The sequence below is a fragment of the Bacillus sp. CCNWLW194 genome, assembly GCF_037120585.1.
GTDB lineage: Bacteria > Bacillota > Bacilli > Bacillales > Bacillaceae_G > Bacillus_A > Bacillus_A basilensis.
Genome location: NZ_JBBBBL010000007.1, coordinates 284,171 through 329,496, shown reverse-complemented (window position 1 = coordinate 329,496; position 45,326 = coordinate 284,171). Strand labels below are relative to the sequence as shown.

Below are 45,326 nucleotides of genomic sequence, written 5' to 3'. Positions count from 1 at the left end.
CTTTCTCATTAACATAAGAAAATAGTAACGTGCTTTTAACTTCAAAAATAGTCTAAATCCTTAAGTTGATGGATGTGGGGTAGTGCAACATGTGATGCAGATGGATTTAATGCAAAGTCTACAGCGGTGTATGAAGGTAGCAAAAAAGTAGGAACAGTGTATTTACGTTACAGTAATAAATGTCATGCAGCATGGGCAAAGTTTGTTTTAGATCAACCAGCACCTGCTGTTTCGGGAGGAGTGTACGCGTACGCTGTTGTAAATAAATATAAAAATGGTGTATTCCAAAAATCAGTCACTTCAAATCAGGGGAATGGCACAATAAAAACAGGTCAAACGAGCACGTATACAGGAATGGTATTTGACTTAACTGCTGATTTCGGATACACAGCAGATGCTGAAGCGGTTACGTTTAATAATGGTTATGGGAAAACTGGACGTTATTAATAAAGGAGTGGAATTCTATGAAACTTTTAAAAAAAGTAAGTGCATGTCTTTGTCTGGCGTTGCTCGTTGTAACTAGTGTGTTTAGTACGACCAATAATAATAAAGCATATGCGGAAGACCATACGTATGATGGGAAAAGTCCGTATTACAATAGTTGTGATCAATCAGCAGTAACGAAAGAGAAGAAGTGGATTGATTCAAATTCTTATGTGGAATTAAAATTTAGCACGACGTGTAAGACAGCATGGGCAAAAGTTACTGTAACCCGCCCGGCAGTTTATAATAACGAAGCTGATGCAAGGATAGTCAGAAAAACCGATGGAAAAGCATATACTTGCGGGAGTGCTGGAGGGAATGGTGTTGTGAATAAAGGGCAAACATCATGCTATACGCCAATGGTATATGATTTAGATCCAAGAAAGGCGCAAGCGCAGGGGAAACATGCCATTCCAAATAGTGATGCATATAATTATGCTGAGACTATTTGGTATTGATGAGGATATAGAGATTGTAAGGTAGAATATTTTAAGAGCATGTTTTGATAGGTTTTCAAAACATGCTCGATTTTTTGGGAGTTTAGAAAAATCGAATTAAATAAGATCTGTATCAGGGGGAGTGTATCCAAGGTGACGAGCCATAGATACAATTTGTCCTTTATGATGAAACTCATGAGTCTCCGTATGAGTTAAAAGCCATAGTGGGGTTGTGCTCCAAGGTTCTTTTTGCCATTTCACTTCATTTGCTATATTTTCAAGCAAACGGTCATTGTATTCATCTAAAAAACGTTGTACAACCTCATCGACTAACTTAAACCTAGCACGAACTTTCTCGATATCTGCATGCTCAATTTCATAATCACTAGCGAATGAAAAATCTGCTCGTTTTTGCTTAAATGCGAATGATCCAAGCCAGTATCGGTAGCAATCGGCTACATGAAGATGCGTCTTTATTATGCTACCGCTTCCGAAATTCGGAATAGTGCTATGTAATTTTTCTAGTGGGATTTCTTCCAAAAATGAAAATAGAGTTTCTCTTGTAGAGCTAATAAGATTATATTGTTGTTTTAAAATATCTAACATGCAATTACACTCCTCTTTTATTTACTAAACCATTTGTGTAGTAAGTAATTCTATATTTATGAGGAGTGAACCTTTGTTATTATTTTTACTAAGCATATTAGATGTATTTTTTAATTGTTTCTGATAGATTATACAAGGTGAAACTTTAATAAGTTGAACACTCTTAGCTCATAATAAATTGTACATAAAAAAGGGGAGCGATAAAATGAATAGACTAGTTGGTTTAAAACAATTTGAAATAACGCGTGGGGAATTGCTTAAATTTATGGAGACGCTAGACGATAAAACTGTGGATACGCAGCCAGAAGGCTTTAACAATACAATTCGTTGGCATATTGGTCACGTGTTAACAGCAGCAGAAACTTTTATGTTTGGAAGAGAGTTTAAACAATTACCAACGGAATATCCAGGTATGTTTGGATATGGATCAAGACCATCTAAATGGACAACAGAAGGACCATCATTAGAAGTGTTAACGGCCCAATTAAAAGAACAAGCAAAACGTATTAACGAAATTCCAGCAGAAGCATTTGAAAACAAACTTCCAGAGCCATTCCTAGGATTGGAAACAGTTGGTGAGCTTTACGGTATGATGCTTTATCATGAAGCAGATCATATTGGGCAAATGAAGGCGATGGAACGTATTATTAAGGCTCTTTAGTTTGAATTGCATATAACAAGAAAAATGACAGATGTATGGTTAAATAATATATATACAAAAAAGGTAGATAAATTATTATCTACCTTTTTTGTATAACTTCTTGAAGGATTAGGGGTTATCATCGTGATGCTGATGAAGAAGGAGAAAAAACTAATATATAGGGATAAAGAAATTTTATTATTTTTATGGTGTGATTATTAATTATAGTATTCCTAAATATGGAATATACGTATAATAAAAGAGAAGAACTAGAAATAGGGGTGAATACTATGATTACATTGGAACAAAAGTTGGAGCAATACACACATACATATGCACAGTTAAAGGAAGAACTAAAATGGAAAACGAGTGATTCTCGAACAGGAATGATGATTGCTGCTATGTATGCAAGCAGTGATAAATTATTTGATCTCGGACGTTTTTTAGAAATTAGTAGTTATATTAAGAATCAGGTAGGAATGTTTTCATACTTAAAGTCTTATCATCGCTTTGTGGTGGCCGCAACATTAGATATACACTTTACAGATTACAAGAAAGCTTTTCGAAACTTTTTAGATTTATATGAACAATTGGTCGCTGGTGGTTTTAGTCGGAGTATATTTACTTATCTTGCAGCAGCTGTGCTTTTAACAGAAGATAATGAACAGTATGGCACGCACATTCAGCGTTCGATGCAAGTATATAAACGAATGAAAGAGGATCATCTTTTTCTTACAGGTACAAATGATTATCCGCTCGCGGTTTTACTAGCAGGGCAATCAGAGGATGTAGAAGCACTTATGGACCGAGTGGAACGTCTTTATCAGAAACTAGCGGCAGCTGGTTTGCGTAAAGGGAATGATCTTCAATTTCTAAGTCATATTCTTTCACTAAAGAAGGATGTCCGTGAAGAAATGTTAGTTGCAACATGCACAAACATATGGAAGTTATTAAAGCGAGAAAAGGTAAAAGTGAAACAGATGCATTATCCCGCTATCGGGCTACTAGCGTTACTTGAGGATGGAGAAAAAGAGATTCATTCTATTAAAGCATTGATTGAAAAATTGCAGGGGGAGAAATTGTTCCGTTGGCATACAGATACCAATATTCTTATTGCTATTCAACTGTTTGTAAGTCAGAAAAGTGAGGAAAGTAAAGCTACCAACACAGGCTTACAAACAATGATAGAAGTCCTCATACAGGCACAACAGGCAGCTGTGATGGCAACGATTGCCGCTTCATCTGTAGCAACCTCCTCCGCTAGTAGTAGTTCATAATGTGCAACTGCTTATGCACTTGTAAATTATGATGAATTTATAACTCTTTTGATGAGGGCGGTTTAAAAAATATTATTAAAAAAGGCACATCACTCTCTAATGAGTGATGTGCTAACTTTTTTACATAATCAGCATTATCTTTTCGACTCCTTCAAATGTTTAAGTTGTGTAACAATCATAATGCTAATAACAACCAGTAAAAACCATGAACTAATTTTGCTTAAGTGAACGAGATTCCATGCTTCCCGTTGATTTGGATATTGCCATGCTCCGAAAAATGTTGCGATGTTTTCTGCAATCCAAATAAAGAATCCGATAAGGAAAAAGGAGAGAACGAGCGGCATTTTATATGTAACATCTTGTAATGAAAACTCCACAAATGTCCGAAAGAAAACGATGAATAGAAGTAAAGTTAATGCCCATCTAAAGTCATATAGAAAATGATGTGTGAAAAAATTGAAGTAAATCATTGCTCCTAGAGGTATTGCAAAAATAGCTTTCGGCCAATGGTACATTTGTAAATGCATTCTTCTCCACGCTTGGCATATGTAACTCGCGACACTTGCATACATAAACCCGCTGTAAAGTGGAACTCCAAACACTTTTGAATATGCCTCTTCCGGATAACTCCATGAACCGAAATGTACTTTATATATTTCTAGTAAAAGGCCGATGAGGTGGAAGACAGTAATTACTTTTAATTCGTCTTTCGTCTCAAGTCCAGTCTTATACATAAACAACTGCATAAGAAGACATACGATGAGTATGAAATCATAGCGATATAACCCTGGGATAGAAACGATTTTTGAAAGGGCTAGTGTTAAAAAAATGACGACTGGGAATAAGCAAGATAATGCTTGCTCGTAAGTGAAATGTAGTAGTTGTTTTATATAGAACATTGTGTCTCCTTCGATATTTTTTGTTAGAAAACTCAAAATAATGACTAAGTATACTACAATTTTAAAAATAAGCTAGTAGTCTATTTTGCGTGTATTTGTAAGTTTTGGAAGGGAATTGTAATAAGTATTTTAATATGTAACAAAGTAAAAAATAGTTTGCTATTTAAAAAAAGTGGGGATATAATATCTAAATGAAAATGATAATTATTATCAATATTAATTATAAATAAAAAATAATTATAAAAAACAACTGAATATAAAGGATGAAATGACACATGTTACATAAGTCTACTATACTTGCTGGCAATAATCGCTGGATACATATTAAGTTTATATGTTTCATGAGCTTAACAATTTTATGTTTAATTGGATCGATTTTTTTGGCCGTTGCATTCGGTGCAAAGGATATCCATTTGCAAACGGTGTGGACAGCGGTTTTTGATTACAATCCGAAATTAACGCAGCATCAAATCATTTACGAATTAAGGCTCCCAAGGGTAATTGGCGCAGCAGTTATAGGAGCGGCTTTTGCGGTCGCTGGGGCTGTTATGCAAGGAGTAACACGAAATCCTTTAGCTGATGCAGGTGTGCTTGGCATAAATGCAGGTGCGATGTTTGTAGTAGCACTTAGTTTTGCCTTTTTCCCGCATATGCCGTATTCCTATTTGATGGTTGTTTCCTTTATTGGAGCAGTTTTAAGTACAGTACTCATTTTTATTATCGGATTAGCAACATCAGGCGGATTAACACCGATGAGGTTAACGATCGCTGGGGCAGTTATGGCAGCACTTTTACATTCGTTAAGTTCAGGTGTTGCAATTTATTATGACTTAAGTCAAGATTTAGCGTTTTGGTACGCTGGTGGTGTTGCAGGGGTTAAGTGGGAACACTTGAAATTTTTAGTTCCTATTATTCTTATAACGATTGTTTTTGCGACAGTGTTAGGGCGGTCTATTTCACTCATATCAATGGGGGATGATGTTGCTACGAATTTAGGAGTAAAAACGAACCGTACGAGAATACTAGGGATGATTACAGTAGTCATTCTTGCAGGCGTATCTGTTTCAGCTGTTGGCTCTATTGGATTTGTAGGACTCGTTATCCCGCACATTGCTAGAAAATTAGTTGGTGTTAATTATAGACTCATTATTCCTATGTCAGCATTTTTAGGAGCTATGTTATTAGTTTTAGCTGACTTAGGGGCAAGAACAGTAAATCCTCCTAAAGAACTTGCGATAGGAATTATGGTAGCTCTTGTTGGAGTTCCGTTCTTCCTCTATATAGCACGTAAAGTTGGGAGGGAACTATAAGTGAAGGATCTTTTGAACACAGATAAGAAGAGAGCTATTACTGTAACTACAATTTTCGGTTGTGTTGGTATCGCTGTCATTTTAATTAGTTTAAATACAGGAACATTGAGTATAGCGCCACTTAAAGTAATTCAAACGCTTTTCGGTTATGGTGATTTTGAAAGTGCAACCGTGCTATATGATTATCGTATGCCAAGAATTATAATCACAATGTTAGCTGGTATTGGCCTTGGAGTTTCCGGTGCGATTTTGCAAGGGTTATCACGTAATGCACTTGCAGATCCTGGTATTCTTGGACTGCATGCAGGTGCATCTTTTGGGCTAATTCTATTCGTTACTTTCTTTCATTCTATTAATGAGAATGCATCGATTTTAATACCGTTATTTACATTTGGCGGGGGAGTGTTAGCTGCATTTTTAATTATTTTACTTGCGAGTGATCGATCAAAAGGTTTACTTCCCATTAGACTTATTCTCGTTGGTATTGCTGTTTCAGCTGGATTTAGTGCGATTTCGTTATTTTTCTCTCTCAAGTTAAATGATGAGACGTATATATTCGCTTCTAAATGGCTCGTTGGTAACGTGTGGGGAAGGGATTGGATTCATGTTCTAGCATTATTACCTTGGATTTTCATACTAACCCCGTATGCGTGGCTAAAATCTAAAACGTTAAATGCACTGTCATTAGGTGATAGTGTAGCAGCAGGACTTGGTGTTTCTGTTCAAAAAGAACGGTTGCTACTTTTAGCTACAGCGGTTGGATTATCGTGCGCAAGTGTATCGATGGCAGGAGGGATTGGTTTTATCGGTTTAGTTGCCCCGCATATCGCAAGAAAGTTAGTAGGCACTACCTATCAACATTTCCTTCCGCTAGCTGGCATTATCGGCATGATTATTTTAGTACTAGCAGATACGATAGGTCGTTCTATATTTGAGCCAAACTCTATTCCAGCTGGTGTAGTAGTGGCGGCTTTAGGAGCACCTTATTTTCTTTATTTACTTACAAAAACAAAATAAATACTTCAAAGAGGAGAGCATATGAAAAAGAAACTTACTATTTTATTTAGCATTATGTGTATTTTTGTATTAGCAGCATGTGGTCAAACGAAACCTAATGAAGAGGCAACGAAAAAAACGGAAAAAAGTAATGATCCAAAAATCGCTTCTATGTCTATTCACTTAACGAATAATTTACTTGCATTAGGAATTACACCAGTAGGTTCTGTAATTGGTGGAGATTTAAAAGATTTCTTACCGCACGCAAAAGAACAGCTGAAAGATACGAAGAAACTTGGTGTTGTAACAGATCCGAATATGGAAGCATTACTTCAGTTAAAACCATCTGAAATTTATGTGGATGAAAAATACGCTGGCAAAGATTTAGCGAAATACGAAAAAATTGCAAAAACACATTCTTTCAATTTAGATGAAGGTACGTGGAGAGACCATTTAAAACAAGTTGGTAAACTTGTAAACCGTGAGAAAGAAGCGGATAAATATATTCAAGATTACGAAGAGCAATCAAAACGAGTAAAAAGTTTAATAGATAAAGAGTTAGGTAATAACGAAAAAGTAATGGCAATTCGTGTTACTGCAAAAGAATTAAGAGTATTTAGCACGAAAAGACCGATGGGACCAATTTTATTCCAAGACTTAGGATTACAACCTGCAAATGGTGTAGAGAAAATCGATGGAAACCGTCCTTTCGAAGTCATTTCACAAGAAGTATTACCTGACTTTGATGCAGATGCGATTTTCGTTGTTGTAAACAGAGACGATAAGGCAAAAGCTGCATTTAAGCAACTTCAAGAAACACCAATTTGGCAAGACTTAAAAGCTGTTAAAGGCAAGCACGTATACATTATCAATGACCAACCATGGCTTGACTATTCTGCTTTAGGTAACAAAATGGCAATGGATGAAGCGGAGAAAATGTTTACGAAATAATAGAGTTTTGCTATTAGGAAAGGCCCTCTGAATTTGGAGGGCCTTTTTGTTATTGTTAGAATAAATAAAAAATTATACAATGAATTTAATTTAATGTAGAGGAGATGTGCCAATGTCAGCGCTTATTGTAAGTATCCCGTTTATAAAACAGTTTATGGAACAAGGGGATAAATAGACTAAAATAAGTGTCCCCGTTATTAAAAAAGGGGGAATTTGAAATGACGATGAATCTTTTTCAAAATAAAACTGTTAAATTATCCGCTATTAGAGAATCAGATGCTAAAGTAATGGCTATGTGGCAAGAAGATAGTGAGTATTTAAGAAATGTCGATACAGATGTAGCGTTTCCACAATCGTTACAAGAAATAGTAAGTGATGGGCTATTAAAGGGACGGAGATCGAATAGTGTATCTTTCATGTTGAGGACAGTTCAAGATGATCGCTTAATTGGTTTTGTGGCAATTCATGGCATAGAGTGGAATAACAGAACGGGTTTATTAGCCATTGGTATAGGAGATGCAAATGATAGAGGGAAGGGATATGGAAGAGAAGCAATCCATCTTATCTTAAAATATGCTTTCTATGAATTGAATTTACACCGCGTTGGTCTTGATGTTATTTCTTATAATAAAGCTGCTATTGAGTTGTATAAAAAGATGGGTTTTCAGATAGAAGGCTGTATGAGAGAAGCAGTGCAAAGAGATGGGAAGTGTTTTGATCGTATCATTATGGGGATATTGCGGGATGAATGGATAGAGCTGCAAGGTTAGAAAGTACATTCTAAATTATATATGTAGTATGCAGGAGATATAATGATAATTGGCGAAAATTTACAGTGTACTGATCGAATTTATCCCGCGTTAACGGGCAGTAAAACTCCCACCTTAAAATTCAGTTGGAGCAAAGAAGTTAGGTGGGAGTCGGGCTGTCCGTAAACGTCCGATTGGTTCAACTAATAATCAGTGGGGGATGAACAAAACCCCCACTGATTAAAGTTTCACTTTATAAGGAGCTATGCAAAATGAATTTAGAAAAAGCAAAACCAGTAAATGAAGAGGTCGCTGAATTAAAAGAGCTAATTAAAGAATTGCACGGAAGTGTACATCAACTTCAAAGTGAAGTGCAGCAACTAAGGCACGAAAGACCGGTTGTTGAAGTTCGAAAGGGTGTTCAACTATCACCAGCAATCATTGGACAAATTGGTGGTATGATTTTAGGTGGGTTAGCAATTATAGGTATATTTTGGTGATAAAAAAGGTATGCAGTTTAACGCTGCATACCTTTTTAGTGTCGTTATTTGTCGGTAAGTCGATATTCTCTGTCGAACCGTCGATATATTTAGAAAATCGTTGATATATTCGAAGAAACGATTGATATATTTTAAAAACCGTCGATATAATTTCACACACCATAACATTTACATTAAATAACGTAAATATATATAAGCGTGTGATAACAATAATGCAATAATTGTTAACGGAAAACCAATTTTTAAGAAGTCCATATAAGAGAAAGCATGTCCTTCACGTTTCGCAATACCAGCAACGACTACGTTTGCTGATGCTCCAATCAATGTTCCGTTTCCTCCTAAGCAAGCTCCAAGTGATAACGCCCACCATAGTACTTCGATTTGCGGGGAATCGACAGATAGTCCGAGCCCTGTAGCTAAATCTTGAATAAGCGGGATCATCGTTGCGACAAATGGGATGTTGTCAATTGTTGCAGATGCGATGCCAGATACCCATAAAATAAGTACCGCAGCGAAACCGATATCGCCATTTGTTACGTCGAGTACTTCTTTTGCGAGTGAAGAAATAAGCCCAATATCAATTAACCCGCCAACGAGAACGAATAGTCCGGCGAAGAAGAAAATGGTTACCCATTCAACGTGAGCAAATACATCTTCAATATCATGTTCTTTTACTCCGATTAGCATAAGAAGTGTAGCGCCTGTCATTGCAATTACCGCAGCGTCTACATGAATAATGGAATGAAATACAAAGCCTAAAATAGTTAGTCCTAAAATCGAAATGGATTTTAAAAGGAGGCTTTGATCTTTAATATAATCTTTTTCGTTTAATTCCATTAATATTTTAATTTGTTCAGTTGTTGTTTTTAGTTTGTTGCGATACAGGAAGTAAATAATGCCAAGTGTAACGATAGAAATAATAATTACGATTGGAGCTAAGTTTAGTAAAAAGGCATTAAAATCTAAATGCTTATTTGCCGATCCGATCATTATGTTAGGTGGATCACCGATTAATGTTGCTGTTCCGCCTATATTTGAAAAAAGCACTTCTGAAATCAAATAAGGAACAGGGTTTACTTTTAAAATACGTGTAATGGATAGTGTAACAGGTACGATTAGTAAAACGGTTGTTACATTGTCCAAAAATGCTGATCCGACAGCAGTTAATAAGGATAGTAATAATAAAATGCGGATTGGTTTTCCGCCAGCTGCCTTCGCTGCTTTAATGGCCACAAATTCAAATACGCCCGATTGGCTCGTAATATGTACGAGAATCATCATCCCAATTAAAAGGGTGATCGTTTCCCATTGAATATGTGATGTGAAAGCAGTATGTAAGTCTACAATTCCAAAAATAATCATAATAGCAGCACCGAATAGTGCAATTACAGCACGATTCAATTTCTCAGAAATAATAAATCCGTACGTGACTAAAAATACGGCAATTGCAAAATAATATTGCCAATTTGCTACTTCATGTGCTGATTGTTCCAATCATGTCACCTTCTTTAAAGTATGTATTCAATTGTCGAAATGTATCTCGCTATATGAATACGGGATAAAATATATTGTAGCAAATTCAAAAAAGAAAGAAAACTATTTAACAAAGTGAAGGAAAAAATGTGTTTTTTACATATGATATAAAAAAATAAAGAAACACAGTGCAAATTATTAGGAAAAGTGAGAGTTGTCCTCTAATATAGAGATAGCAATTTACATTATTTTTGCGTAAAATGGTTTAAAGAGGTGAATTCCGATGGAAATAGTAAAAGATAGTTCTCTTATTCAAAATGAAATTGAACGTTTTGTAAATAAAGATGTATATATTCATTTAGAAACGACGAACGGAGCGTATGCGTCACACTTTAATGAAAAGATGATGACAGTTGGGGCATTCATTCGAAATGCAATTATTCGCTTTGAGCGCGGAAAAATAACTGGAACAAACCCATACCGAGTTGGTTTGAAAATGGATCATGGCTGGGTATATGCTGAAGGTATTACGCACTGGGAATTAGACGATAAAGAACGTTTATTACTAGCAGGGCATGATAATCAAGGCCGCTTAGCAGTTGCGCTTGAGTTAAGCTTAACGCCATTTAAGTAAGAAGGAGGGAAACTTATGGAGAGACATGTACTTGTTGTATTTCCGCATCCAGATGATGAAGCATTTGCTGCGGGAGGAACAATTCGCTTATTAACAGATCAAGGAGTACCTGTAACGTATGCATGCGGTACTTTAGGACAAATGGGACGTAACATGGGGAAAAACGTGTTCGCTAACCGTGAAACGATTCCAAATATCCGTAAAAAAGAATTGAAAGATGCATGTGAAGCGATGGGGATTCAAGATTTAAGAATGCTTGGTTTCCATGATAAAACGTTAGAATTTGAAGATGTTGATTTCGTTTCTGATAAAATTGAAGCGATCATCCAAGAAGTAAATCCATCTCGAATTATTACATTTTATCCAGAGCACGGCGTACATCCAGATCATGATGCATTTGGCCGCGCTGTAGTTCGCGCCGTATCACGTATGCCAAAAGAAGAACGTCCAGTCATTCATGCAGTTGCAATTACGAAAAATCGTGAAGCAGTACTCGGGGAGCCCGATGTTGTAAATAATATTAGCGAAGTATTTGAACATAAATTAGCTGCACTAGGTGCGCACCGTTCACAAACAGAAGCAATGCTTGAAGAAACACACGCGAAAATCAAAAACAAAGATGCAGCAACATTAAAATGGCTGCAACTGGAACAATTTTGGACTTATAAATGGGAGTAGGCTAGAAGGGAACCTTCTAGTAGCTCTTACATAGAAAAAAGCACCGTCATTTGTGACGGTGCTTTTTTTGTTGAAGGCTATATATTTCTTAGAGATATGCTTCAAAGTTTTAAAATTAATGTGCAGTATAGCCTCCATCAACAAGAAGTGTTGTACCATTAATAAAACTAGCATCATCACTTGCTAAAAATAAGACAGCTTTTGCTACTTCTTCTGGTGTTCCAAGTCTGCCTTGTGGATGAAGTGAAGCTAAATATTCTTTCTGTTGAGGATTAACACTACTAAGTAAAGGGGTGTCAATATAGCCAGGGCAGACCGCGTTAATACGTATTCCATATTTAGCGTAGGCAGTACATAAATTTTGAGTTAATAGTTTCACACCACCTTTTGCAGATGAGTATGCTGTTGGGGTAGGTAATGAAACAAAACTATGAATCGAACCAGCATTAACGATGACACCGCCTGTACCTTGTTTAAGAAATTGTTCAATCGAATATTTATCAGAAAGGAATACCCCAGACAAGTTAATATCAATGGTTCTTTTCCATTTTTCGTAGGATAATTCGTTTGCCGGTGCATCATCAGCAACGCCGGCATTGGCATACATAATATCTAATTTACCGTATGTACTTACTGTCTCATGGATTAGCTGTTTAATATCTGCCTCTTTTGTTACATCGGTTTTAATAAATAACGTATTATATCCATGTGCATTCAATTCATCTGATAGATCTTTTCCACGTTCAGAAAAGTCAGCAATAACTACTTTTGCACCTTCTTTGATAAAAAGACGAACAGTAGATTCGCCAATTCCACTTGCACCACCAGTTATGATCGCTACTTTGTCTTTTAATTTCATATAAACCTCTCCATTCATCAATGAATTTAAGTCGAATTTTTTTAATTTGGTTATATTACCATTAACCTTAAATAGTAAGTAGATAGAAGAAAAAGCTTGCGTTTACTTAATTGTGAGAGTGCTATTTTTTTTATTGTAATTTTTATACAGTGATGGACGAAAATATTAATTAGGTCAACTTTATCATTAGATTGAATGTTCGGTAAAGTATTCTCGAATAGGGTGAGTGCTGAAGCTAAACTACTGATCTACATAGATATAACGAGGGAGATTTACATATAGTTGCTCTTTGTATTTTATTAATTAACAAATTTTTAAACTTGCTGATGATGTAGTGGAATTAAATAAGTCGGTTATTTTCAGGTTGAATCAGAACTGAAAACAGCAAAAATAAATCGTTGAATAATAATTATTTATTGAAAAACGATAAATAACATGTTAATATCAAATTGGAAATTAGTAAGAGAGGTGTTTTTTATAAAATGTAAAACGAATGTTATGTACTAAAAAAGAAATTGATAGAAATTAGGAAAGTTATATATTTTAATAGCAAAAAAAGAAAAGGGAGTAGAGCATGATTAATAAAACAGTAAAGAAAGTTATCTTGATTGCAGGTGGTTTGTATATTACATATTTAGTAGGTGTAGCCATATTAGCGGAATCTATACCATATCCTACATCTCAACAACTTAAAGAAGCCGAAAAAGTAGTTGAACGTTATGTAGGTGAAAATAATGGAGTGGAAATGATAAATACATCTAGCAGCTTCACGGCTGAGATGTTCGATCGTTCAATTCATATTGAAGGGAATTCAAAAGAGAATCCGGAACAAGTATTTCGAATGGATTTAGATCAAGTTTCTAGTGAAAGTGAAAAGATAACCGAAAAATCGATAAATAAAATTTGTAAATCAAATGATGCAGGAAAGAAATTTACGTGTGCTGATGCTGAATAACTAAAGGTAGGAATGTGTAGCTGCATAGTAACGATTGATAACTACTATTCAAGTTAAATAGGAAAAAGCCTCGCAGGGGGGCGAGGCTTTAAACAGGGTATTAAAAATTATCGATTCATTAAGAATAATTTCTTTTGAATAAACTAATTTTAGCATGATAACTCATATATATGTGTTACGAATTTATGAACGAAAAACCAATGATAATAATTTATGTATAATCTGCATCATTACATAAAGTTCGAGTGGAATAGAGAGTATGCTTTTGTAAGGTGTAATAAAGATATAGTCTGCCTACGGAAATAGGTGGGCTATTTTTTATAAAGAAAAGATAACTTGAGGTAAAGCCCTTGTTAGGAAATAGGGTAAAAACAAGATTTTTTAAGGAGAGATAAGGACGTTCAACAGATAAAGATATCGTATTTGAAACACGTGATTATTCGTGGATTAAGTTCTATTTTTGATAAAAAATCTTTAAAAGGCCTTACAGTTCCTAAAATTGATATTTAGTAATGATCTGTAAGAAACATATATTTTGAATTAATTAATAGAATAATATATATTTATATTGATTTAATGGTTTTAGATTGTTAAAAATGGGGAAATCGATATGAAGGTTAAATTTGCCGTAATAAAAGATGAGAACTTTGATTGTAGTTTATTGGAAACAAAATTATTGAAAACTTTTAAAGAAGTAGATTGTGAAGCAGATATTGTAAAGGTTGAGGCTGAAATTTTTGAAAACAATGATATACAAACGCATTTATCACAAATAACCATTCATGTTACTGGAAAAAATATTGGATATAGATCCGTTTCAGCTAGTATATTTATTGTTCTAGAGAGCTTATCAATACAGCTATTTCGTATTCATATTAGTATACTTTAAGCAGTTCAAAAAGTGGCTTCTTCAGAAAATCATACTGATTATATTGAGTTGTAAATATGAAAACAATAGAAATTATTGTAGGTGCTCCCGAATGTTGGATTGCACCTTGTTTGTTGTTAAATAAACAAGGGGTTCCTTTTCAAATTTTAATTTATCTTAATCGCATATTATCTTAACGCTGAAATTGACAGTCTCAAGGCTGAGCAAAAAGAAATGATGAGAGACATTCGAAATTTAGAAACGCGTATCACTATTAATGAGAAAGACATAGCAACAATCAAGAAGCAATTAGAAAAAATAAGTACAAACACAACTTAGATTTTGCGGATTAATATTAGTGCGATAGTAATGTCAAAAAGGGATGATTTAATCTTGTGAAATAGGACGATATAAAAGAAAGTGGGGAGCTCCCTCTTTCTTTTATATCAATGAGAAGCTATAAATTTTCCGTTTCTTTTTCATCTGCATACTTTTCCTCTAAAGAAATTAATAGAGTAATTAACCCAATTACTACGATAATTAATGTAATTATAAAAGATTTAGAAAGAGAGAAAGGACCTTCAATTAAAAGTGGTAAAAACTTGAATGAAAGTATACTAGCTATTAAGGAAATTACTAAAATACTAAAAAGGGATATATTTTTATTTTTTATAGATGCTTGTAGAAAATCTTTAATAAAGCCTGTAGCGACAAATATAGTTAGTATGATAAGAGAAATAAAATAATGTGTTACATTTGTCATACTAATAGTAGGATCGTCTATTATGTAGGCAAGTAATTTAGATAATAATATACCACCAAACAATAGAATGATAAAAGCGAGTAATTCTGTTGATATATAAGTGCTGAAACTATCTTTCTTTTTAAAGATCTTGTAGCTTAGAGTAGCCTGGATCATTTGAATGACAAATAAAGCGATAATCCATACATAATATACAATTGGTAATTCTCCTGAGAATAGAGAGATTAGGAAGTTTATTACTGTCCTTAAAATTTCAATCATTACGAAAGTCCTCCTGTTTGTAAGCTTTACGACTTTAAAATGTGCTAGTTTATTGTTAAATAATTAGGTGTACAATTCCAAACTATTTCTAATTATTCCATAAAAAGGTGGTTGTATCAAGTTATCTCTTTAATAAATCTGCCAAGGCCGAGTACTAGAAAAAGAAACGCAATATGTAATATAATTGAAAAAGTATATTTTAAAATCAATGTTAATATTACCCTCCTATAAGTATTAACATACGTAATTGAGGTGTTTTCTTTGTTGTTTTATGAGCGAATTTCTATAATGGCCCCTCCTGTTCCGTAGCTAAGGAAAGTCTTTTTATTTCTGAGATTTTCAAAGTTATAGGAGGGTATGAAAAATGAAAAAAGTCTCAGTACCATCACTTTTGTTAATGATTATTCTTGTCGCGTTTCCGCAAATTAGTGAAACGATATATACACCGTCTTTACCTGACATTTCAAAGGCGTTACATGTAAGTAATAATGAGGTGCAGTTCACGCTAAGTGTGTATTTCGCTGGATTTGCTTTAGGTGTATTTTTTATTGGATGGTTATCAGATATAATTGGTCGTCGTCCGGCGATGTTATTTGGAATTGTCGTATATGGTGTAGGTAGTTTCTTATGCTTTATTGCAAATTCCATTGAAGTTTTATTGGTAAGTCGTTTTATTCAAGCGTTTGGAGCAAGTGCAGGATCAGTTGTAACGCAAACGATTCTTCGTGAAAGTGTAGAAGGGCATAAGAGGCATGTTATGTTTGCTCAAATCTCGGCAGTTATTGCTTTTACACCAGCGATAGGACCGTTAATTGGTGGCTTTCTTGATCAAATGTTTGGATTTAAAATAGTATTTTTAAGTTTAGTAGTTATGAGTATCGGGATTTTTCTGTATACGTTTGTTTCTCTTCCGGAAACAAAAACGAGTGCAGTAACGGATAAAATAAATGTCTTTTCAGTATGGAAGAGGTTAATTACAAATCCAAAAGTAGTAACATATGGGCTATTAATTGGGGGAGCAAATGGTGTTTTATTTAGCTATTATGCAGAAGCGCCGTTTATCTTTATTGAATACTTTCAGTTATCGCCTAGTATGTATGGATTTTTAGGGATTGTTGTTGCGTCTGCTTCTATTATTGGAGCGAAAGTTTCAAAACGTTTACTTGCTACTTATAAACCAGAGAAAATTATATATATCGGTTGTCTTGTAATGGTAGTTGGAGCAGTCGCTTTATCTATTATTACTTCAGTTGGATCAAATCCAAACATAATATATATGATTGGATTTTTAGTAGCGATGTTTATATTGCTATTAGGAATTGGAGTAGCATTACCTAACTGTTTAAGTTTAGCATTAATAGATTTTCAAGATGTCATTGGTACAGCGGGTGCATTGTTTAGCCTAGGGTACTATGTAATTGTAACAATAACAATTTGGGGAATGAGTCAATTTCATACGGGCTCGTTACTGGTGATGCCACTTTATTTTCTAGTTATAGTAGTTGTCATGATGGTGTTTACTAAAGTGTTTGTTTTAGGTAAACAAACTTCAAAAACGATTTAAATATGAAATGGTAAAAGAGTCTCATTTTTTTATGAGACTCTTTTATATTTTATTCCGCAATTTTGAGGTAGCAAGATTCCTGCCTCAAAATTGGGCTGGAATGAAGCAGTTAGTAGTGTATTAATATATTAAATTTCTGATTGGTATATGAATGGGACGAGTAGGAATTTACGTTATCAACTATAAAGATTGAAGTACATGCGGTCTGAAACCGAGGAAGAAATGCTCTCGTCAATTATTTATATTGTCATAACATTCATACCGGAATCATATTGAATAGATGTATTTTATTGTTAATTTAGTTAAAAATTAATCATACTTATGTATAATAATTTATTGAAAAAATAATTGAATTTTTCAGATTAATGAATTAATATAAGGTAAGTAATTTTAAGATTTATAGAATAATGGAAGATGAAAGGTTTTGAGAATTTTATAAGAAGCAACAAAACGATTTTAGGATAGCTTTAAAGCTAGTGTAAAATGACGTTTGCTTCATCATTTTCAGGGCCGAAAGGAATTAGGAGAAAGCATCTTGTTTTAAAATGCGGCTATGAATCATCTAAGAGGGGGAAGTGAAGTGGCAAACAAAGAATTGAAAAGAGGTTTAGAAGCACGTCATATTCAAATGATTGCTTTAGGCGGAACAATTGGTGTTGGTTTGTTTATGGGGTCAGCCAGCACGATTAAATGGACAGGTCCGTCAGTTATGCTTGCGTATGCAATTGCAGGTATTTTTATCTTCTTCATCATGCGTGCCATGGGAGAAATGTTGTATATGGAGCCAAGTACAGGTTCATTTGCGACATTCGGTCATAAGTATATTCATCCGCTAGCTGGTTACATGACAGCGTGGAGTAACTGGTTCCAGTGGGTCATCGTTGGGATGTCAGAGATTATCGCGGTTGGAGCGTATATGCAATATTGGTTCCCAGATTTACCAGCATGGATACCAGGTGTAATCGCAATGGTTATTCTTGGCGCAGCTAACTTAATTTCTGTTAAGTCATTTGGTGAATTTGAATTTTGGTTTGCGATGATTAAAATAGTTACGATTCTATTAATGATTATTGCGGGATTTGGACTTATTTTCTTTGGAATTGGTAACGGCGGAGAAGCGATTGGCATATCAAATCTTTGGTCAAATGGCGGTTTCTTTACAGGTGGTTTTTCTGGATTCTTCTTTGCATTATCACTTGTAGTTGGAGCGTATCAAGGTGTGGAATTAATCGGTATTACTGCTGGTGAAGCGAAAGATCCGAAGAAGACACTTACAAGAGCGATTCAAAGTACAATTTGGCGTATTTTAATTTTCTATATTGGTGCTATTTTCGTTATTGTAACTGTGTATCCGTGGGATCAATTAAGTACAATTGGTAGCCCGTTCGTAGCGACTTTTGCGAAAGTTGGTATTACGGCTGCGGCTGGACTTATTAACTTCGTTGTTATTACAGCAGCAATGTCTGGTTGTAATAGTGGTATTTATAGTGCTGGACGTATGCTGTATACGTTAGGTGTAAATGGACAAGCACCGAAATATTTCAAGAAACTTTCTGGAAATGGTGTACCATTATTCGGTACAGTCGGTGTAATTATCGGTTTAGCGGTTGGTGTAGTTCTAAGTTATATTGCACCAAAAAACTTATTCGTATATGTATATAGTGCGAGTGTACTTCCTGGTATGGTACCGTGGTTCGTTATATTAATTAGTCAAATTAATTTTAGAAAAGAAAAAGGGGCAGAGATGAAAGATCATCCGTTCAAGATGCCATTTGCTCCTGTTACAAACTATTTGACGATTGCCTTTTTAATTATGGTATTAATCGGAATGTGGTTTAACGATGATACTCGTATTTCATTAGTTGTAGGTATTATTTTCTTAGCTATCGTTACAATTAGTTTCTATGCTTTCGGAATAGGGAAGCGTGCTCCGTTAGACATACAAAAAGATAATGAAATTTCAAGTAAATAAAGATAGTGAAAAGTCCGATTTCTCATTTAGAAATCGGACTTTTTGTTATTAAAACTTTTCTAAAACGATTTTCCCAATGGTGCGCCCACTTTCAAGTAGTGTATGTGCTTTCTTTAAGTTTTCAGCGTTAATTGGTGTGAATGTTTCATTTAAAGTAGTCTTTAAAACGCCTTCATCCAATAGTTCGCTTACTTTATTTAATAGTTCGTGCTGCGTAATCATATCGCCAGTTTCATACATCGCTTTTGTGAACATAAATTCCCAAACGAGTGTAGCACTTTTACTTTTTAAAATACCCATTTCAAGAGGGTGTTCATTTTCTACGATAGAGCAAATTTTTCCTTGTGGTTTAATAAGCTCACAAATTGCTTGCCAATGTTGATCTGTATTATTTAAGCAGAAAATATAATCTACATCTTTTAGCCCGAACTCTACTATTTGTTCTTGTAAAGGTTGGTGATGGTTAATGATATAATCGGCACCGAATTTTTCAACCCAGTGTATTGTTTCATTGCGGGATGCAGTTGTGATTACATTCAATCCAGCCCATTTCGCCAGTTGTATGGCAATTGAACCGACACCACCAGCTCCGCCGATAATTAAAATGTTTTTAAATGTATTTGTATCTTTCTTATTATAATCAATGCCTAAACGTTCGAATAAACCTTCCCAAGCCGTAATAGCTGTTAAAGGAATTGCTGCAGATTCAGCATCATTTAACGTTTTTGGTTTTTTACCAACAATTCTTTCATCAACTAAATGATATTCACTATATGTACCTTGTCTCGTAATACTACCGGCATAAAACACTTCGTCGCCTTCTTTAAATAATGTACAACTTTCGCCAGTTTGCACAACAACACCACTCGCATCCCAGCCAAGTATTTTCGCTACCTCTTCTTTTTTATCTTTCGGAGAGCGAACTTTTGTATCAACTGGATTAACGGAAATAGCATTAACTTTTATGAGTAAATCTCTTCCGCTGGCAACAGGCTTTTCAACTTCCATATCAATTAAACTGTTTTCATCTTCAATAGGTAAGTATTCATGTAAACCAATTGCTTTCATTTGTATTCCCTCCATTAAAGTAAGAGTTTTTCTCTTTTATTATAGTAGGTAAAGTGTCATTATGTAAAAAAGTTAAGTCCTTTCCATTTTGTCAAAGGCCTGTTTCAGCCTCATATAGAACTTTGTAACTGGGGAGGACTAGTCATCGTTTGATTTTATAAGCATTGAATGAAAGGTATACTTATTTTTCCAGTGTACCTTGCAATGAACAATACCGAGTGTTATATTATACTTGTAGTTACTTATTATAAAACAGTACTGAATAATAAACAGTAGTGGATGTCAATTAGAATAGGGTGAATGAATATTGAATGTACAATTTAAAAAAGGAGTTTTAGAACTTTGTGTTCTTGTCTTACTGGATAAGCAAGACCGTTATGGATATGAATTAGTTAGAAATATTTCCAATCAAATTGAAATATCAGAAGGGTCTGTTTATCCTCTACTTCGTAGATTAACTAAAGAAGAATATTTTACAACGTATTTACAGGAGTCTTCAGAAGGGCCTTCAAGGAAGTATTATGCACTGACGGATAAAGGTAGAACGTATTTGTACCAACTATTGGAGGAATGGAATGAGTTCTCACAAGGTGTCAATCAATTAATAAAAGAAGGTGTACGTAATGACGAAAAATAAATTTTTACAACAATTAAATGCATCTCTAAAAAGATTATCTGAAAAAGAGCGTGCAGATATTTTAAAAGATTATGAAGAACATTTTACTTTCGGATTAGAGGAAGGAAAAAGTGAAGAAGAAATTGTAGCTTCATTAGGTTCTCCAGCTCAAATCGCCAAAGAGTTATTAGCAGATTATCATATTGAGAAAGTAACAACAAGTGCAACAACAGGAAATGTTTTTCGTGCAATTTGGGCAGTAATTGGATTAGGTTTTTTCAATTTGTTAATCGTACTTGGACCTGCAATTACATTAGCGGCATTGATTTTTTCAGGTTGGGTTCTAGGTATCTCATTTTTAGGTGCACCATTACTTGTTTTAGTTGATACTATTATACATCCAAATACATTCTTGTTATTTAATCTTTTCGTTTCTTTAGCACTTTGTGGACTTGGATATTTCATTGTTATTGCTATGTTATTTTTAACGAAGCTATCAAAGAATGGATTTGTTCGTTATTTAAAGTTCAATATAGCACTAGTAAAAGGTGGTTTGAAGCATGATAAATAAAAAGAGTCTTTCAATCATTGCAGGTATTATTTTCATTATTGGCATTATCGGAAGTTTATTCACTTATCGTTCAATTGCTGCAGTACCAATTTCAGAAGAAAAGGTCATTAATAATAATGTGTCAAGCGTCATTATCGATACGAATAACGTTCGTGTTAACATCAACCCTACAACAGATAGTAACGTGAAAGTAAAATTAGATGGCGAGGTTAATCCAAACGTAAAAAAAACATTAGCTACGGATGAGAAAGATTCAACGCTTCTCATTTCTTATAAAGAAAAACAACAGAGCTGGTTCAATTTTAATATTTCTGAAGTATTGGCGCCATTAACATTAAATGTGTATCTACCTGAAAAACAATATGATTCATTAAAAGTTTCTAATAGTAATGGTTTCGTTTCTATAAAAAAATTACACACAACGTATTTGAATGCCAATACAAACAATGGACGTGTTGAATTAAAAGAAATCAATTCGCCAAAAATTATCGCGGAAACAAATAATGGAATTATGGGATTTAAAGATATAATAGCGCAAAATATTCATGTGCAGTCGAATAATGGGAGAATTATGCTAGAGCATGTTGAAGGTGAAATAGAGGGACAGTCTAAGAATGGAAGCCTTACCCTTAAAACAAATGAACTGGATCGAAATCTCAATTTCACGACTCACAATGGAAAAATCAATATTGAAACTGAAAAAGAACCAACAAATGTTCAATTTAATGTTTCTGTCCACAATGGCAGCGCGAATATCCTGGATAAATATAACGGAAATACGATTATTGGAAAGGGAGAAAATGTAATTAAATTAAACACACGTAACGGAAATATTGCAGTGAAAAAACAATAGCATATTACCTTTTATAATCTCAGCTCGCCACACATAAAGAGCAATAATAAATAAAAAAAGAACCGACTCCTTTTCTCAACATGTAGGTAGTCGGTTTTTTTATATGTAACATTCGGTTAAGTGTGTATCCTTTGTATATTTCAAAATACAAACAGTTGTTTTATTACTCTCGATTCTTAGGAAAATAACGAATAGTAATTAACAATGTAAGAAGAATTTGTGAATGACTCAAAAATAATCGTTGAAACAATGAAAGAAGAGAAGGAGTTTTTTTCTAACAGGAGGAATTTTTTACTGTGTACTTTATCCCAAATTAAATGTAAAGGTGGATACATAATGACAGTAAAGAAGCTTTATTTCCTTCCAGCTGGTCGGTGTATGTTAGATCATTCTTCTGTGAATAGTACACTCACACCGGGAAATTTATTGAATTTACCTGTATGGTGTTATCTTTTAGAGACAGAAGAGGGACCTATTTTAGTAGATACAGGTATGCCAGAAAGTGCAGTTAATAATGAAAACTTGTTTGAAGGGACATTTGCAGAAGGGCAGATTTTACCGGAAATGACTGAAGAAGATAGAATCGTCAATATTTTAAAACGTGTAGGGTATAAGCCGGAAGACCTTCTATATATTATTAATTCTCACTTGCATTTTGATCATGCAGGAGGAAACGGTGCTTTTACAAATACACCAATCATTGTGCAACGAGCGGAATATGAGGCAGCACTTCATAGAGAAGAATATATGAAAGAATGTATATTAACGCATTTGAACTACAAAATTATTGAAGGGGATTATGAAGTTATACCAGGTGTTCGGTTATTGTATACACCTGGTCATTCTCCAGGGCATCAGTCATTATTAATTGAGACGGAAAAATCCGGTCCTGTATTATTAACGATTGATGCATCTTATACGAAAGAAAATTTTGAAGATGAAGTGCCGTTTGCGGGATTTGATTCGGAATTAGCTTTATCTTCAATTAAGCGTTTAAAAGAAGTTGAGATGAAAGAGAAGCCGATTGTTTTCTTTGGACATGATATAGAACAGGAAAAGGGATGTAAAGTGTTCCCAGAATATATATAGTGGAAAAAGTCATGAGCTTACGTGCTCATGACTTTTTCGTTTAAATAATTTTTTTAAATAAGTTATAAACTTTTTTTGAACTATCTTTATTCAATTGATAATACGTAAGGGTTATATCATCAGGAGTATCTTGCTGAGCAATCATCACTTCGTTACTGTCATGATCAACTACCCATATGAAATATTTTTTATAAGTCCCATCCTCGAAAGTAATCCACATATCACAATCTATTAAATCTGATCCTTCTTCATCTAATGTTAATTTTCCTTTTTTTGCGGTATCCATACTATTAATAAACGTTTTTAATTCATCTGTTTTTGTGAGGAAGACATCCTTTTTTGTTTTAAGTGACTCGACATGTATATCTTTGATTTCCTGCTTTCCTAAAAAGACAGGAGGCTCATTTGGATCTCTTTGCGTTGAAATGATAGTCACTTTCTTTTTCGGTTTGTTTGCAGTATAAAGATCTTGAATAGATTTTCCGGAGTTTACAAACCATACGATTCCACAAATAATCAATGTGCTACAAAGCAGTAAAATGATTTTCTTAATAGAATATTCTCCTCTCTATTACTTCGTATGAAGAGCTTTTCTATTAATATATGATAGGTAAGCGTAAAGTATTATAGTTGAACGTGGCTATTCTTAACAGTTTTAAGGGGACGATCAACGAGTAAATTGTAAGTAAGCCCGACTAATACGAAAACACCGCCGATAATCTTTCCAGTTGAGAGTTCATTTGTCAGGAAGAAATCAATGATAGTCCCTGCAAATAATTGTCCGATAAAGATGAGTAACGTTAAATAAAATGCTGATATTTTAGGAGTAATATAGTTCGACAATGAAATAACGATAACGCCTACTAATCCGCCTAAATATACAGCGATAGGTATGGATTGTAACGTATGCATTGGAATATATAATGAATCTGAACTAAAAATTAAAAATAACATAGAGAAAAATAAGCCAGTAATATAATTGAAAAAAGTTCCTTCCCAATTGCCAATTTTCTTTGCTAAATTCGCGTTAATAATTCTAGCAACAACGATAGAAACACCAGCTAAAATAGCGATCGTAATATATAACATTTTCTTGCCCCCATTAATAAATTGTCATGATTATAATTCCAGAAGAGATGAAACATAATCCAATTAGCTTTTTCTTTTCAAACTTTGCAACTTTCATTCCTAATAAGCCGAAATGATCAATAACGATGGAAGCGATGGATTGGCCGAGTAAACTTAATGCAATCGTAATAGAGGCACCAAGGACGGAGAAACTTATATTATTAAACAGAACAGTGAATACTCCAATCGCCCCAGCGCTATATAAAAAAAATGGAATACTTTTATCAAAATGGATTTTATTTTTGTTTATGATTAAAATGAAAATAACTGCAATTAAACCGACAAGATGAATGACAACGCTTGCTGTATACTTGCCAATTAACTCAGATAAAATCCCATTCAATGGGAGCATAACGGCGATGAGCACACCAATAAAGACAGAAAGAAAGTTATACAATGTAATATCCCCTTTATATTTCATATTTGTAATGACTGTATCATGCTGAAATTGTGTATTACTATGACATATGTCATAGTGGAAGAAGAAAATTTTGATTACAATGGGGATGAGTTGTAAAGGTGGGGGATTATGAAGAAAGTATGTAATTCTATTAAATTAGCAGAGTATATGAAACAAAATAATATTGACTCCTTTTTTAGTAATGATATGAATCCGTATATGGAACTAATATTTTTTAAAAAGAATGAGTTTATTTGTAGAGAAAATGAAGAGATAGATTATTTATATTTTTTTGTTGAAGGAAAAGCGAAAGCGTTTAATACATTAAGTAACGGGAAATCTGTATTATTATGTTTTTATGACAGTTTGCAGTTACTTGGAGATGTGGAGTTAATTCATTCACAAAGGATCACTTCAAATGTACAAGTAATGGCAGATTCATATTGTGTTGCTTTACCATTAGGAAAAGTGAGAAACCAGCTATTTCACGATGCGAAATTTTTAAGATGTATTTGCGGATCGTTAGCACATAAATTAAACCGACTTTCAAAAAATAGTACAATTAATTTACTATATCCACTTGAAAATAGACTTGCGAGTTACATGTTAGCAGCAGGAGAACGAGCAGTACAGCACGGAAATAGAATTGTATTTAGTGGGAATTTAACGGAAACAGCGGAATTGTTAGGGACGAGTTATCGGCACTTATTACGTACATTAAATATTTTTTGTGATAAAGAGATTATAAAGAAAAACAATGGTTGCTTTGAAGTAGTGAATGTGGATGTTTTGAGGGAATTGGCGGCAGATGTTTATAAGTAGGAGAGGATTATAAATGATTACACCTATATTTAGAATTTTTGATATTGAAAAAGCAACGCTATTTTATTTGGATTTTTTAGGATTTAAAATGGATTGGGAACATCGGTATGAGGAGCATATGCCATTATATATACAAATTTCGTTACATGATGCTGTGATACATTTATCAGAACATCATGGTGATGCCTCACCAGGTGGTGCGATTCGGATCAAAATAGATGATGTAAAGGATTATCATTCTGTATTATTAAGTAAAGAACATGCTTATTCGAAGCTTGATATAGAAGAAACACCTTGGGGTACAATTGAATTAACTGTGATTGATCCGTTTTCAAATAGAATCGTATTTTATGAGGAGAGGGTTTAGAAATATTTTATCAAAATAGGGGGTTACAATGAAGGGGAGTTTACTTGATGGTAAACTGCTCTTTTTATTTTGAATACATATTGAATGATATAAAAATAAAATGTTATTATTATGGAAACGTATGAATACATGAACAAGTATTCATATGTTTAAGAGGAGGAGGGATTAGAGTGAAAGATCTAATTATTATTGGGGCGGGTCAAGCTGGATTAACAATGGGATACTACTTGAAGCAAGAAGGATATAATTTTTTACTACTCGAGGCAGGAAACCGAGTTGGTGATTCATGGAGAAATCGATATGATTCTTTGCAGCTTTTTACCCCAAGGTCTTACAGTAGCTTGCCAGGTATGGCGTTAATAGGTGAAAAAAATGAATTTCCATATAAAGATGAAATTGCAACTTATTTAGAAGAATATGCAAGGCACTTTCAATTACCGGTCCAAGTGCAAACCAAAGTTTTTAAAATAAATAAAGAAAGAGATATATTTGAATTACATACTCCTACAGAAATTCTACAAACGAAAAAAGTTATTATCGCAACAGGTGGTTTTCAGCAACCATTTATTCCCTCAGTTTCAGCAAATCTATCATCACATGTTTTTCAAATACATTCATCACAATATAAATCATCATCACAAATTCCTAAGGGGAAAGTACTAGTAGTAGGTGGCGGGAATTCAGGAATGCAAATTGCATTAGAACTTGCACAAACTCATGAAGTTACAATGTCTATTAGTCATCCTTTAACGTTTTTACCGTTACATATTTTTAGAAAAAGCATTTTTAGTTGGTTAAAAAAATTGGGTTTATTGTACGCTGAAGTAAATACAAAGAGGGGAAAATGGTTTCAGAAGAGAAAAGATCCCATTTTTGGTTTTGAAGGTAAGGAACTCATTCGTAATGGAGCAATTAAACTAGAGGGAAAAGTGGTTAGTGCATCAGAAAATGGCATTATGTTTCAAAATGGTGGTACGTATAGCGGAGGAAGCATTATATGGTCAACTGGTTTTATTCAGAACTATAAATGGATTGAAATAGAAAAGGCAGTGAATGAGAAAGGATTTCCTAATCATGTAAGAGGTATAAGTCCAGTAAAAGGATTGTATTATATCGGTTTGCCGTGGCAATCTCAAAGGGGCTCTGCACTTATTTGTGGTGTAGGAAAGGATGCAGCTTATTTACTTTCCGAAATCAAAAAAATAGATCAGTAGCAGCGACTACTGATCATCCATATGTACATGAATTAGGAGAGGTCAAACATTTATTAACTTTATTATAATTGATTTTCATAAGAATAAAAACTGAAAATTCTAATTTTATGTTGAGAAAGTTTTTTGTATCGAAATATATAAAAGAATAGGGATTTTTAGTAAAAGGAAATATGATATTTATATTTTAATAAATTGTGATATAGTTTATAAAGAGCAGATTACATAAAATGTTATTTTATTACATATAAAGGGAGGGGGATGATTGTGAAGTTTGATGATCAACGCTTACTAGGAATCCGATTAGGTTCGATGCTCGTAACAGAGGAAAATCAATATTTAGTAATTAAGAAAAAAAATCATTATGCATTATTGAACATACATACTCTAGAATGCACTCATGTTGAAGTGCAGCTAGAACATATTGAAGAAATGTTGCGGGAAGATTTCCAAGAAAGTATAAAAGAAATTATTGCACCAGAACATATAAAAATTGTTGCGAAAAATGTTATATAGAGAAAGAAGCTGGAAGAACAGCTTCTTTCTTTTTTATTATAAGGATAACGTTTTTATAACATCACCAATAATCCCTTCCATTTGATGAACACCTAAGTCAGCGTTCGTCATTATAACGGCACCATTACCTCGGTATGGATAGCATACCATTATACATTGAAATCCCACGCCCCATCCAAGTGAATAAATTTGTAAGTCCTCATCCGAATCATCTAGAAAAACACCTAATCCAGTCCATTTTGAGCAACCTTGAGGAGAAATCATGTCTTGTACTGTTTTTTGAGAAAGTTTTAGTTTTCCCTTTCCTTGTAAGGAATGAATGATTTCAATTACTAAAGTTGATAAGTCAGTTGGTGTTGTCCAAATGCCTGAAGCAGCTGCGAATGGATAAAATGGATACTTCTCATTTGTAACGGTGCCATCTTTATTATGTCCACAAGAGAATGTATCTAATTTATTTATATTTTTAGTAGAGAATACGGTACTATTCTTCAGTTGCAATGGCTGAAAGATATATTTTTCAAGTAAAAGATTGAATGGTTTTCCAGTTATATCTTCAAGTAGTAGTTCAATAATACAAAAGTTTGCATCAGAGTAGTGAAATTCACTTTCTGGTTCATAATTCAGGTCTATAGGTACTGGGCAATATGATGTTTTACCGGCAAGGAGTTCTGACATGTTTGGTCGCCCTTGTGCAAGTGTATAATTCTCAAAACTATTAGGAGGATCAATAATTCCAGATTGGTGACTTAATAAATTTCGCAACGTGATTTTTTTCTGTGAGGTAAGTAGATTGGTAGGTGTGTTCCAAGATGTGAGTCTATCATTTATGTCTTCATCTAAATGCACGATTTCTTGATCTGACAACGTCAGTACAAGCATTGTAGTGGAGAATTTACTAATTGAACAAGAATTGAATATAGAATTCATAGTGACAGTTCTATTTGTTCCAGCTTCAAGTGTTCCAAAAGCAATCGCTTCGTCTAGTTTGCCGTCACGTATAACGGCAAGACTTAACCCTGCAACGGAATATTGGCCCATTTTCTCGTATATATTGTTACTTTTTAAGTTCATAGTGACTCCTTCCTTCAAAAAAGACAGAATGTTAGTTCTATTATACAGTAGTAAATAGAGAGAATGAGAGAAAAAGAAAAAACTTCATCTTTTATCGATGAAGTTTTTAAGTTAATCCGAAGTGAATGTTTTAAGAAATTTGTCTCGGTACATGTACATTAACCATGAGATTGTTAGTAAGGAAATAATGACTTCTTTATTTTTAATTGGCTCATTGAAAATAAGCCAACCAACTATATCAAATAATAAATGTAGTGCAATTGAAAGAACTACAAATTGTAGTAATGTCTTAAAAAATCTTTTCATAAAGTGTCCCCTTAAAATATAAGGTTTTATCAACAGTGTTGTATATTACTATTATACATTAAATGTGTCATGTGGTAAAATTTACATAAGTTAGTGAAATAAAACAAATGAAAGCTAATGAGGAGGAATAGTCATGGAATTTTGGATGATCATACCGATAGCGATCTTTGGGTTTATTTATATCGTTGAAAAATTAAATAAAATTGAAAAGAAAACGGATGCACGTTTAAAGCGGATGGAAGATAGATTACAGCTAATTACGAAAGAAATGGGAATTGTAGATAGAGAACCCGAAATTAATAAAGAGTTGCGCCAGCTTATGGAAGAAGGAAAAACAGTTACAGCAGTTAAGAGAGTAAGAGAAGCATTTGGGTTTTCATTGTTAGAAGCGAAGCAATATGTTGATAAATTATAAAAAGATCATCCATTTGGGTGATCTTTTTTACTGAATCGTACATGTATTTATTTTTACATACAATGGATTTGTTGAAATAAGAAATTGTGGGAATATAAAAGCGAGGAGAAACAAGTTTCTCCTCGCTTTCTTCTAGCTATATTTAAATGCAAAGCTGTCGATTACACCTGCATACGTTACTGAGATTTTAATTCCAAGTATACAAATACCAGTACCGTCATAATTGCTATAACAACGTAAGTAGCATCAAGCATGATAAGTGTCTTTAAAGTTTCAGTCATCCTAATTCACCCCTGGTATAAAAATCATAAAGATAACAATGTACATGAAATTTCTTAAGTAGTTTCTATATAAATATATCATATAAATAATGTAAACAATGTTAAGATAATGTAAATGTATTGTAAATAAAGAGCTTTCCCATAAAATCGGTAATCAAAAAATAGCTAGTTGGTAATAGTTCTCTAAATCTATTAACTAGCTATTTGAAAGTACCAACAAAGATGTACATTTTTCAGTAATGTTTTTAGAGTCAATAAAAATATTATGTCAACAATATGAACTGTCACAAATTTTTATATATTATTGTGATTGATATCACATCCTTTTATTTCACCGGGTATTATGCTTAGTTTGTAAGCAATGATTGGGAGAGGGTGGGATGATATGTTTTGTTATCAATGTGAGCAAACCCCAACAGGCGGATGTAAAATAATAGGTGTTTGCGGAAAGAATGAAACAATTGCAAGTTTACAAGATACAATTGTGTTTGGGTTAAAAGGAATTGCAGCTTATCGTACGCATGCTGCTCAGCTAGGGTATACGGATGCATTTGTAGATGCTACAACGCAAGAAGCACTATATATGACATTAACAAATTCAAACTTTAATGAACAAGAACATATTGATATGGCTATGAAAGTAGGGAAATCAGCTTTACGAGTAATGGAGTTGTTGGATGAGGCACATACGAATCACTTTGGCGTTCCAGAGCCTGTTCAAATTACACAAAACCATGTAGAAGGTAAGGCGATTGTAGTTACTGGTCATAATTTATTTGCATTAGAAGAACTATTAAAGCAAACAGAAGGAAAAGACATTAATATTTATACGCATTCTGAAATGCTGCCAGCACACGGTTATCCGCAGCTGAAAAAATATAAACATTTAAAAGGGAATATTGGGAAGGCATGGTATGATCAACGACGTCTTTTCGAAAAATTTACAGGTGCTATATTAGCGACAACGAATTGTGTTATGCCAATTAAAGGATCATACTCTGATCGATTCTTTTCATATGATATTGCAGGTTTAGAGGGTGTACAAAAAATTGAAAATGATGATTTTGAACCATTGATTCAAAAAGCGCTAGAACTCCCAGAAGTACATATGGAGTCGGATGAGCAGTTAGTAACAGGGTTTCATCATAATACAGTATTATCATTAGCTCCGGAAATTATTAATGCAGTAAAAGAAGGAAAGATTAAGCGATTCTTTGTCATCGCAGGTTGTGATGCACCAGGAAAAGGCGGAGAATATTATCGTGAATTAGCAACGTCACTTCCGCCAGAAACAGTTATTTTAACAACTTCTTGCGGGAAATTCCGCTTTAATGATGTGAGTTATGGTGTTGTACCTGGTACAGAGATTCCGCGTTACATTGACTTAGGGCAATGCAATAATTCAATTTCTACAGTGAAAATAGCGGCTGCTTTAGCAGATGCTTTCCAATGTGAAGTGAATGAATTGCCAGTTAGTATTGTCTTATCATGGTTTGAACAAAAAGCGATTGCCATTTTACTTGGACTATTTAGTCTTGGTATTCAAGATATTCGTATCGGTCCAAAGGCGCCTGAATTTATTTCACCTGGCGTGCTTGATGTATTACAAGAAACATTCGGTTTAAAACTAATTACAACTGCAGCAGAAGATATGGATATGATGTTATCGTAACGAAAAAATGTTTTTATTTAATTATGGCTATATAAATCATTTGTATGTGCGTGAGTAAACGTACATACAAATGATTTATCTTATTAATAAAAGGAAGCTGCTATATCTATAAAATTTATGATTTTATAAGGCTTTTAAAGGGTCCCACCACATGCTCATCAACTTAAGATTTGTAAGTATCCCCAAAATGAAATTTCCACATGAATATATATAATTTCACCTCTTTTTCATTTGAATTGAAAATATTGAAAAAAGCCCAACTCATTTTGATTACACTTTTCAACATGTAGGGCTTTTTTTACTGTAACAAAAAGTTGGGGTACAGACGCATACCCATCAACCTTTTATTATAAAGTAACCTCTGAACGTATTATATTATTGTTTTTTCTTGCCAGACATAAAAATGATATATTTGTCTTGTTGATAATTAGTAAACAATATTATAAAATGTTTATGTATATACAAACTTATTTTATTTTCGTTTGGTTTTATTGGATATGCAGGAAAAGTTAATGATAATAAAATAATGGGTATATCACCTGCGAAAAGAGTGGAACTAATACGGAAAGGATGCGTTTGTTAAAAAATTAAAAAAGTAAGCATTGTTAGCTCTTGAAGAAAAATGAATAAAAAAGTTACAAGCATATGGAGAATAGGTGTATATAAAAAAGTCCTAAAGGGGGACGGAATTATGAAACAAAGAAAGTATTTGGTAACACCTCAAGATCGAATGAATTATGTATTAGGTCTTTATTCTGCAGATCAACAAATTAATGCAGTTCTTTATTTTTCTGTAGGTATATCAAAGGAAATACTTGAAGAATCAGTAAGGATAACGTTACAATTGCAGCCAGTTTTGAACAGCCGGTTTGTAGAAAATGATATTCCTTACTGGGAGGAACATTCATCTGGCACTAAATCACCCATTTTCTTTTTTGCAGAAGGAAATAATCAAGAACTTGAAATAATGGCAATGGATTTTATTAAGGAACCTGGTGATCGTATTGATGGGCCTATGGTTCAAACAAAATTATTACGAGGCACTACAATAGATATGTTAGTTGTGAAATTATCTCATCTATGTTCAGATGGTACAGGAGTCAAGGAATATATTAATTTACTTGGAACAATTTATACTCAACTTTCCTTGGGACGATCTAAGAATCAAATTATAAAGGAATTTGGTGAGGAAAATGAGAGTTTTCGAGATCAATCACATGTATTCAAATATGCTGGAATATCGGACATAAAAAGTGCGTATCGTCCTAACCAAGAACAACAGGCATCGTTATGGTCTTTTCCATCTAAACCTAATAAAAATAAATTCCCCCAAATGTCCGTACGACGGTTGAGCCATGAGCAAACTCTACGTCTAACCCAATGGGCAAAAGGACAACAGGCTACTTTGAATGATGTAATCATGGCTGCATACTTCCGAGCTTTATCACATTTCACTGTGTATGCAGAACCTCGCACCGCAGAAAAAATGATTGGTTTGACAATTGATTTACGTCGATATCTGCCTAATAATACAACTGGTGCTATTTGCAACTTATCCGGTATGGAAATGCCAGTGATTAAATTGGAAGAAGATGAAACATTTAATCAGACTCTTGTTCGAGTTAAACAATCAATGGATAAAATAAAGTCTCAAAATCCAGGTCTTTCTTCAGCTGCAGGAATGGAGCTACTGGCAGAAATGAAGCTATCTACAGTGAAAGAAATGTATAATCAGCAATACGAACAGGCTGTACAGATGGGGATGGCGTTGCCATTACTGACAAATTTGGGAGTAATCGCTGATGAAGCTATTCAGTTTGGTCAAATTCAAGCTGAGGACGGGTATATGACATCGCCTATTATGTATGCACCATTCTTTTCAATGGGAGCAAGCTCTTATAATGGAAGACTTACATTTACGATTGGTTATCATGCGCCGGCTACATCAAAAGAAAAGGTAGAAGAATTTTTAGATAGTGTTGTGAATCAACTATCAGAAATAAAATAAAAGAGAATATAGAGAAAAAATTTCTAGCAGAGTTGTATTTTAGGGGCTCGTATCATGTACGGCTAATCTCTGGAAATTTTCTCTGATCACACTTGCCTTTATGCTTTGTATACAAGGGGAATCGTAGTGAGAAACAATTTGTATCGTGAAAAAACAAGATATATCGGTATAAAAACAATAAAACAGAGCAGATTTAAATTACCCTTTGAATCAGCTCTGTTTTGCTAGTTTGATGGCCCTTACAACAAAAAATGTATATGTTTTTGTTGTAGAGCATTCTTTAACTTACTAGTTATATGGATAGTTCAACATAAAAAAAGTAGCCTGTATCCGATTGGGATATAGCGGATTTTAAATTTTTTTGAAAATAAAGTTGACATTCTCTCTACTTAGTCATACAATGTAGTTGTAATAAGTAATACTGAATAGTGTGGTTTTACTCAAAAGCTATTCAGTAAAAATTCGCCTTAGTACTCTGTGATACTGAATATAAGTCAGACAGAATAGGGGGTAAAGGAGGATCAGAACATGGAAAATTTAACTGAAATGCTGAAAGGTTCGCTGGAAGGGTGTGTGCTGGAAATCATTAGCCGCCGTGAAACGTATGGTTATGAGATTACCCGCCATTTAAATGATCTAGGGTTTACCGAAGTCGTGGAAGGAACGGTCTATACCATCCTCGTACGATTAGAGAAGAAAAAGCTTGTAAATATTGAAAAGAAACCATCAGATATGGGGCCGCCTCGTAAGTTTTATTCATTAAATGAGGATGGACGTCAGGAACTTGAATTGTTTTGGAAAAAATGGGATTTTGTATCGTCAAAAATTAACGTCTTGAAGTCAAACTAGCCTCATAATATTAAATGTTCCGGCTCGTATTTGGAGAGTTTCTTGTTCGGCTTTATAAAAAAGGAGGAAAATAAGATGTTGGAAATGTTCAAAAAATTAATTGGTGATAAAAAAGAGTACAAAATGATGATGGCACGTGTTGCAGCACTGCCAGAGGACTATCAGTTTGTGTTTAAGAAAATTCAAAACTACATGTGGAATTTTTCGACCGGAAACGGGATGGATATGCTGCACATTCAGTATGAATTAATTGATTTGTTTGAAGCCGGTGCAGCTGAAGGTAGAGAAGTGCTTGATATTACTGGGGAAGATGTGGCATCCTTTGCTGACGAACTAGTGGCAAATGCTAAAACGTATGTCTCTAAATATCGTGAAGATTTGAATGAAAGTATCATGAAAAAATTGAGAAAAAAATAAATGCAATAAGTAATACCGACTGATTAGCTGGTTACAAATGTGAACTACCGCCATCGCTATTCAGTTATATTTTTAAACCACTACTAAGTAATACGGATTATCAGTGATACTAAATAGAGGGTGAAGGTAATTTATTTTTATAAGGGGGAAAAAGTATGAGCAATGCAGCGATTTCTGTAAAAGGACTAAAAAAATCTTTTAAAGATAAAGAAGTTTTAAAGGGAGTGGATTTTGAGGTGCAGCGTGGCGAAATTTTCGCGCTGCTAGGTTCAAATGGTGCTGGCAAGACGACGACGGTCAACATCCTCTCGACGCTAATGAAGCAAGGTGGCGGTGAAGTAAGTATTTGCGGGTTTGATGTCCAGAGTCAACCAGATTATGTTCGCCAAAGCATCAGTTTGACAGGACAGTTCGCAGCTTTAGACGGTATGCTTACTGGCCGAGAAAACTTGATAATGATCGCCAAGTTACGTGGTATTTCTAATCCCGCTCAAGTCGCTGACAATCTACTTGCAAGATTTAGTCTGACTGATGCGGCAAACCAAAGGGCAGATCAGTATTCAGGCGGGATGAAGCGCCGGCTTGATATCGCGATGAGTTTGATTGGGGCGCCAGCAGTTATTTTTCTTGACGAACCAACTACTGGACTTGATCCGGAAGCGCGAATCGAAGTGTGGGATACAGTCAAGGAACTTGCTGGTGGAGGAACAACCATTTTACTAACAACCCAGTACTTGGAGGAAGCAGAACAACTAGCTGATCGTATCGCGATTTTGCATGGTGGAAAAATCATTACGACAGGCACTCTTACTGAATTGAAAGAGATGTTCCCGCCAGCAAAAGTAGAGTATATCGAGAAGCAGCCGACATTGGAAGAAATATTCCTTGCGATCATTGGCAAAAAGGAGGAGATGTAAATGAAAAGCAAAACAGGTGTATTACTTGGGCGCTTAATGCGCAATATTATGCGTAGTCCGGATACAATTATTACGGTAGCGATTACACCGATTATGATGATGCTATTGTTTGTTTATGTATTTGGTGGTGCTATACAGACAGGAACAGATAACTACGTCAATTATTTATTGCCGGGAATTTTGCTAATGGCGATTGCATCTGGTGTCGCTTATACATCCGTACGGTTGTTTTCAGATGTAAAGAGCGGGCTTATGGCACGTTTCATTACGATGCCTATCAAACGCTCATCGATATTGTGGGCTCACGTATTAACCTCACTCGTTGCTAATGTACTTACTATCGTGGTGGTTATTCTTGTTGCACTCTTAATGGGCTTTCGTTCCAGTGCTAATATTTTAGATTGGCTTGCAGTAGCTGGAATACTAGGGATGTTTACGTTAGCGCTAACATGGTTGGCTATCATTCCAGGGCTGAAAGCGAAGTCTATGGAAGGGGCAACAGCCTACTCGTACCCACTAATTTTCCTCCCATTTATTAGTTCGGCCTTCGTACCTACCGAAACGATGCCCAAAATTGTCCGTGCGTTTGCTGAGAATCAGCCTGTAACTTCAATCGTGAATGCGATTCGTGCTCTTTTATATGAAGGAACTATTGGCAACGATATTTGGATTGCACTTGCTTGGTGTGTAGGCATAATGATCATCTCTTACTTTTTCGCTAGTAAGGCATTTAAACGTCAGTTAGGGTAAGTAAATTAAATCTTCCGAAATAATATATATCTTTGAAAAAGCACGGGAAGGTTTTCCATGCTTTAATACTACATTCATGCTTCGCCTAATTGTAGTAGTTTTAAAGTAAATAGGAGAATAATAAATCAAATACACATGCCTTGAAGTGTAGTATGTTAACATTCAACTGAAATAAACAGAATATTCTATATGAAAATAGAGATTAAAGATGTTATGTGCTATATTTATACTTATAAGGTATAAAATGTATAAAACAATCGTTTAGGGGATGGAAAAGGGAGAGGTTCAAATGAAATGGTATTTATATACTCTCAAAAACTATGCGAAATTTAGTGGGAGAGCTACGAGAAAAGAGTACTGGATTTTTACTTTAGTTAATAAGGTTACGTTTTGGTCATTAATATATTTGGCCTCTTATTCTTCGTCTGCCTTTTACTTAAGAGCCAATATTACTTTGCTATTTATTGCAATTTTTATTGTTCCTACTCTGGCAGTGGGAGCTCGTCGATTACATGATAGTGGAAAAACGGGATGGTGGCAGCTATTAAATTTGGTGCCATTTGGAGGAGCGGTTCTACTTGTGTTTTGTATCATTGAAAGTGATGAAGGTGAGAATAAGTATGGACCAAATCCACATTCAAATCTTAAACAAGCAATTTAATGTGTTTATAGTAAACTCTAATATAAAAAGGTGTGAACTAAGAGCTAGTTCACACCTTTTTTATTGTATTATTCCTAGAAGCTTCGTTCAGCGATGATAGCAAATATAATGTTTTCCCTAGGTATTAGAAAAATATAGACAACTGGTAATGAATTAAACTCAATATTTTGGGGTTACACCAATCAATGCTTATGGGGAGTATAAACATAATCTCTCTTGTAAACCTGCTAATATTTCTTCAGGCATTTCCCTGATTGTAATATCCTTCCCTAGGAAAAGCACCCAATTTATTATTTCCATCACTTCATCGGAATTGTTAACATTAATAAATGTTTTTAAAATGGCTGTGGATTGGTAAGGATTTGTATAAGATATTGAAATTTTGAAAGGGTGGTATTTTTTGAACTGGGCAATTGCTTTTGGACCAAGTTCAAGTACAAGATTAATTGCTTCATCCTTCTTATTTAGTTTTTCTAAAATCTTTTTCTTATTTAGCTTTTTTTTCGTCGTGTATGGTTCGATATTGATGAGATGATCCACAGGAAACATCCTCTTCTTTTCTTCTTTTAAGTCAAACCCTTCAATGATCCATTGGCTTTTTTCTTGATACAGGTGTAATAGATAAATGGAATAAGACTTGATTTCTTTCTCTTCTTTGATGGTAATCAATAAATGGCTATCCAAAAGAAGCATTTGAATGAGTTTTTCTAACAAAGGGTGGGGGAGGTCAGAAAGTTCAAGTAAATCAGGATTATGAGGGTTAGTCCCTTCAAACAGCAAGAGTTGATTTAAAAGAACAATATCATCTTGCTGGGTTTCAGAGATAAGCCCTAACAGTTTTTCAGCTAAAGATTGACGACTTTTTAGATAGGGAAGTTGTTGATTTCTTGTAGCCATAAAAGCAATAAAAAGAGCTTTCACTTCGTTATCAGTAAAGCGAACAACGGGCAGGATAGAGTTATGCATGACAAAATATCCACCAGTCCTCCCAACTTCAGCGACAAGTGGCATGCCCATAGCTTCAATTTCTCTAATGTCTCTAATAGCTGTCGATCGTGATATGTTAAATTCTCGTATGATTTCTGAAATTGTAAAGTGGGAGCGGTTGTTGATATACCGCATAATTGTATTAATCCGTTCAACTTTTTTCATTTTAGTCTCCTAAACAGTATCATTTTTTGACATGATTTAAAGATATTATAAACTCATCAGATGAAAAGAGAAATCATTTGATTCATTTTAAAAAAGGAAGGTTTTGAATATGAAAAATTATACGATTGAAGAAAAAGATAGCTTTATTGTGTTAGGTATTGGAACTGAAATTAAAAGTGAATATACAGATTTTGTTGGAATCAATAAAGAAAAGGAAGACTTTTGGTCGGCTGTTAAAGAAGATGGGAGGCTGGATACTTTAAAAGCTCTAGCTACAAATGATTACATTTTTTCTGTGAGCGAAGCGGTGAATAACAAGATGATGTATTATGCGGGTGTTATGACAGAAGCACAAATAGAAGAAGAATCTAGAGTGATCCAGTTTCCTAAGGGAGAATACTTAGTAGTAAAAGGGGAAGACAAAACAGCTGAAGAGTTAAGTAATAAGCTTACTGGCATCGCCTTCGGTCAGGCCTTACGAGAAGCAACAGATTTTGCTTATGTTGGTGGGCCAAATACAACGGTTGAGATGGGGGAAAGAAACGGTTTAGTATTTGGTGAAATGTGGATTCCGGTTGTTAGGAAGTAAAAAGATAAAAGGTTCAATTAAGGAAAGTAAAGGCTAACAATCTTGAATTGTTGGCCTTTTTGACATGAATATAATATTCATAACCTACTACACATTATGTTCTGATAAAATAGAATAAAAGGGAATTATTGTAAGGTGGTGGTGGAGTGAATAAAAAAAGACTATTTGAGCTATTTATAGTAACGTTTGTTTTTCTATTCCTTCATGTAAGCACATTTACTAATGAAAAATTTAATGATAAATTGGGTTCCTTTACTTTCTTTGTGCTATTTCTTATGGTTTATATCCATGCTAAATTTATAGACCGGTATTTTGATGATATACAAAAGTGGATTCGAAATATCACATTTTGTTTTGCTTTGTTAGTTGTTATTGGATTATCACTATGGATCGGTTACTTTTAATCCTTACTTAAGAGAATGAGAAGTATGTGATTACAATACATTTAACCCGATAATATTCCTTAGCTACATCGGCTTATATTAATCTTTTCTCTCCTCACTCATGATAAAATGTACAATAGGAAATTTTATGTAAGATAAAGGGGGAAGGTTTATGGTCAGCTTGAGTACTTTGATAGCTTTTGCAATTGTTTCGCTTAGCATGGTTTGTTCACCGGGGCCTAATATGATTTATCTCATTTCCCGTTCCATTACGCAGGGACGTATGGCAGGATTTATTTCTTTATTGGGCATCATGCTTGGTTTCGTAATCTATATAATCGCAACAATGTTCGGACTTACAGTTCTTTTCCTCGCCGTTCCCGCTGTCTATGAAGCAGTCAAATGGGCAGGTGCCGCTTACTTGCTCTGGCTAGCTTGGAATTCGATTAAACCTGGTGCTACATCTATTATGGAGCCTAGTACGATTTCTAATGAGCCGCCACGGAAATTATTTTTGATGGGACTCATGACCAATCTTCTGAATCCAAAGATTGCTATTTTGTATGTATCACTTCTACCTCAATTTGAAGATCCTGAGAAGGGATCGTTGCTTCTACAAGGTGCAGTTTTGGGTCTTACGCAAATCACTGTTAGTTTTATAGTCAACCTCCTAATTGTGTTGACAGCAAGTCGGATTGCGAAATGGTTTGGCACACGCCCAACGTGGCTACGAGTGCAGCGTTGGCTTATGGCAAGTGTTTTAACGGGGCTTGCTGTACGTCTTGCTTTTGAACGTCGACAGTAAGAGAAGAGGTATGTAAAAAAACAAATTGGTTGTATGCATAATATACAACGTCTAAAAAGCTACCTTTGCTAAAAACTATTCACCCCTCTCATAAACAGAAGCCACTTTTTATGAGAGGGATTTATTCAATTTAAGTCTATAAAAATTGAATGAAAGCAATATAAGTTCTCACTTATTTAGAATAAGAGGAAAGATGATGTTTTATTTGTTCAATAAAATACTGATGATGTATATTATCGTTAGATACTCGACTTGCCATAATAGCGCCCTCCATTGAAGATGCAAGAAAGGAAGCGAGCGATATAATGTCTATATCTTCTTTAAGTTCTTGTTTCTCTATTCCTTCTTTTATGAGAGAAGCCATTAACATTACTGTATCATCATAGCCTTTTGCTGCTGCTTTTTGTAATTCTGGAAATACTCCAGTACTTTCAATTGCACTATTAAGCAATGGACAGCCTCCAGCAATAGGGGGATTATTAGCTGCATCTTGATATACAAGGAAAATTGCAAGGATTTTATCAATTGCTGTCTTTTTATTTTCCATTGCTTTATGAAAATGACTCCACATAATCTCACCACTTTTGTCGTAGGCAGCAAGGACAATTTCTTCTTTATTTTTGAATCTACGATAAATAGATCCTTTAGGTAGTTCAGTAGCTGTCATTATATCCTGGATGGATGTGCGAGTTATTCCATTGGTATTAAATAAATATAAAGATGTTTCAATAATCTTTTCTTTTACCGTATCAACTTTAGTCATGCTTTGTAATCCTCCTAATAAAAATGAGCTTAATATTTTAGGTAATGTTTACCCTCTATTTTCTTGATTTTTTTGTAAGTATAAATAAGTTTGGAGTAAAAAATATCATATCAATCCCTATCTTATGGAAACCTCAAACGATACAGTTTGAAAAGAGGTTAATCAAATTGTAGTATCTGTATTATTCGAGTGAATTTTCTGTCAAAAAAACGTGACCAATTGTTTAATTGAGTCACTTTATACAAATAATTTTACTTGAAATCGTATAATGTGTAAAAATATATAGTTAATTTTAACGTATAGACATATGAGTAGTATATATAATTTTAATTAATATGTTTAGCTAAAATGTTTGAACTACTCCCACTTTCATTTTGTTTAATTAGGATATCTTCTGGTTAAAAGCCGTATCATTTCATACTATAAAAGATTAATCGTTAATAATGAATGAGTACGGGAATTTGATTGTAAATAAGAAACTGAGGTATAAATTTATTTGTTTTTTCCCGTTTTGATTGTGTTAATAATTTGTAAAGGGGGTTTGAAAAACTAGAAACTTATAGTATCATTAGATTCCGGACCGAACCGTCCGGTTTGAAATCTTATATAAATATATTTAGAAGGAGTACGTTATGCAGAAAGAAAATTCAAAGATTCTAGGTAATTTCATTATGGAGGTAATAAAGTGAACTTTATTAAAATGAATACAAAAGAACTTATTATGCTAATAGTTTATACAATGTTTGCATTACTTCAAATTGGCTTGTTCATATTATTTGGCATATCACTTTTAACTAACAGCAATTTAGTTGAATCAGAATTTGCTCTTAGTGCCATCGGTTTGACTGTACCTGCTATTGTAGGAATAATTTTCTTTAGGAAAGAAATTATTGAAAGTTTTACTTATTTTAAAGAGAAGACAATTTTGAAAATAGTAAGTATTCCTATGGTGGTTTTATTTACGGTAATTGTAGAACAGGCTGTTATGCGTTTTCTAGCAACTGGTCAGCCAGAGAACCAAGAACAGCTCCTTGAAACGGGCGCGGAGATACCTCTTATATTTACATTGCTTGTATTTGGTATTCTAGGTCCAATACTTGAAGAAATTATATTTCGTTATATAATATTAAATCGTTTTTCACATTATATTGGTACTGCTATTGCATCTATCATTTCGATTATAATTTTTACACTTCTTCATACGAACCAGATTTCGGATATTGCTATTTATTTACCTGGTGCAGTGATACTTACTGCGGCTTATCTTATTTCTAAAAGATCCCTTGCATATGTCATGGCGATACATATATTAAACAATTGCCTTGGTTTCATTCTGTAAGAAATTAAACTTAGCTCTGTTACGAAGTTGAAAACTAGATACAGATATTGATAAATGAGGAGTACAATTTAGACAGTGACTTATGATTCATGTAATTCCTTATACTTCAAAAAACCACAGTTTGGGTGTAAACTGTGGTTTTTTATATAGAGGCCCCACACCTCGCAAACAAGTTAAGCTCATACAACGTCAATTTTGATCTTGTTAGCTTAATAGTAGCCCTATTACAATTAAAAAAATATGTCCATATTGTTTTAATTACTTTTTTAATAATATAACTTAATAAATTTCAATATATGTTATGTATAACAGATATTTTATTTAATAAAATAGGGGGAATATCATGGCTGAAACAAATGAATCTTCAAGAAGCTATTTACAAAAAGATGTGAAGTTTTCTATTATAATTCCTGCACATAATGAAGAAAAGTACATTAGAAAATGTTTAGATTCAATTGCAAAGGCATCAGAGGCATATAAAGAGCAAACGGAAGTTATAGTTGTTTTAAATCGTTGCACAGATAAAACAGAGGAAATAGCAAAATCTTATAATTGTATTACATTGAAAAATAACGATAAAAACTTATCTAAAATCCGAAATGCAGGGGCAGAAATAGCTAGTGGAGAAATAATCGTTACTATAGACGCTGATACTATAATGACAGAGTCCGTGTTGTCTAATGTAGATAAATATTTATCTTCAGGTAAATACATTGGTGGTGGGGTGAATGGGAAGTTTGAAAGAATATCTTTAGGAATATTCTTTTCTGCAATGTTAATAATAATCCCCTTACTTTTTAAGTATGGAGCTATATCTGTAGGGATTTTTTGGTGCTATAAAAAAGATTTTATGGCAATTAACGGATTTAATGAAAACATGCTTATGGCAGAAGATGCAGATTTTGCTAAACGATTAAAAGAATGGGGAAAGCGAAATAATAAGAAATTCGGTACCATTAAAAATGGAATGATAACTTCATGCAGAAGATTTGATACATATGGAGACTGGGACTTATTTAAAAATCCAAAAGTAATATTAGCTTATATAAAAGGAAATGATCAAAAATATGCAGATAAGACATATTATGATAATCAAGAAAGATAACGATAGAGAAAATCGGCAGGAAATAGTGAGAACAGCAGATTTTCTTATACATAATGAGAGCCCAACTTAATTTAATAGATGTGATAAGAAAACCATCAATTTGATTAGTCCTTTTTCAAATCAATGGTTTTTATTTTTGAAATAAAAATCTATTTTTTTATAAAAATATTTTTTGACCCCCATAAAACTTTGTATTGCTCCGAATATGTATAGTGAAGAAAATAAATAGAAGAAAACTGACCTTGAAAGAATATTGAAGTGTTAATAAAATTACTAGATTAAGTGGGGCATCCGAAATAAAAGGGTGAAATTACCAATGATATAGAGAAGAGTTATTCAAGGATTGCAGATAAAATAGAAACAGAGCAAGCAAAACAAGGGGAAGAAAATAAGAAAGTACATTAAAATATAAGCTGAACTATAGTGCCGAGAGAAAAGCAAGATCATTAGGAAAACAGTGAAAAAAGTTAGTCTCGAAAAAATATAAGTAACAGCAAGAAGACAAGACCAAAGAAAAGTACTAACAAAATGTGGTTAAATGGTCACTTGTTTAGTGACCATTTTTCTATTTAAAGCAGAAGGAGGCTGAGAGATTACCAGTGTTGAGTTTAGTAATGAAGATCTTAAGAAAACCAAAAATAGAAGATATCGTATGTAACATACAAAACAATGGAGAAGATAAGGAAGCCTTTATCGTTCAGTATCAGCCTTTTATTAGAAAATCAATATCGTCTGTCTGCCGCCGATATATTACAGAACAGGATGATGAATATAGTATTGGATTGTTTGCGTTTAACGAAGCAATTGAACAGTATTCGTATAAAAAAGGAAAATCTTTTCTAGCGTTTGCTGATCTTCTTATAAAAAGAGATGTAATTGACTATATACGCAAGGAGTCTAAGCATAACCGTGTCTTTTTAAAAGAAGATGAGCAAGAGGAAATGTTAGAAATGCAAGTATCGCTTACAGAGTATATGAAAGAGATGGACAATAGTAATCGTAAGGAAGAAATTCTTCATTTTCAAAGTGTGTTAGCTGAGTTTAAAATCACATTTTCAGAGCTTGCTAAAGAATCTCCTAAGCATCGTGACACGCGTGAGCACTTAATAGAAATTGTGAAGATGATTATAAAAGAAGAGGAAATGATGGAGGAGCTGTTCCGAAAGAAAAAGTTACCGCTTAAACATATTGAACCGCGTGTTAGGGTAAGTCGTAAAACGTTGGAGCGGCATAGAAAATATATCATTGCAATGTGTATTATCTTCGCAAACAACTATACATACATTCTTGATTATATAAGGGGAGGGAAGCATGATGAATAAAGGAATTGTGATGGATATAAAAAAACATAGCGTAGTTGTTTTAACACCAAATGGAGAGTTTATTACGTGTAAAAGAAAAGGGGATTCTTGCATGATTGGAGAGGAAATCTCGTTTGAAGAACAAGAACAAAAAGCATCACGTTTTTCAATCCCTTATTTCTTAAAGCCGGCATCATTACTTGTTGCTTGTTTTCTATGTGCGCTGTTATTTTTCTACAACCAACCGGAAGAAAAAGTATTTGCTTACGTCTCAGTTGATATAAATCCAAGTTTAGAGGTGAGCGTAACGAAGGATCTTCGCGTTATAGATTTGCAAGCTTGTAATGATGATGGAAGGCGTATTTTAAAAGAATTGAAGCAATGGGAAAATAAACAATTGCAAGACGTAATACGTACGATTATAAAGCAAAGTCAAGAGGATAAGTATTTAACGAATGATAAGCAAGTTATGCTAACGGCTGTTGCAAAGGACAAGTTGCTAGAACCACAGTTGGTAAAGGAAATGAAAGAATTAAAGAAAGAATATGAGCTAAAACATATTACAGTCGAATATCAAAGTAGCACGATGCAAGTACGAGAGGATGCTAGAAAGGCTGGAATTGGCACAGGAGTCTATATAAAGCAAGAGAATGAGAAGAACAAATCGCTTACTCCACCTGCCACGCCGTCTAATCCAGTGGAAAACGAAGAAGAGGTGCAATCGCAGCAGGAGTCAGCTCCTGATGCATCACCAGATTTGTCTCCTGTAAAAGAAAAAAAATATGAGAAACCAGAGCATAAAGAACAAAAGAAACCAGAGGAACAGCCATCTAGGCAAATAAAAGAAAATAAGGGTAGAGGATCTCAGCAAGAAAATAGAGGGAATCAGCAGGAGAATAACGGTAGAGAATCTCAACAAGGAAATAATGGAAATCAGCAAGGGAACAATGGAAGAGGATCTCAACAAGGAAATAATGGAAATCAGCAAGGGAACAATGGTAGAGATCCTCAACAAGGAAATAA

General features: G+C 34.1%; 50 protein-coding genes and 1 pseudogene. 38 read left to right on the top strand and 13 right to left on the bottom strand.

Annotated elements, in window-relative coordinates; genetic code table 11:
• Positions 1-78: 78 nt before the first annotated feature.
• Together V7S50_RS18410 and V7S50_RS18405 are read left to right on the top strand one after the other, a co-directional pair.
• Positions 79-447 (top strand): annotated as a pseudogene (locus V7S50_RS18410) (DUF2690 domain-containing protein); the annotation flags it as partial.
• A 17-nt stretch (positions 448-464) separates the two neighbouring features.
• Positions 465-941: a DUF2690 domain-containing protein gene (locus tag V7S50_RS18405; RefSeq protein WP_242256317.1), complete on the top strand. Its 477-nt coding sequence runs from the start codon at positions 465-467 to the stop codon at positions 939-941.
• A 96-nt stretch (positions 942-1,037) separates the two neighbouring features.
• Here V7S50_RS18405 and V7S50_RS18400 read toward each other — a convergent pair whose 3' ends face one another.
• Positions 1,038-1,526 carry a DinB family protein gene (locus V7S50_RS18400; RefSeq protein WP_242256316.1) on the bottom strand — a complete coding sequence of 163 codons (489 nt, stop codon included), beginning with the start codon at positions 1,524-1,526 and terminating at the stop codon, positions 1,038-1,040.
• Between the two features lie 205 nt (positions 1,527-1,731).
• Between V7S50_RS18400 and V7S50_RS18395 the strand changes: the two genes are divergently transcribed.
• Together V7S50_RS18395 and V7S50_RS18390 are read left to right on the top strand one after the other, a co-directional pair.
• Positions 1,732-2,187: a DinB family protein gene (locus V7S50_RS18395; RefSeq protein ID WP_242256315.1), complete on the top strand. Its 456-nt coding sequence runs from the start codon at positions 1,732-1,734 to the stop codon at positions 2,185-2,187.
• A 218-nt stretch (positions 2,188-2,405) separates the two neighbouring features.
• Positions 2,406-3,443, top strand: a complete 1,038-nt coding sequence (locus V7S50_RS18390) for a DUF4003 domain-containing protein (RefSeq protein WP_242256314.1) — start codon at positions 2,406-2,408, stop codon at positions 3,441-3,443.
• Between the two features lie 134 nt (positions 3,444-3,577).
• On the opposite strand, the gene V7S50_RS18385 is transcribed toward V7S50_RS18390, so the two are convergent.
• The gene (locus tag V7S50_RS18385) at positions 3,578-4,342 is read right to left on the bottom strand and encodes a DUF817 domain-containing protein (protein WP_242256313.1); all 765 of its coding nucleotides are present in this window, start codon (positions 4,340-4,342) and stop codon (positions 3,578-3,580) included.
• Positions 4,343-4,617: 275 nt separating this feature from the next.
• Here V7S50_RS18385 and V7S50_RS18380 point away from each other — a divergent pair, with 275 nt between their 5' ends.
• From V7S50_RS18380 to V7S50_RS18360, 5 genes are all read left to right on the top strand, one after another.
• Positions 4,618-5,652, top strand: coding sequence for a FecCD family ABC transporter permease (locus V7S50_RS18380; protein ID WP_242256310.1), 1,035 nt, complete (start codon positions 4,618-4,620; stop codon positions 5,650-5,652).
• Positions 5,653-6,669: a FecCD family ABC transporter permease gene (locus tag V7S50_RS18375; RefSeq protein WP_242256308.1), complete on the top strand. Its 1,017-nt coding sequence runs from the start codon at positions 5,653-5,655 to the stop codon at positions 6,667-6,669. It begins immediately after the preceding gene.
• A gap of 21 nt (positions 6,670-6,690) precedes the next feature.
• Entirely contained in the window at positions 6,691-7,599 is a 909-nt protein-coding gene (locus V7S50_RS18370) for an iron-hydroxamate ABC transporter substrate-binding protein (protein ID WP_242256306.1), read from the top strand.
• A gap of 218 nt (positions 7,600-7,817) precedes the next feature.
• Complete coding sequence (locus V7S50_RS18365; RefSeq protein ID WP_000178497.1) at positions 7,818-8,369, top strand: GNAT family N-acetyltransferase; 552 nt, start codon at positions 7,818-7,820, stop codon at positions 8,367-8,369.
• A 251-nt stretch (positions 8,370-8,620) separates the two neighbouring features.
• Positions 8,621-8,848, top strand: coding sequence for a hypothetical protein (locus V7S50_RS18360; protein WP_001047301.1), 228 nt, complete (start codon positions 8,621-8,623; stop codon positions 8,846-8,848).
• 168 nt (positions 8,849-9,016) lie between these two features.
• Here V7S50_RS18360 and V7S50_RS18355 read toward each other — a convergent pair whose 3' ends face one another.
• A complete protein-coding gene (locus V7S50_RS18355; protein WP_242256304.1) occupies positions 9,017-10,342 on the bottom strand; it encodes an ArsB/NhaD family transporter in 1,326 nt (441 codons plus the stop codon).
• 262 nt (positions 10,343-10,604) lie between these two features.
• Here V7S50_RS18355 and V7S50_RS18350 point away from each other — a divergent pair, with 262 nt between their 5' ends.
• Together V7S50_RS18350 and bshB2 are read left to right on the top strand one after the other, a co-directional pair.
• Positions 10,605-10,955: a YojF family protein gene (locus V7S50_RS18350; protein ID WP_242256302.1), complete on the top strand. Its 351-nt coding sequence runs from the start codon at positions 10,605-10,607 to the stop codon at positions 10,953-10,955.
• Between the two features lie 15 nt (positions 10,956-10,970).
• Positions 10,971-11,633, top strand: coding sequence for a bacillithiol biosynthesis deacetylase BshB2 (gene bshB2, locus V7S50_RS18345; RefSeq protein WP_242256300.1), 663 nt, complete (start codon positions 10,971-10,973; stop codon positions 11,631-11,633).
• Between the two features lie 115 nt (positions 11,634-11,748).
• On the opposite strand, the gene V7S50_RS18340 is transcribed toward bshB2, so the two are convergent.
• Positions 11,749-12,492 carry an SDR family NAD(P)-dependent oxidoreductase gene (locus V7S50_RS18340; protein WP_242256298.1) on the bottom strand — a complete coding sequence of 248 codons (744 nt, stop codon included), beginning with the start codon at positions 12,490-12,492 and terminating at the stop codon, positions 11,749-11,751.
• Positions 12,493-13,066: 574 nt separating this feature from the next.
• On the opposite strand from V7S50_RS18340, the gene V7S50_RS18335 reads away from it, so the two are divergent.
• Both V7S50_RS18335 and V7S50_RS18330 read left to right on the top strand, forming a co-directional pair.
• Positions 13,067-13,447, top strand: a complete 381-nt coding sequence (locus V7S50_RS18335; RefSeq protein WP_242256296.1) for a hypothetical protein — start codon at positions 13,067-13,069, stop codon at positions 13,445-13,447.
• Positions 13,448-14,057: 610 nt separating this feature from the next.
• Complete coding sequence (locus tag V7S50_RS18330) at positions 14,058-14,336, top strand: hypothetical protein (protein ID WP_242256294.1); 279 nt, start codon at positions 14,058-14,060, stop codon at positions 14,334-14,336.
• 436 nt (positions 14,337-14,772) lie between these two features.
• Here V7S50_RS18330 and V7S50_RS18325 read toward each other — a convergent pair whose 3' ends face one another.
• The gene (locus V7S50_RS18325; RefSeq protein ID WP_242256292.1) at positions 14,773-15,339 is read right to left on the bottom strand and encodes a DUF5823 family protein; all 567 of its coding nucleotides are present in this window, start codon (positions 15,337-15,339) and stop codon (positions 14,773-14,775) included.
• A 364-nt stretch (positions 15,340-15,703) separates the two neighbouring features.
• Here V7S50_RS18325 and V7S50_RS18320 point away from each other — a divergent pair, with 364 nt between their 5' ends.
• Complete coding sequence (locus V7S50_RS18320; RefSeq protein WP_242256291.1) at positions 15,704-16,903, top strand: multidrug effflux MFS transporter; 1,200 nt, start codon at positions 15,704-15,706, stop codon at positions 16,901-16,903.
• A 580-nt stretch (positions 16,904-17,483) separates the two neighbouring features.
• A complete protein-coding gene (locus V7S50_RS18315; RefSeq protein WP_242256289.1) occupies positions 17,484-18,875 on the top strand; it encodes an amino acid permease in 1,392 nt (463 codons plus the stop codon).
• A 48-nt stretch (positions 18,876-18,923) separates the two neighbouring features.
• Here V7S50_RS18315 and V7S50_RS18310 read toward each other — a convergent pair whose 3' ends face one another.
• On the bottom strand, positions 18,924-19,943 hold the full coding sequence (locus V7S50_RS18310; RefSeq protein ID WP_336376463.1) for a zinc-binding alcohol dehydrogenase family protein: 1,020 nt from the start codon (positions 19,941-19,943) through the stop codon (positions 18,924-18,926).
• Between the two features lie 307 nt (positions 19,944-20,250).
• Here V7S50_RS18310 and V7S50_RS18305 point away from each other — a divergent pair, with 307 nt between their 5' ends.
• From V7S50_RS18305 to aiiA, 4 genes are all read left to right on the top strand, one after another.
• Positions 20,251-20,580 (top strand): PadR family transcriptional regulator, encoded by a 330-nt coding sequence (locus V7S50_RS18305; RefSeq protein ID WP_063221943.1) that lies wholly within the window; start codon positions 20,251-20,253, stop codon positions 20,578-20,580.
• Positions 20,567-21,130, top strand: coding sequence for an HAAS signaling domain-containing protein (locus tag V7S50_RS18300; protein ID WP_242256286.1), 564 nt, complete (start codon positions 20,567-20,569; stop codon positions 21,128-21,130). The genes V7S50_RS18305 and V7S50_RS18300 overlap by 14 nt, the downstream gene beginning before the upstream one ends.
• Entirely contained in the window at positions 21,120-21,983 is an 864-nt protein-coding gene (locus V7S50_RS18295; RefSeq protein WP_242256285.1) for a DUF4097 family beta strand repeat-containing protein, read from the top strand. Before V7S50_RS18300 ends, V7S50_RS18295 begins: the two co-directional genes overlap by 11 nt.
• A 336-nt stretch (positions 21,984-22,319) precedes the next feature.
• On the top strand, positions 22,320-23,072 hold the full coding sequence (gene aiiA / locus V7S50_RS18290) for a quorum-quenching N-acyl homoserine lactonase AiiA (RefSeq protein WP_063221940.1): 753 nt from the start codon (positions 22,320-22,322) through the stop codon (positions 23,070-23,072).
• Between the two features lie 40 nt (positions 23,073-23,112).
• Here aiiA and V7S50_RS18285 read toward each other — a convergent pair whose 3' ends face one another.
• From V7S50_RS18285 to V7S50_RS18275, 3 genes are all read right to left on the bottom strand, one after another.
• Positions 23,113-23,607 carry a hypothetical protein gene (locus tag V7S50_RS18285; protein WP_142332879.1) on the bottom strand — a complete coding sequence of 165 codons (495 nt, stop codon included), beginning with the start codon at positions 23,605-23,607 and terminating at the stop codon, positions 23,113-23,115.
• A gap of 89 nt (positions 23,608-23,696) precedes the next feature.
• Positions 23,697-24,161 carry a DMT family transporter gene (locus tag V7S50_RS18280; RefSeq protein WP_063221938.1) on the bottom strand — a complete coding sequence of 155 codons (465 nt, stop codon included), beginning with the start codon at positions 24,159-24,161 and terminating at the stop codon, positions 23,697-23,699.
• A gap of 13 nt (positions 24,162-24,174) precedes the next feature.
• Complete coding sequence (locus V7S50_RS18275; protein WP_242256284.1) at positions 24,175-24,621, bottom strand: DMT family transporter; 447 nt, start codon at positions 24,619-24,621, stop codon at positions 24,175-24,177.
• Positions 24,622-24,729: 108 nt separating this feature from the next.
• Between V7S50_RS18275 and yeiL the strand changes: the two genes are divergently transcribed.
• From yeiL to V7S50_RS18255, 4 genes are all read left to right on the top strand, one after another.
• Positions 24,730-25,422, top strand: a complete 693-nt coding sequence (yeiL, locus tag V7S50_RS18270) for a transcriptional regulator YeiL (RefSeq protein ID WP_063221936.1) — start codon at positions 24,730-24,732, stop codon at positions 25,420-25,422.
• Between the two features lie 13 nt (positions 25,423-25,435).
• Positions 25,436-25,789, top strand: a complete 354-nt coding sequence (locus tag V7S50_RS18265; protein ID WP_242256282.1) for a glyoxalase superfamily protein — start codon at positions 25,436-25,438, stop codon at positions 25,787-25,789.
• A gap of 170 nt (positions 25,790-25,959) precedes the next feature.
• Positions 25,960-27,003 (top strand): flavin-containing monooxygenase, encoded by a 1,044-nt coding sequence (locus V7S50_RS18260; RefSeq protein WP_242256281.1) that lies wholly within the window; start codon positions 25,960-25,962, stop codon positions 27,001-27,003.
• Between the two features lie 264 nt (positions 27,004-27,267).
• Positions 27,268-27,516: a hypothetical protein gene (locus V7S50_RS18255; RefSeq protein WP_242256279.1), complete on the top strand. Its 249-nt coding sequence runs from the start codon at positions 27,268-27,270 to the stop codon at positions 27,514-27,516.
• 36 nt (positions 27,517-27,552) lie between these two features.
• On the opposite strand, the gene V7S50_RS18250 is transcribed toward V7S50_RS18255, so the two are convergent.
• Together V7S50_RS18250 and V7S50_RS18245 are read right to left on the bottom strand one after the other, a co-directional pair.
• Positions 27,553-28,590 carry a serine hydrolase domain-containing protein gene (locus V7S50_RS18250; protein ID WP_242256277.1) on the bottom strand — a complete coding sequence of 346 codons (1,038 nt, stop codon included), beginning with the start codon at positions 28,588-28,590 and terminating at the stop codon, positions 27,553-27,555.
• 111 nt (positions 28,591-28,701) lie between these two features.
• Positions 28,702-28,896 carry a hypothetical protein gene (locus tag V7S50_RS18245; RefSeq protein ID WP_242256275.1) on the bottom strand — a complete coding sequence of 65 codons (195 nt, stop codon included), beginning with the start codon at positions 28,894-28,896 and terminating at the stop codon, positions 28,702-28,704.
• Positions 28,897-29,029: 133 nt separating this feature from the next.
• Between V7S50_RS18245 and V7S50_RS18240 the strand changes: the two genes are divergently transcribed.
• The 8 genes from V7S50_RS18240 to V7S50_RS18205 all read left to right on the top strand — a co-directional run bounded on the left by V7S50_RS18240 (position 29,030) and on the right by V7S50_RS18205 (position 36,866).
• Positions 29,030-29,311 carry a hypothetical protein gene (locus tag V7S50_RS18240; protein ID WP_000397700.1) on the top strand — a complete coding sequence of 94 codons (282 nt, stop codon included), beginning with the start codon at positions 29,030-29,032 and terminating at the stop codon, positions 29,309-29,311.
• 666 nt (positions 29,312-29,977) lie between these two features.
• Positions 29,978-31,264, top strand: a complete 1,287-nt coding sequence (gene hcp, locus V7S50_RS18235; RefSeq protein WP_242256273.1) for a hydroxylamine reductase — start codon at positions 29,978-29,980, stop codon at positions 31,262-31,264.
• Positions 31,265-31,955: 691 nt separating this feature from the next.
• Positions 31,956-33,272, top strand: a complete 1,317-nt coding sequence (locus V7S50_RS18230) for a condensation domain-containing protein (protein WP_242256271.1) — start codon at positions 31,956-31,958, stop codon at positions 33,270-33,272.
• Between the two features lie 528 nt (positions 33,273-33,800).
• The gene (locus tag V7S50_RS18225; protein ID WP_000429486.1) at positions 33,801-34,121 is read left to right on the top strand and encodes a PadR family transcriptional regulator; all 321 of its coding nucleotides are present in this window, start codon (positions 33,801-33,803) and stop codon (positions 34,119-34,121) included.
• Between the two features lie 75 nt (positions 34,122-34,196).
• Positions 34,197-34,538 carry a DUF1048 domain-containing protein gene (locus V7S50_RS18220; RefSeq protein WP_063221928.1) on the top strand — a complete coding sequence of 114 codons (342 nt, stop codon included), beginning with the start codon at positions 34,197-34,199 and terminating at the stop codon, positions 34,536-34,538.
• Between the two features lie 155 nt (positions 34,539-34,693).
• Positions 34,694-35,455, top strand: coding sequence for an ABC transporter ATP-binding protein (locus V7S50_RS18215; RefSeq protein WP_242256269.1), 762 nt, complete (start codon positions 34,694-34,696; stop codon positions 35,453-35,455).
• Complete coding sequence (locus V7S50_RS18210; protein ID WP_242256267.1) at positions 35,456-36,205, top strand: ABC transporter permease; 750 nt, start codon at positions 35,456-35,458, stop codon at positions 36,203-36,205.
• A gap of 289 nt (positions 36,206-36,494) precedes the next feature.
• Positions 36,495-36,866, top strand: coding sequence for a DUF805 domain-containing protein (locus V7S50_RS18205; protein WP_063221925.1), 372 nt, complete (start codon positions 36,495-36,497; stop codon positions 36,864-36,866).
• Positions 36,867-37,055: 189 nt separating this feature from the next.
• Here the strand turns inward: V7S50_RS18205 and V7S50_RS18200 are convergent, their stop codons facing one another.
• Positions 37,056-38,018, bottom strand: coding sequence for a helix-turn-helix transcriptional regulator (locus V7S50_RS18200; RefSeq protein ID WP_242256266.1), 963 nt, complete (start codon positions 38,016-38,018; stop codon positions 37,056-37,058).
• Between the two features lie 109 nt (positions 38,019-38,127).
• Between V7S50_RS18200 and V7S50_RS18195 the strand changes: the two genes are divergently transcribed.
• The 3 genes from V7S50_RS18195 (at position 38,128) to V7S50_RS18185 (ending at position 39,795) form a co-directional block, all read left to right on the top strand.
• The gene (locus V7S50_RS18195; RefSeq protein ID WP_063221923.1) at positions 38,128-38,607 is read left to right on the top strand and encodes a GyrI-like domain-containing protein; all 480 of its coding nucleotides are present in this window, start codon (positions 38,128-38,130) and stop codon (positions 38,605-38,607) included.
• A 146-nt stretch (positions 38,608-38,753) separates the two neighbouring features.
• Positions 38,754-39,011: a DUF3963 domain-containing protein gene (locus V7S50_RS18190; RefSeq protein WP_242256264.1), complete on the top strand. Its 258-nt coding sequence runs from the start codon at positions 38,754-38,756 to the stop codon at positions 39,009-39,011.
• 151 nt (positions 39,012-39,162) lie between these two features.
• Positions 39,163-39,795: a LysE family translocator gene (locus V7S50_RS18185; protein ID WP_142332878.1), complete on the top strand. Its 633-nt coding sequence runs from the start codon at positions 39,163-39,165 to the stop codon at positions 39,793-39,795.
• 172 nt (positions 39,796-39,967) lie between these two features.
• On the opposite strand, the gene V7S50_RS18180 is transcribed toward V7S50_RS18185, so the two are convergent.
• Positions 39,968-40,558, bottom strand: a complete 591-nt coding sequence (locus tag V7S50_RS18180; protein WP_242256262.1) for a TetR/AcrR family transcriptional regulator — start codon at positions 40,556-40,558, stop codon at positions 39,968-39,970.
• A gap of 685 nt (positions 40,559-41,243) precedes the next feature.
• Here V7S50_RS18180 and V7S50_RS18175 point away from each other — a divergent pair.
• The 4 genes from V7S50_RS18175 to V7S50_RS18160 form a co-directional block, all read left to right on the top strand.
• Positions 41,244-41,897, top strand: coding sequence for a CPBP family intramembrane glutamic endopeptidase (locus V7S50_RS18175; protein ID WP_242256260.1), 654 nt, complete (start codon positions 41,244-41,246; stop codon positions 41,895-41,897).
• 343 nt (positions 41,898-42,240) lie between these two features.
• Entirely contained in the window at positions 42,241-43,002 is a 762-nt protein-coding gene (locus V7S50_RS18170) for a glycosyltransferase (protein WP_242256258.1), read from the top strand.
• Positions 43,003-43,601: 599 nt separating this feature from the next.
• Positions 43,602-44,324, top strand: coding sequence for an RNA polymerase sigma factor SigI (gene sigI, locus V7S50_RS18165; protein ID WP_098225048.1), 723 nt, complete (start codon positions 43,602-43,604; stop codon positions 44,322-44,324).
• Positions 44,314-45,326, top strand: a 1,013-nt coding sequence (locus V7S50_RS18160; RefSeq protein ID WP_336376462.1) for an anti-sigma factor domain-containing protein, incomplete at its 3' end; no start/stop codon positions are given. The genes sigI and V7S50_RS18160, both read left to right, overlap by 11 nt.

Coding starts and splice junctions, on each gene's coding strand:
- V7S50_RS18405 (WP_242256317.1), top strand. CDS start 465: ATGAAACTTTTAAAAAAAGTAAGTGCATGTCTTTGTCTGGCGTTGCTC.
- V7S50_RS18400 (WP_242256316.1), bottom strand. CDS start 1,526: ATGTTAGATATTTTAAAACAACAATATAATCTTATTAGCTCTACAAGA.
- V7S50_RS18395 (WP_242256315.1), top strand. CDS start 1,732: ATGAATAGACTAGTTGGTTTAAAACAATTTGAAATAACGCGTGGGGAA.
- V7S50_RS18390 (WP_242256314.1), top strand. CDS start 2,406: ATGGAATATACGTATAATAAAAGAGAAGAACTAGAAATAGGGGTGAAT.
- V7S50_RS18385 (WP_242256313.1), bottom strand. CDS start 4,342: ATGTTCTATATAAAACAACTACTACATTTCACTTACGAGCAAGCATTA.
- V7S50_RS18380 (WP_242256310.1), top strand. CDS start 4,618: ATGTTACATAAGTCTACTATACTTGCTGGCAATAATCGCTGGATACAT.
- V7S50_RS18370 (WP_242256306.1), top strand. CDS start 6,691: ATGAAAAAGAAACTTACTATTTTATTTAGCATTATGTGTATTTTTGTA.
- V7S50_RS18365 (WP_000178497.1), top strand. CDS start 7,818: ATGACGATGAATCTTTTTCAAAATAAAACTGTTAAATTATCCGCTATT.
- V7S50_RS18360 (WP_001047301.1), top strand. CDS start 8,621: ATGAATTTAGAAAAAGCAAAACCAGTAAATGAAGAGGTCGCTGAATTA.
- V7S50_RS18350 (WP_242256302.1), top strand. CDS start 10,605: ATGGAAATAGTAAAAGATAGTTCTCTTATTCAAAATGAAATTGAACGT.
- bshB2 (WP_242256300.1), top strand. CDS start 10,971: ATGGAGAGACATGTACTTGTTGTATTTCCGCATCCAGATGATGAAGCA.
- V7S50_RS18340 (WP_242256298.1), bottom strand. CDS start 12,492: ATGAAATTAAAAGACAAAGTAGCGATCATAACTGGTGGTGCAAGTGGA.
- V7S50_RS18335 (WP_242256296.1), top strand. CDS start 13,067: ATGATTAATAAAACAGTAAAGAAAGTTATCTTGATTGCAGGTGGTTTG.
- V7S50_RS18330 (WP_242256294.1), top strand. CDS start 14,058: ATGAAGGTTAAATTTGCCGTAATAAAAGATGAGAACTTTGATTGTAGT.
- V7S50_RS18325 (WP_242256292.1), bottom strand. CDS start 15,339: ATGATTGAAATTTTAAGGACAGTAATAAACTTCCTAATCTCTCTATTC.
- V7S50_RS18320 (WP_242256291.1), top strand. CDS start 15,704: ATGAAAAAAGTCTCAGTACCATCACTTTTGTTAATGATTATTCTTGTC.
- V7S50_RS18310 (WP_336376463.1), bottom strand. CDS start 19,943: ATGAAAGCAATTGGTTTACATGAATACTTACCTATTGAAGATGAAAAC.
- V7S50_RS18300 (WP_242256286.1), top strand. CDS start 20,567: ATGACGAAAAATAAATTTTTACAACAATTAAATGCATCTCTAAAAAGA.
- V7S50_RS18295 (WP_242256285.1), top strand. CDS start 21,120: ATGATAAATAAAAAGAGTCTTTCAATCATTGCAGGTATTATTTTCATT.
- aiiA (WP_063221940.1), top strand. CDS start 22,320: ATGACAGTAAAGAAGCTTTATTTCCTTCCAGCTGGTCGGTGTATGTTA.
- V7S50_RS18280 (WP_063221938.1), bottom strand. CDS start 24,161: ATGTTATATATTACGATCGCTATTTTAGCTGGTGTTTCTATCGTTGTT.
- V7S50_RS18275 (WP_242256284.1), bottom strand. CDS start 24,621: ATGAAATATAAAGGGGATATTACATTGTATAACTTTCTTTCTGTCTTT.
- yeiL (WP_063221936.1), top strand. CDS start 24,730: ATGAAGAAAGTATGTAATTCTATTAAATTAGCAGAGTATATGAAACAA.
- V7S50_RS18265 (WP_242256282.1), top strand. CDS start 25,436: ATGATTACACCTATATTTAGAATTTTTGATATTGAAAAAGCAACGCTA.
- V7S50_RS18250 (WP_242256277.1), bottom strand. CDS start 28,590: ATGAACTTAAAAAGTAACAATATATACGAGAAAATGGGCCAATATTCC.
- V7S50_RS18245 (WP_242256275.1), bottom strand. CDS start 28,896: ATGAAAAGATTTTTTAAGACATTACTACAATTTGTAGTTCTTTCAATT.
- V7S50_RS18240 (WP_000397700.1), top strand. CDS start 29,030: ATGGAATTTTGGATGATCATACCGATAGCGATCTTTGGGTTTATTTAT.
- hcp (WP_242256273.1), top strand. CDS start 29,978: ATGTTTTGTTATCAATGTGAGCAAACCCCAACAGGCGGATGTAAAATA.
- V7S50_RS18230 (WP_242256271.1), top strand. CDS start 31,956: ATGAAACAAAGAAAGTATTTGGTAACACCTCAAGATCGAATGAATTAT.
- V7S50_RS18225 (WP_000429486.1), top strand. CDS start 33,801: ATGGAAAATTTAACTGAAATGCTGAAAGGTTCGCTGGAAGGGTGTGTG.
- V7S50_RS18220 (WP_063221928.1), top strand. CDS start 34,197: ATGTTGGAAATGTTCAAAAAATTAATTGGTGATAAAAAAGAGTACAAA.
- V7S50_RS18215 (WP_242256269.1), top strand. CDS start 34,694: ATGAGCAATGCAGCGATTTCTGTAAAAGGACTAAAAAAATCTTTTAAA.
- V7S50_RS18210 (WP_242256267.1), top strand. CDS start 35,456: ATGAAAAGCAAAACAGGTGTATTACTTGGGCGCTTAATGCGCAATATT.
- V7S50_RS18205 (WP_063221925.1), top strand. CDS start 36,495: ATGAAATGGTATTTATATACTCTCAAAAACTATGCGAAATTTAGTGGG.
- V7S50_RS18200 (WP_242256266.1), bottom strand. CDS start 38,018: ATGAAAAAAGTTGAACGGATTAATACAATTATGCGGTATATCAACAAC.
- V7S50_RS18195 (WP_063221923.1), top strand. CDS start 38,128: ATGAAAAATTATACGATTGAAGAAAAAGATAGCTTTATTGTGTTAGGT.
- V7S50_RS18185 (WP_142332878.1), top strand. CDS start 39,163: ATGGTCAGCTTGAGTACTTTGATAGCTTTTGCAATTGTTTCGCTTAGC.
- V7S50_RS18180 (WP_242256262.1), bottom strand. CDS start 40,558: ATGACTAAAGTTGATACGGTAAAAGAAAAGATTATTGAAACATCTTTA.
- V7S50_RS18170 (WP_242256258.1), top strand. CDS start 42,241: ATGGCTGAAACAAATGAATCTTCAAGAAGCTATTTACAAAAAGATGTG.